The sequence below is a fragment of the Fictibacillus sp. 5RED26 genome (genome assembly GCF_015903895.1).
GTDB classification, from domain to species: domain Bacteria; phylum Bacillota; class Bacilli; order Bacillales; family Fictibacillaceae; genus Fictibacillus; species Fictibacillus phosphorivorans.
Genome location: NZ_JACZDU010000004.1, coordinates 173,015 through 230,685 on the forward strand (window position 1 = coordinate 173,015; position 57,671 = coordinate 230,685).

Genomic DNA, 57,671 nt, shown 5'->3' on the forward strand with positions numbered 1-57,671 from the left:
TTAGAAGTGACTACACCTGTTACACGATTGCCTTGATCGACTACCGGATAACGACTATGCATCGTTTGTTGATTCAATTCGTGCCAACGCTGCACTTTATCATGTTGATAAAGATAATGCGTCTCATCGATCGGAATTAAAATATCAGAAGCTAAAACAATATCCTTCTTGATCAAACGGTCATGAATCGCTTTATTTATCATTGTCGCAACAGTAAAGGTATCATAGCTCGTAGAGATAACAGGAAGTTCAAGCTCGTCAGCGAGTCTTTTCACTTCTTCTTCTGTATCAAAGCCACCAGTAACTAAGATTGCACTCCCTGCTTTCAGTCCAAGTTCATGCGCGTTCACACGGTTACCGACGATCAACAAACTCCCCGCATCAACATAGCGCATCATCGCTTCAAGTTTCATAGCTCCGATTACAAATTTGTGCAGCGTTTTATGAAGACCAGCGCGCCCGCCTAGTACTTGTCCTTCAACAATATTTACTACTTCAGCAAACGTTAACTTTTCAATATTACTTTTTGCTTGTCTTTCGATACGTATCGTACCAACACGTTCGATCGTGCTTACAATCCCCTGGTTTTCAGCTTCTTTTATCGCTCGATAAGCTGTTCCTTCACTAACGGTCAGATCTTTTGCAATTTGCCGAACGGAGATTTTTGATCCGACATCAAGGTCCAAAATATGCTGTAGTATTTGTTCATGCTTGGTTAGCATTACATTCACCGTTCCTTCTACCTGTATCTATCTGTTTTATCACTTTGACTAATACAGATTATACAGGCATTAGAACAGAAACTCAACTTTCCATGTGTATCCTTTTTTTCATTTTTGAATCTGAAGCTATACTTTGCTTTTTAACAGCCCTTTTTGGAGCCGTATCCTTTTTAAACAATAAGCTGACCAAAAGCATACCGGCAAATCCTATCCAAGCTACTGAAAAAAGTTGTTGCAGAAGTGGGCCGTCAAACGATATAACAGGTATCGCTACATAGAAAAGCACCAACAACATTAATACTTTTGCCATTTTTTCTTGTCTCATAAAAAACACAACCTCCCTTACTATCATTGGTATGCATAGAAAGGGAGGTTAGAATCATTATACGCTTATACTTTCGCCGCTTTGGAGCACTTTTCCTTTGTTTCCAAGTTTAGATGTGAATGAGGTTTCTGGATCTTGTTCAATCACAGGAAACGTATTGAAATGGATTGGAACGGTCACCTTTGCACCGATCCACTCTGCGGCAATCAATGCATCCTCTGGGCCCATTGTGAAATTGTCACCAATAGGCAAGAAAGCAATATCTGGTTTTGCAAACTCTCCGATTAATTTCATATCTGAGAATAGAGCTGTATCTCCTGCATGATATAGCGTTTTTCCATCATGTGAGAATAAAATTCCCGCTGGCATTCCGGTATATACGACCGTGCCATCTTCTTGTGAATAGCTTGATCCATGAAAGGCTTGAGTGAACTTCACTTTTCCAAAATCAAATGTTCGGCTTCCTCCGATATGCATAGGATGTGCCTCTAAGCCGAGTGTTTGCATGTACTCAGCAAGTTCAAATGGCGCAACGACCAAGCTGTTATTTGCTTTTGCGATCTCAACTGTGTCTCCTACATGATCGTTATGACCGTGTGTTAAAAGAATCACATCAGCTTTTACGTCCTTAACATCGATCTTAGCTTGTCCATTTCCATTAATAAAAGGGTCAATCCAAATGGAGTGTTGATCTGTTTGAACTTCCAGTACGGAGTGTCCGTGAAAAGTCACTTTCATATTTACATGCTCCCTTCTCAAATAAACGCTGAAATACCTTACTTCCATTACATACCCTATTATAGAACAGAAAAAAAGTCCGATTCCAGAGAAAAGGAATATTGGACTTTTTCGTTTGTTATCTTTTAGTTAGATTTTAGAATAGATACGGCATCTTTATAATCTAGTTGATGCGCTTCAGCAACCGCCTTATACGTTACAAATCCATCTAACGTATTAATACCTTTTAGTAGAGCTTCATTATCTAAACACGCATTAACATAACCTTTGTTTGCGATTTGAAGAGCATACGGTACTGTAACGTTAGTCAGACCAATCGTCGAGGTTCTAGGAACAGCGCCTGGCATGTTAGCTACAGCATAGTGAAGAACACCATGCTTTTCATATGTTGGATTATCATGTGTAGTGATTCGATCAACCGTTTCAAAAATTCCACCTTGATCAATGGCAACATCTACGATTACAGCCCCTGGCTGCATGCCTTTAATCATCTCTTCGGTAACAAGTTTAGGTGCCCTTGCTCCAGGAATTAAGACAGCCCCAATAACTAATGCTGACTCTTGAACGGCGAGAGCTATATTTAACGGATTGGATATGAGCGTATTGATCTCAACACCAAAGATATCATCGAGCTGACGAAGACGTTCTGGGTTTAAATCGATGATTGTTACATCTGCTCCTAGACCCATAGCAATTTTAGCCGCATTCGTCCCGACTACTCCGCCTCCGATAACTGTTACTTTGCCGCGTCTTACACCAGGAATTCCACTAAGGAGGATACCTAGACCGCCCTTTGGCTTTTCTAAAAATTGTGCTCCTATTTGAGCAGCCATTCTTCCTGCTACTTCACTCATCGGTGTAAGCAAAGGTAGCGTTCCGTTTGGCAACTGAACCGTTTCGTACGCAATACCCACTACTTTATTATCTGTTAATGCTTTCGTTAGTTCCGGCTCTGGTGCAAGATGTAAATAGGTGAACAAAATTAAACCTTCACGGAAGAAGCAGTACTCCTCAGGAAGCGGCTCTTTTACTTTCATGACCATGTCCATCGACCAGGCTTGAGTTGGTGTTTCAACGATAACACCACCAGCACTTTCATATTCTTCATCTGTAAAACCTGATCCGATCCCTGCGCCTTTTTGAATAAAGACCTCATGACCTGATGCCACAAGGTTCAATACTCCTGCTGGTGTCATCGCTACACGATTTTCATTATTCTTTATCTCAGTCGGTATACCTATTTTCATATTTCAACCTCCTTTATATCACATGGAAATTTTTTCATTATTCTATAGTTAACATACCACCAAAAATTCAAAATAAAAAGTTGAATTTTATTTGAATATGAACATAGTTAAGACAGCATTAAGATGCCCTAAATGGAAAAAGAACATTCTAATTTTTAGTATCGAGAAAAATTCAAAAGCTGCTAATAATCAGAGCAATCTTTTTTTAGTACACAAAAAAAGGATAGCTCGACTATACGAACTATCCTTTCTTCAGTTATGAGAGACTTTCTTCTTCATCTAACTTTGTTCTTTGCTGGCCTTGATCTACTTTATCAACGATTCCGCTTTGATAAGCTTCTGTTATCTGCTGATGAACAGTCATTTCACCTTCAGCATCATATTCAAGCTGTTGATTGGGACGTTTTTCATTCTCCATCATTCTTTCCTCCTTCACTTGCAAGACTTTAACCATAGTTTTAGTCTTCTGAGGAAAGTTCATTTGAGCTAATTATTGGAAACGGCCATTCTTGATTGTGCTGCATCAATCTGCTGGCGAACGGCTTCGAAGCCTGTTCCACCTTCAGAATTTCGTCTTTCTACAGCAGTTTTTGGAGATAGTGCATCAAACAAATCATTTTCAACGAGCGGACACCATTCCTGATATTCATCTAAAGATACATCAAGAAGGTAGCAGCCTTTTTGAATACATTGAAGGACCATCTGCCCCACTAATTCATGTGCTTCTCGAAAAGGAATTCCTTTTTTCGCTAGGTAATCAGCAAGTTCTGTAGCATTAGAAAAGTCTTGATGAACGGCTTTATTCATCTTATCAACATGAATCTTTACTTCATTCATCATGCCCGTCATGATACTTAAGCATCCTTTTACTGTTTTTACCGTATCAAAAACAGGTTCTTTGTCTTCTTGCATATCTTTATTGTATGCAAGTGGCAATCCCTTCATTAAGGTAAGTAGGGAGATCAACGAACCATATACTCTCCCACTCTTCCCACGAATCAATTCAGCCATATCAGGGTTCTTTTTTTGTGGCATCATGGAGCTACCTGTAGTGAAGCTATCACTGATCTCGATGAACCCGAATTCTTCTGAAGACCAAAGGATCAGTTCTTCACAAAAACGAGACAGATGCATCATGATCATTGATGCGTTGCTGCAGCATTCAATCGCAAAATCTCGATCACTCACAGCATCCAAGCTATTGAGATATTTATCTCTGAATCCTAGTTCATTCATTGTAATGTTGCGGTCGATATCAAATGTTGTTCCCGCTAAAGCCCCAGCTCCAAGAGGCAAAATATCACTACGCTTTAAACTATCTTGCAGTCTTCCTTTATCTCGATCAAGCATCCAGAAATATGCTAAAAGATGATGTGCAAATGAGACGGGCTGAGCACGCTGAAGATGTGTATACCCAGGGATGATCGTCTCTACATGTTCTTCTGCAAGATTCAACAGAGATTTTTGCAATTCTTCTATATGATCCATGATCAATATGGTTTCTTCTTTAACATACAGATGGAAATCTGTTGCTACTTGATCATTTCGACTTCTTGCCGTATGAAGTTTGCCGCCATCAGACCCAATTTTGTCTGTTAATAATTTTTCAAGGTTCAAATGAATGTCTTCATATTTAACTGAATAAGTAAGCTCCCCTTCTTCCACTTCAGACTGAAGGGAAAGCAAACCATTCTTAATATTTTCATAAGCACTCTTATCAATTATCTTACATTGGAAAAGCATCTTAGCATGAGCCAGACTTCCTTTAATATCTTGACCGGCCAATTGCTGATCAAAAGAGATGGATGCTCCAAACTCATCTACCCATTCTTCAGGCTGTTTTGAGAAACGTCCTCCCCACAACTTCTTCACACTTTCACCTCATTTTTTTGAACCATGCTGCTTACTTTTGTAGGAAGTCCCCATAAAGAGATAAATCCTTTCGCAGCTGTATGATCAAAAGCATCGTCTGATGTATATGTTGCTAGTTTTTCGTCATAAAGGGAATAAGGTGATTTTCTTCCTTCGACGATCGCATGACCTTTAAAGAATTTAACTCGTACCGTACCTGTTACATGTTTTTGTGTTTCATCTAAAAAGGCTTTTAATGATGCATTTAGCGGTGAGAACCATAAACCTTCATATATCAGTTCAGTCATCTTCTTTTCAATGATCGGTTTAAAGTGAGCGACTTCTTTAACTAGTGTTAGATCTTCAAGCTCTTTATGTGCTTTGATTAGTGTTGTTGCCGCTGGGCATTCGTAAACTTCACGGGATTTTATTCCTACTAATCTATTTTCGACATGGTCGATTCGTCCAACACCATGAGCGCCTCCCCATTCGTTCAACTGATTTATCAGAACATCTAATGTAACATTCTGACCGTTCAGTGAAACAGGTACACCTTGTTCAAATCCAATTTCGACGACCTGCGGCTCATTTGGCGTATGTTCAAGAGCAACAGTCATCTCATAAGCTTCTTCTGGCGGAGCAGCCCACGGATCTTCTAAGATTCCACATTCATTGCTTCTTCCCCATAGATTCTGATCTATTGAGAACGGATTTTCCTTTTTGATCGGTACAGGAATATCATGATCTTTCGCATATTGAATCTCTTCTTCTCGCGACCAGCTCCACTCACGAACTGGTGCTAGAACCTCAAGATCAGGTGCTAGTGCAGCGACAGAAACTTCAAAGCGGACTTGGTCGTTTCCTTTCCCGGTACATCCATGAGCAACTGCTGTAGCTCCATATTTCTTAGCTGTTTCTACTAGCTTTTTCGCGATCAACGGTCTGCTTAATGCAGAGATGAGTGGATATTTCCCTTCATATAATGCATGTGATTGTAGAGCGACTAATGCATATTCATCAGCGTATTCCTTTTGAACATCAAGTACGATCGATTCTGATGCTCCGATTGATAACGCCTTTGATTGTATAAAAGGAAGGTCTTTTCCTTCCCCTACATCCAAGCATAATGCAATGACTTCGTATCCTTTATCCGCTAGCCACGGAATCGCAACAGATGTATCTAACCCTCCAGAATAAGCTAAAACTACCTTTTTCCCCATATGAAATCTCTCCTTTTGTTATAGACAAAAATGAATATTTATTTATTTTTATACATTTTTGTTTATAAAAATACCATTTATGATAGTTCATACTATAACAAAAACATCACAGGGATTGCAAGGTTATTCTTTAAAATGAATAAAAATAACATTTGATTTTTAACTACCATCAACACCCACCCTTTTGTACAATAGGATTAGAGGTGATTTCAGTTGCAGAATGACTTTGTTTGGGATGAAAGACTTGGAATCTTTGTTCCACATTTAAATAAAGCGTGGGAAAAGTACGATACATCCACTCAAGAAGCAATCATGTTGCATTGGGAAAGGATCAGAGGAAGAATTCCGGACCGAATCGGAGAGATCGAACGGAAAATTAACGAGCTGCAAGATCAATTATCGACTGAAGAACATTTTGAGGTCTCTTGCGAATTGAACAACAAAATCGCGAGCCTCGCTTCTGTCATAAACGATCTTTGGTTATGGTATCGATTGAATCAGAGTATAACATCCAAAATACACGATTAATTAAGGGGAATGCATATATGGTTCCCCTGACTTATTAGAAGTCTTCACATAAAAAAAAAGAGGATGCAAATGCATCCTCTTTTTTTTGGGCTGTTTTCGTATACAATGTCACTCTTTGAATGTAGTTGATGTCTACTCTTTAGCAAACAGCTTTATTTTTTTAGCTGTTGAACAACATGTGACAGCTCGGGGATGATCAATTTTTCCATGCCCAGTTTTACAGCACCTGACGAACCAGGGAGTGCAAATATCGCTGTCCTATCCTTAACTCCCGCTACTGCTCTGCTTAGCATCGCACCAGATCCAATATCTTCTGTATAACTTAACATGCGAAAGAGCTCACCAAAACCATTGATCTCTTTATCAAACAAATAGGATAACGATTCGATCGTTACATCTCTAGAAGCTATCCCTGTGCCTCCATTAAAAAGCACAACATCAATGTCTTCGTTCTGTATGCCGTATTCTGCAGCATCTCGTATGGACTTCATATCATCTTTTACAATTCTATATTCAGAAATCTTATGATGATTTTTCTCTAAAAAAGAATGTATCAATTTGCCGCTCTTATCTGTTTCTTCATTACGAGTATCACTGACGGTTACGATCATGCATCTAACAACTTCTGGAGCTAGAGCTTTATGTTCTTGAACACTCATGAATGCAACACCTGTTTCTTAATATTTTTCGTAAAGATATCTTTTTTGATAAAACTTGTGTGCAATTTCTGTAATCTTTCTCGACTGTTGATAGTTCATAATAGCACCCAATGCCATACCGAAGATCGGCAGACCTTGAGTGAGCTTCTTTCTGAGAAGGAGAATCGCCATCATCTTCACAGCTTGCTGTATCGGATGAGACATCCAGGACACATCTGCAATCACATCTTTTCCTGCATAAAAAATCGGATCTTCTTCCTCTCTGATCTCAACCATCAGTTCGTCCCACTTTTCCTGCTGAAAACGCTTTGGCATCGTGGCTGCATGATAGACTTTTAAGGAGCGCATCATTTCTGCAGGTCTTTGTATATCATATCCATAGTGCATCGCGATAGATTGCACAGAGCGAATTCCTAGAGCAACCATTGCAGGCAGATCTGTACCTAAGAAGAGAAGTCCTCCTGTGCCTGCGAGTCCTCCTTGAGAGAATGACAACAGTCTGTTTCTTGCGATCTGCTGGTCTGCCATATAAGACAACTGATCGATCGAACACTTTTTCAGATCTTCAATTTCAAAGATATCGTCTCTAAAGACTCTAGCTTCAGACAACAGCCTTTGCTTCGTATCCAGTTGGAATTGTGAATTCTGAATAAGAGCATGAATATGAAACAGTGCAGAATCAACATACTCTCCTATCGTCTCTTGCATCTCGTCTGGAAGAAGGTCCATCTGCCTGGTTGCCCATTTTTCGTAAGTACGACCAAAATCCGTTGGTTCATATGTAAAAAAAGCTTCTTCCCACGCATTAATGTCCTGCCAGATCTGTTCTTCACGCTCTGTTAGTGCCATACATATCCTCCTTTAAAACCTTTTAAATAGTGTAGTATAAATTACTCTTAAAGTAAAAAATCTGGAGTGATCAAACTCACAGAAAAGGATTTTTCCATTCCATCAATAAAGCATGGTTAGACGATTCTTCATCCTCTAAATAATCTGGAATAAGCATCAACGGATTTCTTCCACAGCGCATTAGAAACGAGATGACCGGATCATATAGCTCTCCACTGATCACTTTATCAGCATACTGTTGAGGAGAAAGAACATGGGAGTGCTGAGAAAATCCCGGCATCCTTCCGCCACCTAGCAATCGCTCCAATTTAAGGTGAATGACCGTTTCGTACAAAGCCTGCATAAGAAGCTTGCCTAAATTTAATTTCCGATAGGATGGCCGTATACAAATATCTACAACATAAAGAGTATTCCCATTTTGATCATGATTCGTAATATAGCCATTACTGGTTATCTCTTCCCACGTATGCTGCGGATGTTTTAAATCATATTCAACGAGCAAACTCGTTATGGATCCAGCAATAACTCCATCGATCTCTACACATAGTGCGCCGTTTGAAAAAAGTGAGGTATGATTATGTAATTGTTCTTCATTCCATAATAATTCTTTTGGAAACGGAGGAGGAAAGCTTTCTTTTTGAATGGCAAGGAGTTCAGCAAAATCTTTTTGTTCATAATTTCGAACGACAGCCTTTACATTTCGATTGTTCAAGTAAAGATATTGTTCCTTTATGTACATTTTCAGCCACCCTCTTTTACAAACTGATCGTTATTTATTTACTCATTAGATGGTTTACGCTAAACGACTCCATATTCCTCCTTACACTTGCATATCTAAGCATAAAAAAACAGCCTTTTCCGGGGGGAAAAGACTGTCTCTATCACTACATCGCATAGCGCATTGTATCACGCGCGATCATTACTTCTTCATTTGTAGGAATGACGATAACTTTTACTGGTGAGTGAGGATAGCTGATGAATGCCTCTTTACCACGAACTTGGTTAAGAGCAGGATCCCAATATACTCCCATGAACTCTAAGCCACGAAGTACGCGCTCACGTACAGCTGTACTGTTCTCACCGATACCAGCAGTAAAGATGATCGCGTCGATTCCAGCCATTCTCGCTGCATAAGATCCGATATATTTATGGATACGGCTAGCAAAAACTTCTAATGCAAGTTCAGCACGTTCGTTTCCTTTTTCTGCTTCACTTTCAATGTCGCGAAGGTCAGAGGAGAACCCAGAAACTCCAAGCATTCCACTCTTATTGTTCAATACATTAATTACTTCTTCAGCGCTTTGACCTGTTTTTTGCATGATATAAGGAATCAATGACGGATCAATGTTACCAGAACGAGTTCCCATTGTAACACCTGCTAAAGGTGTGAAGCCCATAGATGTATCAATCGATTTTCCACCTTCGATCGCTGCGATACTTGCACCGTTACCTAAGTGGCATGATAATAGACGAAGTTGTTCAACCGGACGTCCAAGGAGCTCCGCAGCTCTCTCTGAAACATACTTATGACTTGTTCCATGGAATCCGTATTTACGAATACCATATTCTTCATAATACTCGTAAGGAAGGCTGTATAAGAATGATTTTTCAGGCATGGACTGATGGAAAGCCGTATCAAAAACAGCAACTGCTGGTACGTTAGGCAACACGTTCTTGAAAGCTTTGATTCCAACAACATTCGCTGGGTTGTGTAATGGCGCAAGATAAGAGATCTCTTCAATCTCATGTAAAATCTCATCTGTGATCAGAACAGAGTCGTTAAACTTCTCTCCACCATGCACAACACGATGACCAATTCCTTCAATCTCATCTAGAGAAGAAATGATGTTATGTTTTACTAATTTATCTAAAAGCATAGATACTGCTTCTGAGTGATCTTGGATATCTTTAATTTCTTTTACTTTTTCACCGTTAACTTCGATCGTGAAAACCGAGTCATTTAATCCGATACGTTCTACAAGTCCTTTAGTCAGTACTTCTTCTTCAGGCATTTGAAGCAACTGAAATTTTAAGGACGAGCTTCCGGCGTTAATTGCAATAATTTTAGCCAAAATAGCCATCTCCTTCATATTCAATGAAATAGTAGGGTGTGAACTCACACTTCCATCTCACTTGAAACTATAATCCTTCCTTATTTAAACATTGACCCTTATTAATATCAAGGTTGTAAAACGCTTACACCTTATATTCATGCAATTCAGACTTGAATCCGTTTGCAATTCCATGAAAAAAACAGCATAGGATAGACCCACGCTGTTATTTTTCACGTTCCCACTCTGTTTTAAACCACTCATTAATCTGTTCCATAACATTTCCTAATCCACTCTTATTTGAGAAGGATGGAAGCTGAGCAAGCATCGCTTGTTTAGGCTTGATCGCACCTTCTCCATTCTTTTGAAGAATCAGGATACTTTTTGCATGTACGGAGGACTTGAATAATGATTCAGGTAGCTGAAGAAGACCAAGTACGGTTACTGTTTCCTTCATCCAACTTTTGAATAAGTCCGCTTGTTCACTTTCAAACAGGTTGTTCGGCACGATAAAAATCCCAATGCCAGTTTCTTTCAAATGATGAACCGCTTGCTCGATGATTAAGTGATGTGCATAAGTATGTCCTTCTTTTTCATAAACTTTAAAGGCTTTAGCGGCTTCGTCGTCTGGATAATATCCTACAGGCAAGTCGGCTACTACAACATCAACAGGATCAGCATAAAGCGGTTTGATCACATCTTGATGAAAAAGCTCTAACTTATGCTTTTGGATATTCGCATTGACCCAAGCTAATCGCAAAAGAGTTTCATCCACTTCTACTCCAAACGAAACACACTCTTTGTCTTTTAACTGGTTCATTACAGCTGTTAGCAAGTTCCCTGAACCAACTACAGGATCTAACAACGTAAGATTCTCGGATTGTTTCATGAATTTTTGAACAAGATATCCAGCGAATAATGCAACCGCATCTGGTGTCATCGCATGGTGTGGTTGTACAGCTTCTTTCATGCCTTTAAGTACAGCCAACTGGAAAGCCTTGCGCGTTTCTTCTTTACCGAATTCTGTAACGTTCACTTTTTTGTATTCATCTGTTAACACAGTTGTTAATTCTTTCGGGTATTCTTTTGGTATCTCCTGAAAGAACAGGTTTTCTCCTGATTCCACAAGAGCATCTAAATAAGGCAGTTCAAGTTTATCCTTAATTGCCGTCGCTGTATTGTCGAGAACAACAAACAGCTTTTCTACATCTTTAAAAGAACTCATATTTAGCTTCCTCCTAAGTTTTCACAGGAAACATTTTAGCAAACTACGTACAGGATATACAATCATTAACTTCTATTGCTTGTAAAATGAATGGATTCTGCTGGATTCTATCCCTTTTAAACAAAAAAATCTCCGGTATATTAAACGCTATACCGGAGATGTCTGATTGCTTATTTCGCTGCTTTAGCTGCTTCGATCGCTGCTTCGTAATTCGGATGGCTCGTTACTTCGTCTACGTATTCTACATACGTAACTTTATCAGAGCTATCAATAACAAATACGGAGCGTGCAAGAAGACGAAGTCCCTCGATCGCAACGCCGTATGCTTTACCGAATGAAAGATCACGGTGATCGGATAGCGTTTGAACATTTTCAATACCTGCTGCAGCACACCATCTTTTTTGTGCAAAAGGCAAGTCCACTGATACCGTTAATACTTTAACGTTATCAAGCTTGGATGCTTCTTCATTAAAACGACGCACTTCAGCATCACATACGCCTGTATCAACTGAAGGAACAGCAGCGATCAAACGTACACTTCCTTTAGAATCTGCAAGGCTCACTTCAGACATGTCGTTTGCCAACACTGTAAAATCTGGAGCTTGGTCCCCTACTTTTACTTCATTTCCTAGTAATGTAACTGGTTTTTCTTTAAATGTTACAGCCATGATTATATTCCTCCTTTAAGGTATAAATTATGTACTTTCCCTTTCATCTTAAAGCAATGCAGAAAAAAAAGCTAACGAGATGTTAGCTTTTTTAAAACTCATGTGTTTGTGTATTTGATGGACCATTATTATGTTTGTTCTTGTTCATCATATGCTGTAGCTTATCAATCACACCAGGTGCTAGATCTAAGATTCTCTCATACAGATGCGTACTATTATCTAAGTGGATCGTCTTGATTCCTGTATTGCTTACTACTAAGAATGCAATCGGAGTAATGGAAACTCCTCCTCCACTCCCTCCACCAAAAGGCATCTCCTTGGATTGACTAGATGAACCTTGCTGTGTAGAAGAATTACGGGATTCTTCCTGTCCACCGAACTCACTTCCACCTGCTGCAAATCCAAACCCTACTTTTGATACAGTAAGAATGACACTGCCGTCTGGTGTCTCTACAGGATCACCAATAATCGTATTTACATCGATCATTTCTTTTAAGTTTTCCATCGCGGTTTTCATTAAACCCTGGATCGGATGTTCACTCATTTTTACATGCCTCCAGTCATATATTCAGAATTCACCTTAGCCGAACGACTTACTATTCGCCAGGACTTTAAGATTTTCAACATAACGACAATAGCATGCCCGATTTTGAATGAAATCATACAAGAAAAGCGCGTTTCACTATGCATCCCCTGAAAAACAGGAACAACAGATACATTCGGAGATTCTTCAAGTTTAAAAAACGTATTGAGCACTTGTATCGCTATTCCTTTAAAACCCCATACTGCTCCTGCTGCAATGGCAGACGAAGAAGCTTCTCCGAGTCCGATTGCACTGTGCCATTCTACTTTTTTCATCCTCATCTTCTTCAAAAATGCAGCGAGTATTTGATAAAAGTGGTTTATATGCTTTAGCATCTTTTTAAATGATTGATATTGATTTTTTAGTTGTAAGAACGTAATCTTCTTCTTTTCTTTTTTCTGTCCGAGCGTCGTTTCTTTTTCTTCTCTTATCTTTACAGAGTGATCTTGAGCATCTACCATGATTAGAGGTACATTCAATTTATATTTTAAAAAATGATACATTTTAAAATTGATCTGAATGTTACTATTATCATTTCGATGAACGAAATAAATGGAGATGTGGATCGTTGAAAGACTTATCACGATTAATAAAAATAGTAAGATACCTATTATGATTGTAAACCAAACCATACATGCTCTCCCCTTCTGTTATCTTTTCATTATAGGCAGAGCGCATTCAATCTAAACCTTAAGAAGTCTGTCTGTTACAATAGAATTAGGAATTTGATCTCATCACTCAGAACAAAATAGTGAAGCAGAGAAATTAAGGGAGGAAAGCAATTATGGCTGTTCGTAATAAAATCTTCTTTTTTTACAAAAAAGAAGAACGCACTTTAGAAAAGATCAACCAATTACTATCATTAGCCATAACAGAGGGGTTCGAAGTAGTTGAAGATGAGCAGGAAGCAAACATCATAGCTAGCATCGGTGGTGATGGCACCTTCTTACAAGCAGTCCGTAAGACTGGTTTCAGAGATGATTGTCTTTATGTAGGTGTGAGTACACTTGAGAATGAATTTTATTGCGATTTTCATATCGATGATCAAGCGGGTATGATTGAAGCGATGAAAAACGAACAAGTTGAAGTTAGAAAATACCCTGCTCTATCTGTAACCATTGATGGTCAAGGGTCGTTCTTCTGCTTAAACGAATGTTCTCTTCGTTCTTCCATTATTCGAACTCTTGAGATTGACGTCTTCATCGATGATCTATATTTTGAAACCTTCCGTGGGGATGGAATGATCATTTCGACACCTACTGGTAGTACAGCTTACAATAAGTCAGTTAACGGTGCGGTCGTTGACCCGATGCTAGCTTGCTATCAAATCAGTGAACTCGCTTCGTTAAATAACAATCACTACCGCACGTTAGGTTCATCGTTTATACTCAGTGATAACCGTAAGATGACATTAAAGATCAAGCATGATAACAGCCATTATCCGATCATCGGAATGGATAATGAAGCAATGAGTATTAAGCATTGTGAGACATTGAATTTTGAGCTCACAACTAAAAGAATCAAGACTGTAAAATTAAAAGACAATTCATTTTGGCATAAAGTAAAAAGAAGCTTTTTGTAGAAGATAAACAACCAAATAAAACAGCTTGCATCATCTGCAAGCTGTTTTTTTGGTTCATGATTCGCGTTCTACAAACCCTGGTTCTCATAGACAATATCACCATCTACAATTGTAAGTACAACCTTAGATTTTAAGATCTCATCTTCTGAAACTTCAAATAGATCTTGATCTAATACAGTAAAGTCAGCTAAATATCCTTTTTTAATGACCCCCTTAACATCTTCTTGCATAATGGCAGAAGCACTTCCGACAGTATATAATGATATCGCTTCAAACCTTGTTAATTTTTGCTCTGGAACATAACCTTCATGACTCTCCCCTGGTTTTCTTCGTGTTACTGCAGCAAATATTCCAAGAAGCGGATCCACTGGTTCAATAGGAGCATCAGAGCCACCTGCACAAATTAGTTTTTCATCGATCAATCTTCTGAAAGGAAAAGCATTTGGAATTCGATCCGTACCGAGTCGTTCGATCAACCATGGAAAGTCTGATGCTACAAATCCTGGTTGAATATCTAGTATGACTGGAAGTTGTTTCATTTCTGCAATTAAATTATCATCTACAAGTCCAACATGAATTAGGCGATCTCTGCCTTCCTTTGCAGGGTGATTTTTTATCGCTTCAATCGTTTGTTTCAATGCCATATCACCAATCGTATGTACAGCAACATTCATATGATACTCTCTCGCTTTTTGAACAAGTTTAGCTAGATCAATATCTGCATGGATCGATACACCTGAGGTTTCCGGTGCATCATTATATGGCTGAGATAGCCAAGCGGTCCGGCCTCCAAAAGCTCCATCTGCAAATATTTTCAATGCTCCATACTCTACGAAAGGCAACTCATATTCCTTTTTAACATTCTTGAAGTCTTCAAAGGCTTCATGATGCACCAATAGATGAGCTCGAAACTTAATCTTTTCTCCATCAATGACAGTTCGATAAGCACTCAATGGCCTTTCTACATACCCATAATAGCTTAAGTCTTCCGAATGACCTCCTGTTAATCCTAATGAAAGTAAATGTTTGATAGAGGTTTTTAAGGCCGTATTCAAATAGTTCTGTGAAGCTTCTGGCACAGCTTTCTTTACAAGTTCTGCAGCACTATCATGTAACAGCCCTGTTGCTTCTCCATCATTATCTCTTACGATAATTCCACCAGGAGGATCGATCGTCTCCTTAGTAATACCTGCCAATGCTAAAGCTTTTGTGTTCGCTAAAAATGCATGCCGACACACTCTGGATAGAAGAACAGGACGTCCTCTTGAAATATCATCAAGTTCTTGTCTATGAAAAATCTTACGGTCGATAAAATTGTTCTCGTTCCATCCTTCTCCAATCAACCATTCATCGGATGTAAGTGTAGTTGCTTTTTCTCTCAGAGCACGTTCCATCTCTTCAGCAGAAGTCATTTCTGAGAGATCGAGTTTTATCAACTTTTCACCATGACCGATCAAATGTAGATGACTGTCCACAAATCCCGGATACATGAAGTTCTCATTTAGATCAACCCTTTTCGTAATATGCTCTCTAAATGTATTAGTTAGATGTTTTTCCGTTCCTGTTTTAATGATATGACCGTTCTCCACGTAAACAGCTTCAATATGTTCACCTTCGTTTGCCATCGTGTAGATTTTTCCGTTATAAAAGAGAGTCCCCAATTTATTTGACCACCTTTATTCATCTTCTGTTAAAAGTAGTATAACTTAAAAACCAAGCAAAAAAGCAGATAAGTTATCTGCTTTTTCCTTAAAAATCATCTTGATTTTGATGCTTCTAGCTGACGAAGCTCGATACGTCTGATCTTTCCTGAAGTTGTCTTTGGAAGATCATCAACATATTCTATGGATCTTGGGTATTTATATGGAGCTGTAAGTTCTTTTACGTGTTCTTGAAGTTCTTTTGTTAAGGCATCGTTACTTGCAGTATGATCTCGTAAAACAACAAACGCTTTAACAATATGACCACGTATTTCATCTGGACTTGCCACCACCGCACATTCTTTAACAGCTGGGTGCTTTACAAGTGCATCCTCTACTTCAAAAGGTCCAATCGTATACCCTGAGGAGATGATTATATCGTCACCTCTGCCTTCGAACCATAAATAGCCTTCAGCATCTTTCTTCGCTTTATCACCCGTCACATAATAGTCACCACGAAAAGCCATCATCGTTCGATCACGATCTTTATAATATTCTTTAAACAGAGCAGGACAATTTTTATGAACGGCAATATCACCAACTTCTCCAGCAGCAACAGGTTTTCCGTTTTCATCAATGACATCAACATCATTTCCAGGCGTCGGCTTACCCATTGAACCTGGTTTGATCTCCATACCTTCCATCGTACCGACTAATAACGTATTCTCTGTTTGTCCATATCCGTCACGTACTTTAATTTGGAAATATTTTTCGAACGTATCGATCACTTCTCGGTTTAACGGTTCTCCAGCCGATACAGCGCTCCTTAATTGTGGTAGCTTATATTGATCCAAATTATCTACTTTTGCCATTAAACGATATTCTGTTGGTGTACAACATAAAACAGAGATCTTCTGGTCTTGTAAAAGTGTTAAATATTTTTTGGGATCGAACTTACCTTGATAGACAAAACCGGTAGAACCTGTTCCTAATGTTGATAGGAATGGACTCCAGATCCACTTTTGCCAGCCTGGTCCAGCCGTTGCCCAAACTTTGTCATCTTCTGAAATGTTTAGCCAGCTCTTAGCAGCAGTACGAATATGAGCATATGCCCATCCGTGTGTATGCACCACACCTTTAGGCTGGCCGGTTGTACCTGATGTGTAAGATAAAAAAGCCATATCATCTCTTGCCGTTTCAGGCGCTTTATAGGAAACGCTTACATCATTCGTAATCGCTTGTAAGCTTAACCAATTATCTGTTTCCCCGTTCGCACTAATTTTATATGTAAGTGTAGGCAAGTGGTCTTTGATCTCATTAACTTGCTCTGTAAATCGGTAATCCGCAATGATCGCTTTAGCTTCACTATGCTGAACACGGTAGCTCAGGTCCTTAGCTCTTAACATTTCTGAGCATGGAATAACAGAAATTCCAGCTTTCAAACAAGCGATATACACCGCATATGTTTCAATCAGTCGCGGCATGATGATCAGAACTCTATCACCTTTAGCCAGTCCAAGTTCTTCTAAAGAATTTGCAATTTGATTCGCTCTGTCTAGGAGCTTCTTATATGTAATCTCCTCTGTAATACCTTGTTCATCCATCCAGATTAAAGCTTTTTTTTCAGGGTTTAAAGCATACTTTTCCATTTCTTCTGTTAAATTATAAATGTTTGGAGCAATCAAGTTCATTTACTTCACCCTTTCAATTCATGTTGTTCTTTACCATTATAATATATTTTAGAAAATTTTTAAAATTTAGTCATATATGTACAAAAATAAAAGGAGCGGGGACAACCCGCTCCGTTAGCCATTTGCTATTTATTTAGAGTATCCACCTAGAGCTTGAGCTACTAGACGCTTAGTGATTTCTCCACCTACAGATCCGTTAGCACGTGAAGTTGAATCTGGTCCAAGGTTTACACCGAATTCAGAAGCGATTTCATACTTCATTTGGTCTACAGCTTGTTGTGCACCTGGTACTACTAATTGGTTTTGGTTTGCCATGTTGTTTCACCTCCTTTGTACTAATAAGATGTGTCTAAATGGCCGATTCAATTCTTGGAAATTGTTGTGTGTGTTGCCATTTCGTATATTAGTTAAGAAGCAGGCTATTGAACGCAGTTGATTTCAGCACACACTTGCTAACTTCAGTTATAAAAATGACCACTTCAAGCTTGCTGTTGCATACTTGCTACTGCATCTAACAAGTCAATGCTTCCTCAGTACGCTTTCTCGTTGCATGCCTTCAAAAGTAGCTTCTCATGTAGCAGGCAAGCATCCTTGCACTCTAAGTAAATTGCAATGGACAGACAATCTGAATGCAAAAACAACAGCTCTATAAGTAAAAAAAGCCTGCACAATATGCAGACTTTTTTTATGACTTACCTTGATTAACTTGTCATCAAACTTTTAAAGTTAATAATCTTGATGTTTTTAAAGAGGCTGATTTATTTTGTAATTTTCTTCATTGACTAGTTGATTGGAGTGGAAGGTGCGAGACTCCTGCGGGACAGGTGGGCAGGTGAGACACTTAAAAGTGAAACGTTCGAATGTGGCTCACCGCCTGCCCCGCGGAAAGCGAGCAACCTGAAACGGAAATCAACTACTTTCAAGAACTAAAAAAACACGCAAAAAATGCCTTAGAGCAAATCATCAAACGTTTCGTCCGTTGATTTCCCTTCTTCAAGAATCAGCGTCTCAACTTCATTAACCGCTTCTTCAATCAACTCTTCAAGGTTTTCAATATTTTTCTCAAACCGAATCGCTTTCTCACGCTTCGGCTTAGTCTTTGGTGCAGAAGGCAAGAAAATGGTACAGCAATCTTCATAAGGACGAATTGAAATCTCATATGTTCCAATTTTATGCGACAAATTCATGATCTCTAGTTTATCCATTGTAATAACAGGGCGAAGAATAGGCAGGTTTGTTACTTCATTGATCGCATACATGCTATGCATCGTCTGACTTGCAACTTGGCCGAGATTCTCTCCGTTCGCGATAGCCATCGCATGGTTGTTCTCCGCTAAACGCTCAGTGATTCTAAGCATTACTCTTCTCATGATTGTCATGCTATAACTAGACGGAATCTTATCTTTGATCGTTTGTTGAATTTTTGTAAAAGGTACAACATGAAGCTTGATCTTGCCTCCGCTATAGCGAGTGAGCTCTTGTGTCAGATCCACCACTTTTTGTTTTGCTCGTTCACTTGTAAATGGCGGACTATGAAAATGAACACCTTCAATACGAACACCACGCTTCATAGTCAAATATCCCGCTACTGGACTGTCAATACCACCTGAAAGCATTAGCATCGCTTTACCGCCAACACCTATCGGCAGACCGCCAGCTCCCTCAAATGATTTTGAGCTGATGTAAGTTCCTGTATCTTTTACTTCCACTTTTACATTTACATCTGGATTATGAACATCAACGGTTAAACCTTCCGTGTTTCTTAAAAGGTATCCTCCAACTTCTTGGTTAAGCTGCATGGAGTTAACTGGGAAGGACTTTAATGAGCGTTTACCAGTAACTTTAAACGTCTTCTTTCCTTCCATCGCTTCATTAAGAGCGATTAACGCTGCTTTCTGAATCGCTTCTAAGTCATTTTCAGATCTTACAGCTAAACTGATCGAGTGGATGCCAAAAATATCTTGTAAAGATTTAACGATAGGCTCATATGATTGGCCGTTTAACTCAATAACAATTCGGTCAAAGTGTTTTGACATATTCAGATCCTGAAACGGACGCATTTTTCTTTTTACTGTTTCAAAAAGCTGTGATTCGAAATGCCTTCTGTTCTTTCCTTTTAGTGATAATTCACCATAGCGTACGACTAAATGATCATAAATCATCTTCATTACCTCATTACCTTCTTAATATTTATTAGTTCTTCTTTTAATATTTTTAAAAACAGTTCTGCTTCTTTCAAAGTGTTTCCATAGGAGGTACTCAAACGAATAGCCGTCGAAGCACGATTTTCTCCTAACCCCATCTCTAGTAAGATACGGCTAGCTCCACCTTGTTTTGATGAACATGCAGATCGAGTTGATACATAAACATCTCTTTTATCAAGGGAATGGATCAGCACTTCTGGTTTGATACCCTTCACTGAAAAATTAATAATGTGAGGAGCTGAGTACTTTATAGATGTATTGATGTCTATTCCATCTATGGAACGCAACTCTTCAATTAAGAACTGTTTAATCTCAAGTAATTTTTCTTTCTTTTCCTTCATTTCTTGAAGAATTAACCTTAACGCTTTTGCCATAGCTACAATACCTGCAACATTTTCAGTCCCGGCTCTTTTCTTTAATTCTTGTTCTCCACCAGTGAATAAAGAAGAGACACTCACACCATTCTTCACAAATAGAATCCCATTTCCTTTTAAACCGTGAATTTTATGGGCAGATATCGTGCATAGATCAATCCCCCACTCCTTTAGTGGCAGGTCAACCTTACCGACACCTTGAACATTGTCGACATGGAAAAAAATCTTCGGATGCTCTTTCAAGATCTTACCTATCTCTTGAATAGGTTGTATCGTTCCCGTTTCGTTATTGACATGAATAAGTGAAACAAGAATCGTATCTGGCCGGATCGAACACTTAAGTTCTTCTAATGAAATCAAACCGTTGTGATCCACCGGAAGATACGTTACTTCGAAACCTTGTGATTCAAGATATTGAAAGGATTCATGACTCGATGCATGCTCAACAGAAGATGTTATAAGGTGTTCACCTCGATTTTGATGTTGAAAAGCAATCCCTTTGATCGCAATATTGTTGCCTTCTGTACCACCAGAGGTGAAAACGACTTCTGATGGAGCAACCTCCAGTAACTGAGCAATTGACTTTCTGGCCTGACCAAGCAATTTCTCAGCTTCGCCTCCTTTAGAATGAAGGGAAGATGGATTGGCAAAATACCTTTCTGACACCGTAACGAACGTATCAAGTACTTCCTTATATGGCTTTGTTGTTGCACTATTATCCAAATAAATCATTGTTGAATCCTCCAATTATCCATTCCAAACCGTTCTAAAACACACATTTCATTATCATACCATAATTTAGCTATCGTGCACATCTCCACTTATAACCCAGTTTTTGTAAACTCACTAAAATAAAATTCCTTTAAACTTCCTTTAAACAGCAAAAAAACTGCAGGAATTGAATCCTCGCAGTTTTTATACATGTGACTTTAAATTGATTTCCATCTCTTTAAGGATTCCAGGTCTAACACTTTCTATCGCAGAAGCTGCAATCTCAAGAGCATCTTCATACTGATAATTTCGAAAAGCGATCTCTGCTTCAATCAATCGAACGGATACAGATTGATAAGAACTTCTGAATCTATTGCCGTACTGTATGAGCTTCTCAGCTAAGAAAGCATTCTCGATCATCTTAGACGTTTCATCGTAACCTTCGTTTACTGCTTCGTGCGCTTTGTTTAGTACATAAGAAACATCTGACATTTCAAGAGGCTTCTCATCCAGCTTTTTAGAAACTTCGATGATATATTCTTCTGCCTTCCCGATCGTGATCAAGTAGTGTTCCGGTAATCCAGGAAGGTTGCTCTTTTGTACCATTCTTCTTGCTTCGAGCAGTTTCTTTCTTAGTTCTCTTAAGCTTTGTTTCGTTTCAAGCTCATCTTTTCTTAAGTTATGAAGCATTTCTTCATATACTTTCTGAGAACGCTGCAGTTCTTCCATCTGCTTTTGCATCTCTTCCATCATCTCTCGAATAACTGAATAAGATTCTCTTTTTTCGTCTATTGAATCTTCAATGATTAAGAAACGACTCTGTAGCTTGTGAAACAGTTTTTCAATCTTCTTTTGCATTTCTGCTTCATTTTGTTCGATTAAGTAAGTAGAAGAAACAATTTGGGTCTCTTGCTTTAAATTCTCAATTCTATCTTGAAGATCTTGAATGGAAGAGAAAAAGATTTCTCTTTCACTAATTACAAATTGCTTAGAATGCACTTCGTTCTCGAGCATTTCATAGAGCTGATCCATTTTCTGAACCGTTTCGTCCATATCTCTTTGAGCACTCTCAAGCTCCAAATCTAACACTCTGTTCAACGCTTGTTCGTTAAGATCTTTCAAAGAACTGATCTCTTTTTCAATACCGATATGATGTAGAACGTAGCCTTGCTGTTCCATCTCAGTAAAACCTGCACTTAATTCTTTCAGTGAATTTGGTATATCCGATTGAAGGATCACTAGAAGTTCAGGAACACCCTGCATCTTCGTTTTACAGTCTGAAATACGGTTTAAACTCTCTACAAGTCTTTGTCTAGCTTCTAGATGGCTTCCTTGTACAGTAAGTGATTCAAATGTTTCAAACAGTGCTTTAATCTCATCCAGCTCTTTATCAAAAATTGGTGCTGTCTGACCAAGTGCGCGGATATGTGTTAAATAGTACTTCTTTGTTTCTTGCAGCTTTTCTTTCGCTTCAACGATCTCTTCTCGATTTAGTTCCTCACTCGTAACTAACTCATTAATCTCTGAAGTAATCTCTTTAATTCGCAATTCAATTTTTTCTAATGATTGGCTAACCCCAGCTAAAATAGATCTAGCTTTTTTAAAGCGGTACTTATCTGTATATTCCTCAGCGTCGAATAAGTCTTCTTCTAAATTAGGAAGTTGAGCCGTTACCATCTCATCCCATTCTTGACGCCACATTTCAAATTTTTCTTCCGTTTCCCCAATCATCGCCATACCCTTAACTTTTGAAATCTCTTCTGTTAATGGGCGATTCATAATTTGCATTTTCCATGCTTCGAGTCGATCAATTTCTTTATACACTCTTCGGCGTGACATGGCACCGTACAGGATCAATGCTAGGAATGTAACGATGGCAATGACTATGTATATCATCAAAGGCACCCTTTCTATCTGTTCAAATTTCTATATGGCCTACATTATGTATTCGTATGTTTAAATCGCTTTACCGATCTAATTTAGTTTTTATTCTATAAAAATTGCAGTTTAATGCTTTTATGATAACATGTAAACAAACATTTGACGCAAAAAAATTGCATAATCTGATAATTTTTTTCCAATTTAATGAAGATTTTGTCGAAAGGAGGAGTAAGAAAGATGTACTATGATGGACATGTCCATACGCCTTTTTGTCCCCATGGGTCACTAGACACATTTGAAATGTATATCGAAAGAGCTATCTCTTTAGGTATGAAAGGTATTACCTTTACAGAGCATGCCCCGCTCCCTCATACATTTACCGATCCTGCTCCCACAAAAGACAGTAGCATGACACACGAACAATTAGGAAGTTACTTTAACACTTTGAGAGAAGTTAAGAAATTTTATAAAAGTAAAATAGAGATTTTTACTGGATTAGAGATTGATTTTATAGATGGATATGAAGACGAGACGAATACGTTTCTTAAAGAAGTTTGGCCAGAGCTCGATGATGCCATTCTCTCTGTTCATTTTCTAAACGTCAAAAATAAGCACTACTGCATGGATTATGATGAGAATGTATTTAAAGAATTGATTGAACAGTCGGGTAGCCTTTCTGCTGTCTACTCCCTATACTTTCAAACGGTTAGAAGATCAATCAGTCATTCATTTGGGAAGCATCAGCCAAAAAGGATTGGTCATATCACATTAGCTAAGAAGTTTCAGACACTTTTCCCTCCAGATTTTAGTTATGAAAAGGAAGTAGAAGACATTTTAACAACCTTGTCTGAACGTAAAATGTATTTGGATTATAACGGGGCAGGTGCTGTTAAGCCTTATTGTTTGGAGCCTTACCCTTCAGATTGGATCATAAATGAAGCACAAAAAAGAAAAATCCCTCTCGTCTATGGGTCTGATGCCCACAGTGCTAAGGGACTCGGTCAAGGATTTGATCAATTAGTAGCAACAGCAACATTAACTTCCCCACTTCTCTTGAATAGAGCCGAATAACGGCTTTTGAACAGCAGACAGTAGGGGATTTTTTCTTTCAGGAAGACAAACACATTTATCAAACCAGTTCATCATCCATTTTTTATAAGGTTGGATGAACGTTTCTGTTTCAGCACTGATCTGATACACTTCAGCTAAATATAGTGGATGCAAAAATGGTAGCATCATCATATCCTTGAACTGAATAGTTAAAAAGTCCACAGGCTGCCTTCTGAATTCTTTTTTCTTCATCCCTTTTTCAAACAAAGTTTGCAAAAAGTATTTTTCTTTTACTAAGTAGGTAGACATGAGTTCACGTACCAATGTTGAATCAAGCGTCATCTCACGATAGACAAAGCGTGCAAGAGGAAGGTTTCGCTGTTGATAGATCAACAATGCTTCTACTATTTCAATAAAACTCCCTTTTACTGTTGGAGAGCTCGATGTATGATAGATGATTTCAATCCTTCTGATATACCCTTCAAAAAATGAAGTGATCAACTCTTCTAGAAGACCTTTCTTTCCTCCAAAATGGTACGAAATTAAAGCGATGTTCACACCAGCTTTTTTTGCTATCTGCCTAACGGTCGTTCCTTTAAATCCTTGGCTTGTGAAAAGAGCAATCGCAGCCTCAGCTATTTTCAGTTTCGTTTCCATCGGATCTGTCTTCATTTTCTTCCACCGTCCTTCCCTCTTGTATAAAATTCTTGGGCGGAAGACATAAACCTTTAATAATCGCTCGACAAATAAGGGCTTTTGGGTGTATAGTTCAACATTATTTGATAGGATAGAATAAACAATTTATCAGGTTTGGAGGAATCTTGATGTTTTCCGTTCAGCAATATAGCACAGACAGAAATGAGGGGTATTCTCTTCTGTTAAAACAACTTTCTGCTTTACTTGAGGGTGAAACAAACGCTACTGCGAATCTTGCAAATGCTTCTGCTTTACTGAATCAATTCTTAGACAGAGTAAACTGGGTCGGATTTTATACACTTGAAGTAGAGACGAACCAATTAGTTCTTGGACCCTTTCAAGGGCTTCCAGCTTGCGTAAGAATACCTCTTGGAAGAGGAGTATGCGGAACGTCCGCTCAAAACCAAGAAACATTAGTAGTAAAAGATGTTCATGAGTTTCCTGGACATATCGCCTGTGATGCAGCTTCTCAATCCGAGATCGTTGTTCCGTTAGTTAAAGACGGCCAGCTCCTAGGAGTTCTAGATATTGATAGTCCAGACAAGGAACGATTTGATGAGATTGATCAAGAGAACTTAGAAAAATTCTGTGAGGTTTTACTTCGATATATCTAATTTCTCTTACCTATTAAAAAAGCCCTGCGCCGATATAAGCGCAGGGCTTCTTTTGTATATAACGCTCATCTAAAAGGTGTTGCTTTCATTACAGTTGATTGGAGTGGAAGGTGCGTGCCTCCTGCCACGCGAAAAGCGAGCAGCTTGGAACGGAAATCAACTACTTCCAGAAGCAACAAAGTTTAAGAAAACAGCCTTTTATAAAGAATCTAAACTTTGTTCTATGTCACCCCAAATATCTTCCCATGCTTCTAAACCAACCGATAAGCGCAGAAGCTGATCACTGATTCCCATCTGAAGACGATTCTCCTCAGGTACGACAGCGTGCGTCATCGTAGCAGGATGCTGGATGAGTGTTTCTGCATCTCCAAGACTAACTGCGATTTTAATGAGTCTTAATGCATTCATGAATTTTTGTGCGACCACTTTATCTCCTTTTATTTCGAAACTGATCAGACCGCCCGCGTTTAACATTTGTTTGTTCGCAAGCTCGTATTGAGGAAAATCAGAATCACCCGGATACAAAACTCGATTTACAGCAGGGTGTTTCTTTAACAAGTCTGCCAGCTTTTTTGCATTATCACAATGACGGTCCATTCGAACAGGAAGTGTTTTGATTCCTCTTAAAAGCAACCAGGCATCAAAAGGAGACATTACTCCACCAATATCCTTTTGAGTGGTCATAGCAAGATGGCTCATCAATTCTTGCTTTCCAACCGCTAGACCTCCTATTACATCCCCATGTCCACATAAATATTTCGTGGCACTGTGCAAAACGATATCACAGCCTAATTCAAGTGGACGCTGTAGATAAGGAGAGGAAAACGTATTATCTACAACTACTGGAATATTAAATTCTTTTGCAATTCTTGCCACCATACTTAAATCAACAAGTTTCATCGTCGGGTTTATCGGAGATTCAATATATATGACTGTTGTATGGTCGTTAATTGCTGACCGTATTGAGTCCTCATCGTTCATCGAATGAAAGTTGTGTGTAATATGATACTTTTCTTCCATAAGCTGAAGCAGGCCAAAGGTACAACCATAAACTCCTTCAGAACAGAGGATATGATCACCTGTTTTCGTTAAACCGAGAAGAATAGCTGACACGGCAGCCATACCGGAACCAAACGCTAGACCTTTCTCCCCTTTTTCCATCGCTGCTATTCGCTCTTCTAACATCGCGACGGTAGGATTGCTAAGTCTAGAATAGATATATCCTTCCTGTTCACCTGCAAACCGTGCTGCACCCGTTTCAGCACTGTCAAATACAAAAGTTGAAGTTTGAAAAATCGGAGGAGCCAAACTCCCATTATGTTGTTCTGCATTATACCCTTTGTGAATCACATCTGTTTCAAAGCGTTTTGTGTCCATTTTTACTTCTCCTTTGAAGGCAATATAAAATGTAAGCGCTTTCTTAAACATATCATATATGAATTTTCATGTTTTTACAATTTGTCCCTGAAAATGTTTTATGTATTTATAGATAGAGTTGACACGGTATAACAAAAAAGCTTATACTATTCTTTGTGTAAAATAAGCGGCACTGTGTCCATCATTTGTTTTTATTTTGTACCCTGGTTTTAATTAATCCGGGAACATCTCGTAGCTTCATGGCTGCTGAAGTGAAGATGTTTTTCATACAAAATATGCTCATGAAAAGGCCATAGTCACTGTTGTTGTTTTAACACAAACAAACATGTGAAGGAGGAGTCTATAATGGCTCGATATACAGGTTCAACATGGAAAGTTTCTCGTCGTCTTGGAATTTCTCTAAGCGGAACTGGGAAAGAACTTTCTAAGCGTCCATACGCACCAGGACAACATGGTCCAACTCAACGTAAAAAAATCTCTGAATACGGTTTACAATTACAAGAGAAGCAAAAGCTTCGTTACATGTACGGTGTAAACGAGCGTCAATTCCGCCGCATTTTTGATGATGCTGGTAAAATGACTGGTATCCACGGTGAAAACTTCATGATTCTTTTAGAATCTCGTTTAGATAACGTAGTTTACCGTCTTGGTCTTGCTCGCACGCGTCGTGCTTCTCGTCAACTAGTAAACCACGGTCACATCACAGTAAACGGAAAGCGTGTTGATATCGCTTCTTACCGTCTATCTGCTGGAGATGTAATCGGTGTTCGTGAAAAATCTCGTAACTCATCTGCTATTAAAGAAGCGATCGAAGTAAACAACTTCGTACCTGATTTCTTAACATTTGATGAAAACAAATTGGAAGGTACTTTCACTCGCTTACCAGAGCGCTCTGAACTTCCTGCTGAGATCACAGAACAACTTATCGTTGAATACTACTCTCGTTAATAAGAGTGAAGAAACCCCTAACACCTTTTCTAAAGGCATTAGGGGTTTTTCTTATTTTGTAGACCTATAGAAGTTCCTTAAACTTACTTGCCTGTGACTCCAACTGTCTCGCAGAAGTTTCGATACCTAAGAACTCTTGCATCGCTTGTTCGATCAATTGTTTGTTATTGGTTATCCCTTCTTGCGATCGGTGAGTCACATCATTGATCTTGTTTATCTCGCCAGTGATCCCTGAAATATGTGCATTCACTTCTTGGATAGAGTCTTGCACGCGATTAGCCAGTTTTCTAACCTCAACCGCCACAACGTTAAATCCTCTTCCATGATCACCAGCTCGAGCTGCTTCTATAGCTGCGTTCAACGCTAACAAATTGGTTTGTGCCGCAATTTCACGAATCGTTTTTACAATATCTTCTATAGAAGTAGCTTGCTTTTTCAGAGATTCTAATATAGATAAATTCTGTTGGGATTCAGACACTAATTTTTCGGTAGATAATGAAATCTCATTACTTTTCTTTAATCCTTCTTCCGCTCGTGTAAGCAATTCTAGGGACATCTGTTGTAGGTCGGAAGCAACCCTGATCGTATTATTTTCTCTATTCGTAATATCTGTTGCAATCTTTACCACAGCTGTCACTTTATGATTTTCATCCAGAACGGGTGTATACGTAGCTTCTAACCAAATCAAACGCTTTGATTTCGTTACACGTTGAATCTTTTCTTGAAATGTTTTACCTTCTCTTAGACTTCGCCAAAACCGATCATACTCACCGCTTCGCAAAAACTCTTCTGTGCAAAATTGCTTATGGACCAAAAACGGCATCTCATCAACATGGTATTCCACCGTTGTTGCAAAATTTTCATTTGCCCATAGTACTTTTCCATGAGGGTCAAATTCAATCATGGCTACTGATCGATCAATCGCTGCCAGTACAGCACTTTCATTCAAGACTTGTGAGCTCTTCGTAGAACTGTTGTTGCTTAATGTAATCATTGATGCATCCCCATCTTTTAGTATTTATTTCTAATATTATACTACTAAGGAACTAATTACTAACGAAATGTTCTATAGATATAATAAAAAAATCCACACATCATACTGTGTGGATTTCGACTTATTATTGAATGAGTAAAGTATGAATCAATCTACTTCTTTCCCCATACTTTCTTGTAAAATGTAGAACCATTGCTCGCGTGTTAGCGGTAAGTTTGCTGCATTTATCGCTGCCTCAATACGATTCATTTTTCCGCTACCAACAATCGGCATGACCTGTGCCGGGTGATTCAACAGCCATGCATAAGCTACTTCATCAATAGATGAGGCTTCTGTTTCACTAGCGACTATTTCTATAGCCTTTTTCACTCGTACCGCTTTTTCATCTTTTCCATTAAACAATCTTCCTCCAGCAAGCGGAGACCAAGCCATCGGTCTAACTTTTTCTTTTTGAAGGTGATTGATCGTGCCATCAAAGAAAGACTGTTCATGAAGAACGGACAACTCGATCTGATTCGTTACAAGTGGTCCATCATACTCATTTTGCAGCATTTCCATTTGTTTAGGTGTGAAGTTAGAAACACCGAAATGTCTCACTTTCCCCTCTTTTCTTAAGATGTGAAACGCTTCTGCTGTTTCAGCTGGGTCCATAAACGGATCTGGGCGATGAATCAATAGTACATCTACAAAGTCTGTGTTCATTTTTTTCAATGAATTTTCTGCAGAAGCGATGATGTGTTCTTTACTCGTATCATAAGATTTAATCGTATGATGTGGACGGTTTTCAGAAATGAGTTTAATACCACACTTAGTCACGATCTGCATTTCATGTCGTAAGGATGGTTTAAGAGCTAGGGCTTGTCCAAACAGCTCTTCACACATGTAATTACCATAAATATCAGCATGATCAAACGTTGTAATTCCTGCCTCTATACATCTTTCTATAAGTGAAAGAAGCTCTTCGGGAGAGAGATTCCATTCTGCTAAACGCCAATGTCCGTGAACGATCTGTGAAAACTGAAGGTCTTCTGCTAATTGAATTCTTTTCACAACAAACACATCCTTTAATAAAATTAGATAGGAACCCTGCTACGATTGGGTTCCTATCCTTCATTTTAATATCTGATCAAAGTGTATTTTTTCTTTCCGCGACGGATGATCACAAACTTATTTTCAATGCGGTCTTTTTCACCAATCATATATGCTGTATCTTGAATCTTTTCACCGTTGATTGATACAGCTCCGTTTGTTACATCTTCTCTTGCTTGCCGTTTAGATGGAGAAATCTTCGCATCAACAAGCAGATCTACAATGTTTAAGTCCTCCGTATTCGTTGCGTTAAATGACGGAACATCCTTGAAACCTTGTTCGATCTCAGCAGCCGTTAAGTCAGACAGATTTCCACTGAAGAGTGCTTCAGTGATTTTTACTGCTTGTTTGTATGCTGCTTCACCGTGAACTAAAGTTGTTACTTCTCGTCCTAACGCTTTTTGCGCCTCACGTTTTTCTGGCGCTTCAGCTAAGGATTTTTCAAGAGCTACAATTTCTTCTTTAGATAAGAATGTAAAGTATTTTAGCCAGTTGATTACATCAGCATCTGCTGCGTTTACCCAGAACTGGTAGAACTCGTATGGAGTCGTTTTTTCTGCATCTAACCAGATCGTTCCAGATGCTGTTTTACCAAACTTCGTTCCATCCGCTTTTGTGATTAACGGAATCGTTAGTCCGAAAGCCTTTTCTTCCTCGCCAGAACGACGAATCAATTCCATACCAGCTGTAATATTCCCCCACTGGTCACTTCCACCTATTTGAAGTTTTACGTTTTCTTTTTGGAAGAGGTTAAGAAAATCATACGATTGTAAAATCATGTAGGAGAACTCGGTAAAAGAGATACCCGCTTCTAATCGAGAGTCAACAGAATCCTTGGCAAGCATGTAGTTAACTGAGAAATTCTTTCCAACGTCACGAAGAAACTCGATCATCGTAAGTTGACTTAACCACTCATAGTTATTCACTGTCTTAGCAGGATTGTTTTCTCTTTCAAAATCAAGAAGTCTAGAAAGCTGATTTTTGATTTTATTTGTCCATTGAACAACAATCTCAGCTTCGTTCAATGTTCTTTCTGTTTGTCTACCACTTGGATCACCAATCAAACCTGTTCCCCCGCCAACTAGCGCAAAAGGTTGATGTCCAGCTTCTTGAAATCGTTTAAGTGTAAGAATCGGTAACAGGTTTCCAATGTGCAGGCTGTCAGCAGTTGGATCAAATCCGCAATAAAGCTTTACGATTCCGTTTTCAAGTTCTTTTTGCAATCCCTCTTGATCTGTTACTTGATTAAGAAGACCTCTAAATTCTAGATCTTGTAGAATATTCATTCCTATCTTTCCTTTCGTTGTTTAATGACAATAAAAAAAGTCCCTCTCCAGTTGGAAAGGGACGTGATGACAATCTCGCGGTACCACCCTAATTAAAAGCCCAAAAAAGGCTTTTCACTTCATTTCGTAACGGTTTTATCCGTTCTCTGCTACTTAACGTTCACAGAGACAGCTCCAGGAGGTAATTCACAGCATGCCTTTGCACTGGTTCGCATCAACCACCAGCTTTCTGAAACAGGGAGACACCTGCTACTCATTCCTATCTTCGCTTTCAACATATAATAATCTTCTTTTATTTTTACCACATAGTTGAATTTCATGTCAATCTTCATCTTCAAAAACGGTGTTCTATCATAAATCGACCTTATGTTATAATACACGAGGGGGAGGGATTACCAAATGATGTCTCGTTTTGATGAATTGAAGCAAAAATGGGAGAAATTTGTCCACTTTTTGAAAGAAAAAGGAATTATTCGAACAGCACGAATTACATATAACGTCACATGGAACATGTTCTTGATTGTAACTGTATTACTTATCCTCGGTGGTGTTTTCGCAGCAGGTGTAGGAGCTGGTTTCTTCGCTTCTCTTGTAAAAGACGAACCCGTGCGAGCTCACACTTCTATGAAAGAAGATATCTACAACTATGAAGAAACGAGTACCGCTTATTTCGCTAACAAAACATATCTAGGAAAGCTTCAATCTGATTTGGATAGGCAAGAGATCAGTTTAAAAGAAGTATCTCCTTATGTTTTAAAAGCTGTTATATCAACAGAGGATCAATATTTTTATGAACATGAGGGTGTTGTGCCAAAAGCAATATTCCGCGCCATGTTCCAAGAGTTTTCAGGTGCTTCTGTTGTAACAGGTGGAAGTACGCTAACTCAACAACTAATTAAAAATCAAATTCTAACGAATGAAGTATCTTTTGATCGAAAAGCAAAAGAAATTTTATTAGCAATGAGACTTGAAAAAGTACTCAAGAAAGATGAAATCTTAGAAGCTTACTTAAACATCGTACCTTATGGAAGAAACTCGTCAGGTAGAAACGTTGCTGGTATACAGGCTGCTGCAGAAGGTGTCTTTGGAGTACCTGCATCCAAGCTGAATTTAGCTCAATCCGCATACCTATCTGGACTACCAAAGAACCCTTTCGTTTATACCCCTTTTAATAAAGGTGGGGAGCAAAAGAAAGACATGTCTGCCGGCATAAAACGTATGCAAACTGTTCTAAGCCGCATGTTATCTGCCGGGTCTATTACACAAGCAGAATATGATGAGGCAATGAAATATGATATAAAAAAGAATCTAACAACTAAAAAGCAATCTTCATATGAGAGATATCCATACTTGACTGTTGAAATCCAAAGACGAACAGTGGATTTACTGACAAAGTTGAACGCTGAAAAAGATGGAAAAAAACTAAGCGATTTAAATGCTGAGGAATTAAAAGAGTATGAGGATAATGCCCGAACTCAAGTTAGGCAAAAGGGAATTAAAATTTTCACAACCATCGATCAAAAAATATACGATGATATGCAGCAAGTAGTGAAAAATGATAATTTATTCGGTCCTGCTAATCAATACGTGTATAACAGCAAAGGCCAAAGAATTAAACTTGATAAACCCGAACCTGAAGAAGTCGGTGCAACCTTGATAGAAAATAAGACAGGAAAGATCATCAGTTTTGTTGGAGGACGTGATTTTAACCGCGAACAAACCAACCATGCGATGAGAGCTCCTCGTCAAAATGGATCAACGATGAAACCATTGCTTGCTTATTCTTACGCATTGGAAACAGGTAAAGTTCAACCAGGTTCAATCGTTCCTGATACACCAATTGCATTAGGAACATGGAAGCCAAATAACTATGATATGGATTTCGATGGTCTTGTATCAGTTCGACATTCTTTAAAAAAATCAAGAAATATACCAGCTATTAAATCTTATCAACGTGTAGATCATATGAAAGCTACTGAGAAACTAATGCAGATGGGTGTAACGAGCCTTACGAAAGGCGATCGTACACAAAATGCAATGGCTCTGGGTGCCTTAGATGTAGGTATTACAGTTGAAGAAAACGTTAACGCTTTCTCTACCTTCGCAAACGGAGGAAATTTTGTTGATGCATATATGATTGAACGCATTGAATCTAATGATGGTGAAGTCATCTACCAACATAAGAGTGAAGCGAAACCAGTATATAGTCCACAAACATCCTATCTATTAATTGACATGATGAGAGATGTTCTGTCTTCTGGAACGGCATCAGGTGTTCCTCGCAAACTAGCTTTCCAATCAGATTGGGCTGGTAAAACAGGAACAACAAATGCCGATAAAGACTCATGGTTTGTTGCATCAAATCCTAACGTAACGTTCGGTGTTTGGATTGGTTATGATACTCCAGCTGACCTAGCGGGTAACACCGGGCAAAGAAACCAAACAATATGGGCACAACTTATAAATGCTGCTTATAAACATTCACCACAGCTCGTAGACGCTGAAAAGCAATTCGCAATGCCTTCAGGAATCGTACGTCGTGAGATCTGTGGGATATCGGGTAAACTGCCTTCTGATCTTTGTCGAAGTGCTGGACTCGTAACGACTGATCTGTTTAATGCGAAGTTCACACCTAATGAAGTGGACGACACACTCTCAAAAGGTCGTTATGTGCTTGTAGGCGATGCGAAATATAAAGCACTTCCTTCAACACCACAAGAGTTTACAAAAGATGGTGTTCTGATTAAGGAAGAGTTCCTCCGCGAACTTGGATTAGAAGCGCTAAACAAATTAACGAATACAACGAATCTATTGAACAACATTGTTCCTGAAAAAGAGTTAAAAGAGAACGGCAAAGTTCCTTCCGCTGTTGCGGGCGCAAAAATGTCGGATGGCGTGCTTTCTTGGGCGTCACATGGAGAGAATGATGTAATTGGTTACCGCATCTATCACTCTTCAGATGGTACATCATTTAAGAAGATCGGTTCTGTAACCGCTGATAAAACTTCTGCAAAAGTTCCTGCCGGAGTCGTTTATGTTACAGCAGTGGATATTGCAGGTAAGGAATCTCCCGCACAGACAAAAGTTCAGGTCGGTGAAAAGAAACCACCAGCTGAGCCACCATCACCTCCAACAGAAGGAGATGGAGATAAGCCTGATAAGCCTGATGAGCCACAAGATCCACCGCCGCCACCAACTGAACCTACAGATCCTGGCACTGGTGATCCGCCACCAGCCACAACACAAAACAATAATAAGAAAAAACCCTCGAATTGATTCGAGGGTTTTTCATTGTTATTAATCTTCCATCGTAGAAAGATCACCTGTCGGTAGATCAAGTTCCCACGCTTTAAGAACACGACGCATAATCTTACCACTTCTTGTCTTCGGAAGCTTATCACGGAATTCTATTTCACGTGGTGCCGCATGTGCAGCAAGACCAGCTTTTACAAAACTACGGATTTCCTCGATCAGCTCATCACTTGCTTCATAGCCAGAACGAAGGGCGATGAACGCCTTAATAATCTCTCCTCGAACAGGATCGGGTTTTCCGATAACACCGGCTTCCGCAACAGCAGGGTGTTCTACGAGTTTACTTTCCACTTCAAACGGCCCGACTCGTTCTCCAGAAGTCATGATAACATCATCAATTCTACCTTGGAACCAGAAGTAGCCATCTTCATCCATATAAGCAGAATCTCCGGAAACATACCAACCACCTGGCGTGAAATATGAATCGTATTTTTCAGGATTGTTCCAGATTGCTCGCATCATGGACGGCCATCCTTTTTTGATAGCAAGATTGCCCATACGATATGGTGGTAAAATGTTATCTTGGTCGTCAATGATCGCTGCTTCTATCCCTGGGAACGGTTTACCCATCGAACCAGGTTTAATTTCCATCGCTGGGTAGTTGCTGATTAACTGACCACCTGTTTCCGTCATCCACCAGTTATCATGTATCCGTAAGTTAAACACCTTCATTCCCCATCTAACGACCTCGGGGTTAAGAGGTTCACCTACACTTAAAATATGTCGAAGTGAAGACATATCAAATTTCTTTACCACTTCGTCTCCAGCGCCCATCAACATACGAAAAGCAGTTGGAGCACTGTACCAGATTGTTACACCATAATTTTCAATCGTTCCATACCAATCTTCAGGAGAGAAACGCCCCCCGCGAATGACACTTGATGTACCGTTCAACCATGGCCCGAATATGCCATAGGAAGTTCCTGTCACCCAGCCCGGATCTGCCGTACACCAGTAAACATCATCTTCTTTTAGATCAAGTACCCATTTTGAAGTTTGAAAATGCTGAAGCATCGCATTATGAACATGAAGCACACCTTTTGGTTTCCCCGTCGATCCAGACGTATAGTGAAGGATTAATCCATCTTCACGATCCACCCATTCAATATCTAGATCCTTCGATGCTTTTTTCATACGATCAAAATAATTTACATATGGTCCCTCTTCTTTAATATCTTCTCCTACCAAAATTACATTCTTCAATTTCGGCAGTTCATCAACCGGGACACGCTCTAATAGCGATGGCGTGGTAACAAGCACTTTTGCCTCACTATCTTCAAGTCTATCTCTTACTGCTCCCTCCATAAATGCTTCAAACAATGGGCCAACGATTGCTCCGAGCTTGATCGCACCAAGGAACGTAAAGTAAAGTTCAGGTGAACGCGGCATGAAGATGAAGACGCGATCTCCTTTTTCAACACCTATTTGGCGTAACATATTCCCCGCTTTGTTAGACATCTCTTTCATGTCTTTAAACGTATACTTCTCATCTCTTTTTTGATCTGAAAAGTAGAGTGCTACTTTGTTTTTACGATGGGATGCTGCATGACGGTCTATAGCTTCATATGCCATATTAACTCGTCCTGTCTTGTGCCAGGAGAATTCTTTTTCAATGTCTTTCCAATCAAATGCTCCGTATGTAGCCTCATAATCTTGTAGATTAAAATCACCTTTTATAATCGGAAGCGCTTCCAGTTTCATTGCCAAATCTCCCTTCCCTTTTGGATATCCCTTTAATTATATCATATTATCTAAATTTTTTAACTTATTAGAACTATCTATAAAAACCGTTATGTAAACCCTTACAACATGGTTTTATGTTGTATAATAGAAGTTGGAAACCAACCTAGGTGGTGTAAAAATGAAACATACGAAAACATACAACTGTATAGCACTAAAAACGAGTCATGGAACAATTACCGTCGAAGGACCTGTATCAGCAGAAACGTTAGAAGGTCTTTCTTTCCATGAAGATTTAAAAGCATTCAGGCCAGCTCAAGAGCAAAAAAAAGCAGTTACCGAAATCGCGAGGCTAGCCGAAGGAAGAATCATTATCGCAAGAAATAAAGATACCATAGTCGGTTATGTTACATATGTCTATCCTGATCCATTAGAACGCTGGTCAGAAGGAAACATGGAAAATCTATTAGAACTAGGTGCGATCGAGGTCATTCCTGATTATCGAAACTTTAAAGTTGGAAAAACACTATTAAAAGTTTCCATGATGGATGATGCCATGGAAGACTATATTATTATCACAACAGAATACTATTGGCACTGGGACTTAAAAGGAACGAAACTATCCGTTTGGGATTACCGAAAAGTCATGGAAAAGATGATGAATGCAGGTGACCTTGAGTATATGGCAACAGATGATCCTGAAATTAGTTCGCACCCAGCCAATTGTTTGATGGTCCGTATCGGAAAAAGAATCGACTTAGACACGATTCAACAGTTTGACCGGCTGCGTTTTAAGAATCGTTTTATGTACTAATAAACTTTTAGGATGTTTTTCTTTTACTTCATATGCAATTTGATAGAAGCGCAAGGTTGCCGACTCCTATGGGACGAGCGGTCAGGTGGAGACTCCTAAAGGCGTATAACGGCAGGAGGCTCACCGCACGCCCCATGGAAAGCGAGTAACCTGGAGCGGAAATCAACTACTTTCATGAGCAACAGTGTATACGAAAACAGCATAATAAAAATATCACTTTATAGAGAGAAATCAAATGGGAGTGTTACATATGATCGTTCAAAATATGATGCAAAAGAATGTTGTAACGATTCATGAAAGCGAGACGATCGGTACAGCCATTCAACTAATGCTAGAAAAAGATGTTCGAAACTTGCCTGTCATTGATAACAACGGAGATCTACTAGGACTTGTTACAGATCGTGAAGTGAAGGATGCCAGTCCATCTATTTTTCACCAGAACGAACACCCAGAAGATTTTGAGAAGCCTGTTTCAAGCATTATGAAACAAGCTACCTTTTCAGCTCATCCTTTCGATATCGCAGAAGAACTTTCCACGATTTTTTATGAACATAATGTAAGCTGTATTCCTGTACTTGAAGAGACGAAGTTAGTTGGTCTAGTAACTGAACGAGAGATGCTTCATGCTTTTATCTTATTAACAGGTACTCATCAACCGGGGTCTCATCTAGAGGTAGCCGTCCCGAACGAGTCTGGTGAACTGGCTAAGGTTGCGAGTGTGTTGAAAGATTTTCACTTGAACATCAGCTCTGTCCTTGTCTATCCGTCTCATAATGAGCGAGAAAAGATTATCGTATTTCGTGTTGGTACGATGAACCCACTTCCGGTCATCGAACACTTGATTGAAAACGGCTATGAAGTGAAGTGGCCACCTGTTCCGGGTGAACTCGATGAAAAATGATTCCGTTTTTGTTTATTCACCAGATCTTTTAGGATATAAGTTCAGTGACACCCACCCTTTCAATCAGCTTAGAGTACAACTTGCTTATGAGTTGTTAAGAGATTCAGGGTGTTTGGATGACAATCAGATTGTCTTACCTAGACAAGCGACAGATGAAGAGATCATGATGATTCATGATTCAGGGTATGTGGAAGCCGTAAAGCAGGCTGGAAAAGGACTGCTTAACCGTGAGATCGCTCTAAACTATGGACTTGGTACAGAAGATACTCCCATTTTTCCAAATATGCATGAAGCCAGCAGCTGGATCGTCGGTGCTACTCTTACAGCTGTAGATCATGTCATGGAAGGAAAGTCCAAGCATGCTCTTAGCCTCAGCGGTGGACTTCATCACGGTTTTAGAGGCAAAGCTTCTGGATTTTGTATCTACAATGACAGTTCAATCGCAATCGAATATATGAAACGAAAATATAATGCACGTGTTTTATATGTCGATACGGATGCCCATCATGGTGATGGTGTGCAGTGGGCTTTTTATGATGATCCAGATGTTTGCACACTTTCCATCCACGAAACAGGACGCTACTTATTTCCTGGAACAGGATCAATCCATGAAAAAGGAGCTGGCAAAGGGTATGGCTTCTCCTTTAATGTTCCTGTTGATGCCTTTACAGAAGATGAATCCTTCTTAGAGTGCTATGAAAGAAGTTTGTGGGAAGTGGCAGATTTTTTTAAACCGGACGTCATCATTACCCAAAATGGTGTTGATGCTCATTATTATGATCCTTTGACTCATTTGTCCGTAACGATGAAAACGTATACTGAAATTCCAAGGATCGCAAAGAAAGTCGCCGAAAAATATTGCGGCGGCCGCTGGATTGCAACAGGCGGTGGCGGTTATGATATTTGGCGTGTCGTTCCGAGGGCTTGGTCTTACCTTTGGTGTGTCATGAACGATCAAGCACCTTCCGGACAGATAGCAGAGAACTGGCTAAAGCGTTGGACGAGTGAGGCGAAGTATCCGCTTCCTCCTACATGGGAAGATGAATCCGGAATCTATAAACCAATTCCAAGAAAAGAAGAGATCACATCAAAAAACAGAGCAACATTGGAAAAAAGCTTATATTCCATTAAAAAGAGTTCATAAAAAAAGAGGACTATACCGTTTAGTCCTCTTTCTTTATACTTTTTGAGCCGGAAAACAGCTGTTCAAGCCATATTCTCTAATGAACATATTCATAATTTCACGGTAATCGAAAATATATCCACGGTAAATAGAATTAATTTCACGGTAATGTAAATTAATTTCACGGATAAAAATTTTTAACCACTTTTCGACAAATCCATAAGACCTCATGACCCTCAACCAAAAAAACTGACCCGTCCATTGACGGGTCAGTTCTCCAAAGTCACATTCTATAATGATTCTATAATGCTTTCGACCATGTCTGACGAACGACGTGCAGCTAATGCGGTGAATTCAGCAAAGCTAGCTGGCGCTTCACCGTTTGCTTTATCAGAGATCGAACGGATGATCACGAACGGTACTTCATTTAAGAATGAAGCCTGAGCTACTGCTGACCCTTCCATTTCAATGCAAGTTCCATTGAAAAGAGCAGAATATACTTCAACCAGTTCTCGATCAGCGATAAACTGATCACCGCTCAGTACTTTTCCGATCTTCACTTTCGGTCCTTGTAATCTTTCTGCTGCTGTTTCTGCAAGTTTTACTAACTGAGCATCTGCTTTAAACTCAGAATCAAACGCGAACATCGGAATCGTTCCTTTTGGAAAGTCAGGGCTCAATGCAGATGCATCCATATCGTGCTGCATCGCACTTGATGAGATTACAATGTCTCCTACTTCAAGTTCAGGATCAAGTGCACCTGCAACTCCTGTAAAAAGAACATGAGTAACTTGAAAGCGATCGATAAGAATCTGTGTGGTAATCGCTGCGTTAACTTTCCCTACGCCAGACTTACATAAAACGATTTCTTTGTTATGATGTGTACCTTCATAAAATTTATTTTGAGCAAAAACGCTCTCCCCATAAATATCCAGTGCTTCTTTCATATAAACGATTTCCTCGTCCATCGCACCGATGATGCCAATCCTCACTTCGCCCACCTCAACACTTCGTTATTGTTTTGTAGAATCTCTGAATTGAATACGATGAGGCAATACTACCGTATGTTCTTCAACTGTTTCTTTGTTCATTAGTTTTGTTAACAAGCGCATCGCTACAGCTCCGATATCATACATTGGCTGAACGACCGTTGATAATGTCGGACGCACCATAGTAGCAAGTCTTGTGTTGTCAAACCCGATCACTTCAATATCTTCTGGCACGCTCAAACCTCGGTCTTGTGCACCATGGATCACACCTAGTGCCATTTCATCCGTACCTACAAAGACAGCTGAAGGTTTGTTTCCACTGTCTAAGAAGCTTTCAATCGCTTCAATTCCAGAATCATATGTGTATTCACCAACGAATACTTGACTTTCATCAACCTTCTTACCGTGCTCTTCTAACGCTTTACGGTAACCGTTAAATTTGTAATAACCGTTGATCGGATCTTCTAATGGGCCAGTTACCATCGCAACAGAAGAATGACCTTTTTCAAGCAAGTGAGAAACTGCTTCATAAACAGCATTTTGATAATCGATGTTTACAGATGGAACTTCTTCGTTCATATCCACAGTAGCAGCCATTACGATCGGAACTGCCGCACGCTTGAATTCCTCTACATGCTCTTCTGTGATCTTCCCGCCCATAAATACAATGCCGTCCACTTGCTTACCTAGTAAAGTGTTTAACAGATGGATCTCTTTGTCCTTGTTCTGATCTGAGTTACAAAGGATAATGTTGTATTTATACATGGTGGCAATATCTTCAATACCACGAGCTAATTCCGCAAAAAAGATGCTAGAGATATCCGGAATGATAACGCCGACCGTTGTTGTTTTCTTGCTTGCTAATCCCCTTGCTACTGCATTCGGGCGATAACCTAATCTTTCAATCGCTTCAAGTACTTTCTTTCTAGTAGATGGCTTGACGTTTGGGTTTCCGTTAACAACACGAGAAACCGTTGCCATTGAGACACCTGCCTCACGAGCTACATCATAAATTGTTGTATTCAAAAAAAATCCTCCTTATATACTGCATATCCGACAGCTATGTAATGCTATTATCATACGATAAAGTAGTAAAGTAGGCAACGAATAGAGACATGTTTCACCATTTATTCATACATTAAAAAAAGAATAAAATAAAATGAACCTATTTTACTTATTTTTGGCGAAAAAAGGCAGAATCATACGCTTTTTTAGAGTAGTTGTTTGCATATAAAAAAACCGGCAGCTAAATCCTTAAGCTCACCGGTCCTATGTTGATCACTTATTAAACCATTTGATTGATTTTAAGAAAACGTGAGGAAACAAGTTCTTCAACAAATACTTCAAATTCTTCGATGTTCATCTGCTGTGCAGCATCTGATAAAGCCACTGCTGGATCAGGATGTACTTCTGCCATCACGCCATCCGCTCCGATCGCAAAAGCTGCCTTCGCTGCTGGCAGGAGCAAATCTTTTCTTCCCGTTGAATGGGTGACATCTACAAACACAGGCAGATGGGTTTCTTGTTTTAAAATCGGTACGGCTGTAATATCTAATGTGTTTCGTGTCGCTCGTTCATACGTTCGAATCCCTCTTTCACAAAGGATGATCTGCCCGTTTCCTTGCGACATGATATACTCCGCTGAATTAATGAACTCCTCTAACGTTGCTGCCAGTCCTCTTTTTAATAGAACAGGCTTATTGAGCTTCCCTGCTGCTTTCAACAGCTCATAGTTCTGCATGTTTCGAGCACCAATTTGGATGATGTCTAAATACTCACACGCCATATCAAGGTCTTGTGGATGGACGATCTCACTGATCACCGCACAATTGTATTCATCTGCCACTTTTTTTAGAATCTGAAGTCCTTCCACACCTAATCCTTGGAAATCGTAAGGTGACGTTCGTGGTTTGAATGCTCCTCCTCGTAATAGTCTTACCCCATTCTTTGTAACAGCATCTGCTACAGAAGCTGTTTGTTCATAACTCTCTACAGCGCACGGCCCAGCAATCAAAATAGGATTTCCGTTTCCGATCTCCATCCCCTTAACAGAGATAACCGTATCTTCAGGTCTTTGCTTTCTAGAGACAAGAAGCTCCTTTTTATGATCTACTTCCTGTAATTCTAGACCTGCTTTAAATATTTCTTTAAAAAGATGCTGAAGAGTACTCGTTTCAAATGGCCCCTCATTATCTGTTGAAATGAGATCTAACATATGTCTTTCTCTAACAGGATCGTACTTCTTCATACCTTGATCTGATTTGATCTTACCGATCCGCTGAACAAGCTCACCACGTTTATTGATTATCGCTAATAACTCTTTATTCACATCATCAAGTTCTGCTCGTAACGTGTTTAATTCTAGATGATTCATATCTTAGCACCTCAGTATTTATATAATGTAAGAAATATGATACATTTCTAATAATTAGGACGTTTTCTATCACTTATAAGACTACCTATACATCTATCGTAACAAAAAGAGGTGCCTTCGTGGACAAAAATCTTTTATTCGCATTAGATATCGGTACACGCTCCGTGGTCGGTATGATTTTAAAGCAGCATGAAAACGGAAAGTATGAAATTTTACATAAAAAAATGATCGAACATGAAGAGCGCTCTATGCTTGATGGCCAGATCCACCATATCCCTGCTGTTGCTAAAGTGATCAGGACTATAAAAAATCAGCTCGAACATGAAGTAGGTTCGCTTTCTAAAGTTTGTGTTGCTGCAGCAGGAAGAGCTCTTAAGACCGTGAAAGGCCGTTCTGAAAAAGATCTCTCACTTGGTGATATCACTTCAAATGAAGAAGTGATCCATATGGAACTTGCAGCGGTTCAGCAAGCTCAATATCAATTAGCGAGCTTATTAGATGAAAACTCCAATTTAATCTACGATTGCGTTGGATATTCTGTCCTTCATTATTATCTCGACGAGCAGGAGATCGGGAGCTTTATCGGTCAGCAAGGAAACAGAGCTAGTGTAGAAGTTATCGCTACATTTTTACCGAGAGTAGTTGTAGATTCCTTAATGAAAGCTCTAGACGAAGCTGGCCTTGAAATGGAAGCTCTAACGTTAGAACCGATCGCAGCCATCAATGTGCTGATTCCGCCTTCTATGCGTAAGTTAAATGTAGCTCTTGTTGACATTGGAGCAGGTACTTCAGATATCGCGATAACTGCTCAAGGAACAGTTATTGCATATGGTATGGTACCGGTCGCAGGGGATGAAATTACGGAAGCAGTCAGTTCTGAGTTTTTGTTGGATTTTCCTGTAGCTGAGCAGATTAAACGTTCGTTAACGCAAGAATCTGAAATAACATACACAGATATCTTAGGATTTCCATCCAAGAAAGTCACATCTGAAGTGATTTCAACGATAGCCTATTCGATCGACAATTTGGCAGAAGGAGTTACAAATGAAGTCCTTCGCTTGAACGGCAAAGCACCACAGGCGATCATGCTTGTGGGAGGAGGCAGTTTAACACCTCTATTACGCGAGAAAGTCGCTGAAAAGCTTACCCTGCCAATCGAGCGAGTTGCGATTCGTGGTCTTAACGCCATCCAATCATTGATCCCATCATTAAAAGAAGATGGCCCTGAACTCGTAACACCTGTAGGTATCGGTATTGCGGCTAAAGAAAATCCGGTTAAATATGTAACCGTCTCTGTGAATGGAAAGACAATACGTTTATTTCAAGTAAAAAAACTTACGATCGGTGATGCCTTGATCGCTGGAGGAGCTGATCTTTCGAAACTTTACGGTAAACCTGGAATGGGATTGATGGTTTCTGTGAATGGGAAAGTGAAGATGTTTAAAGGAAAGATCGGTTCAGCTCCTACCATTGAGATGAATGGTGTTCCTTGCACGCTATCAGATGAAATCTTAGAGGGTGCAATCATCCATTATGAACCTGGAAATAACGGGGAGGATGCGGAAATCTCGATAAAAGACGCAATTGATGATCACTCTGTCAAAACGTTATGGGTGAACGGGGAAGCTGAGACATTTGAAACACATTATTATATAAATGAACAACGTGTATGCGCCAATACTTTATTATCTGATAGAGATGATTGTTATTATCGCTTCCCTTCAACCCTTTCAGATATTTTTGATCTAAAAAAGTGGAGTATCGAAACAAAGAATTTGGATTTTACTCTTTTTGTAGATGGTAAACCGCTCTCTCTTCCTACTACAATCACGAGTACGGTGCATCTAAACGATCTAAGTGTTACCCTTCATACAGAATGGAACGACGGAGATCGTTTAGATTATCAACGTTCTGAAGAAGAGCAAGTAACTTTGAAACATGTAACGAACGCACTAGACCTAAACCTTCATCAGTCATGTACGGTTATTTTTAATGAAGAAGAACTGACTCTTGTAAGACCACTTTATACGTTCTACCGTGAAGAGGAAAAACTGTGTAGCGATTCAGTTCTTCATAGTCAGGAAAGACTTTTGATGAAAAAGGCCAATCAACAACCGTTTATTTTTCAAGACGTTTTTACAGAAGTGGAACTTACACTTCAACCAAAACCAGGTGAGAGCCTGATTTTGTTAAAGAACGGAGAAAAAGCCGGCTTTCAAACCGAAATACAAACAGGTGATCAACTACTATTAAAATTTGAAGTACTAGTTTAAAAAGAAAAAAGCGTAGCAATTTCTGCTACGCTTTTGTTTTTTCGTTCGCTTGTGCAAGCTTCTTATTCGTTATATTCCAGTGTGAATCATGCCAAACCACGTTATTTCCATCGAAAATTAAAACTTGAGGAGATTCGTGCTTCACTCCTGTTTGCTCAGCAATCGCATTACTTAGTGGTCTTGAATCTTGCACGTTCAGATAATACAACGTTTCATTCTCGTTATCAGCTGCAAACTTTTGGAATTCTTTAAAAGCTTCATGACTTACGGGACATGTTGTACTGTTTTTCATCAAGATAATGCGGTTTCTTTGTTCTTTTACTAAATTCCAATCTTGTTCGTTTTGTAATTGAATGAGTGACATATCGATTTCTACCTCCATAATAAAAAGAAAAGAAAAAGAAACAAGTTCTTTTTCTTATCTTTTCATATTCACACCATACTTATCAATATTTTTGCTCTACTAATTCTTGCTCATTAGCAGGATCATAATCCAGCTTACCTTCATCTTGGATATCGTCTGTAATCTCACCATACAGTTCAGACGCGTTTTCTTCTTCTTTCGCACGCCACTTATCAATATCCTTGCGAAGATTTGAAGTTAGATCTTTAACCTTTGTTGCGACTTGGTTAGATTGTTCAGATACGGTCTTAACAATGTTTGAGGATTTTTCACGAGCCAAATGAGAGATCTCATTACTTTTATCCTTTAAATAGACAGCTTGTTCATTCAGATCGCTTCGCAATTCCTTCCCTGCTTTAGGCGCTAATAATAGCGCTGCTGCAGCCCCTAACATGCCACCAACAAGAGCACCGATGATAAAATCTTTGCTATCAATGTTTTGATTGTTGTTGTTGCTCATTTACACTCCTCCTCTGGAATATTGATTTGTCGCTGTGTCAACATTGGATTTTTTGAGTTTGTATTTTCCCCATAAATTCAATGCTGCATTTCCCCATTGAACCGCTTGCGATATTTGTTTAGACTGTCGCTCTGTTTCAACCGTAATCTGGTCTGTTACTTTGCGGACAGATTGGTTCACCTTTTGAACGGATTGACCGAAATCCTGAACTGCAGAAAACACGTTGTTAAGAGAATCTGATTTCTTTTGAACATCCTCGGCTAACTGGTTTGTTTTATGTAACAAATCGGTTGTCTCGCGCGTTACGCCATCTAATTGCTTCTCTAGACTTTCTAGCGTTACCGCGACATGATTGAGGGTAATTTGTAATGATTTCAAAGCCCCTGATAAAAAATAAACGAGTACGACAAATGCAACTGCGACTAATGCTACACTGATTGAGATAATGATATCCATTATTCGAGACACCTCCTGAAAGTATATTATTGCTTTTTCCCGAGTTTTTATCAAAGGAAACGTGTTTTTTTATAGTATTCTTTACCACTTCATTAAAATCCTTTTCTAGAACATTACAAATTGTTTAAATTAAGTTAAAATAAAGAAGATATCAAATATATAGGGGGCTTCTTCAACATGAGAGATCCAAGAATTCAACAACTAGCAAAAAACTTGATTACATATTCAGTAAATTTGCAAAAAGGTGAAAAAGTATTGATTGAAAACTTCGGCCTGCAAAAAGAACTCGTGAACGCACTTGTTCAAGAAGCATATGCTGCTGGCGGTTTTCCATTCGTTCTACTAAAAGACCATTCTGTAATGCGCGCTCAATACACACAAGCAACTGAAGAACAAATGGAGATGATCGCTAAACACGAAGGTGATCTTATGAACCAGATGGATGCTTATATTGGTCTACGTTCAGGTGACAACATCAACGAAATGTCTGATGTACCTTCCGAAAAAATGGCGCTTTACGAAAAAACAATCTTTGCAATGCACCGTAAGATTCGTATCAAAAAGACGAAATGGTGTGTGCTTCGTTACCCGAACGCATCTATGGCACAATCTGCAAGCATGAGCACAGAAGCTTTCGAAGATTTCTATTTTGAAGTATGTAACCTTGATTATGGAAAAATGGATGACGCCATGACTGCACTAAAAGACCTCATGGATAAGACAGATAAAGTTCGCATCACAGGACCTGGAACAGATCTATCGTTCTCGATCAAAGATATTCCATCCATTAAATGTTCTGGACAAAACAACATTCCAGATGGTGAAGTGTTTACAGCTCCAGTTAAAGATTCTGTTAGCGGAACGATTTCTTATAACACGCCGTCACCCTATAACGGCTTTACGTTTGAAAATGTGCAGTTAACGTTTGAGAACGGGAAGATTGTAAAAGCGACAGCTAACGATTCTGAGCGTATCAACAAGATTTTTGATACGGATGAAGGTTCTCGTTATGTAGGTGAATTTGCGATCGGTGTAAATCCGTTCATCAAGCATCCGATGAAAGATATTCTTTTCGATGAGAAGATCGACGGCAGCTTCCACTTTACGCCTGGTCAAGCGTATGAAGAGGCGTATAACGGAAATGAATCAAACATCCATTGGGATATGGTCATGATCCAACGTCCTGATTACGGCGGAGGAGAAATCTTCTTTGACGATGTGTTGATTCGTAAAGATGGCGTTTTCGTTCTTCCTGAATTAGAGCAATTAAACCCTGAGAATTTAAAATAATACTAGTAGAAATGCTCATGTAAGTAGTTGATTTTCGTTCCAGGATGCTCGCTTTCCGGGGCGGCGTGCCGTGAACCTCCTAGCGCTCTGCGCTGTTAGGAGGCTCACCTTGCACTACAATCAACTTATCAATGAAGCACTAGCCTTCACAGGTATAAATTTTCACGAATTAATCAAAAGAAAATACAAAAAAGACTTGCCGTCAGGCAAGTCTTTTTTTCTTAAGGTTTTGCAGTCAGTGTTTCCTCGTATGCTCTTTGGAATTTTTGAATATCTCCAGCACCCATGAACAATAAAACACCGTCATTGTATTTTTTTAGTACATCCACTTTATCTTCTGTAATGAATTGTGCGTTAGGGATTTTTTCTATCAAATTCTCGATCGAAAGATTCCCCGCATTCTCTCTTGCAGAACCAAAAATATCACATAGATAAACGTGATCTGCTTCACTTAAGGCTGCTGCAAATTCATCTAGAAACGTCTTTGTTCGTGTAAATGTATGTGGTTGGAAGATCGCTACCACTTCACGATTTTTATACTTGTACTTTGTTGCTTCAATCGTTACTTTAATCTCAGTCGGATGATGAGCATAGTCATCGATCAGAATTTGGTCACCTACTGATTTTTCAGAGAAACGTCTTTTAACCCCTGTGAAGCTCTTTAATTGCTCTTTAATGATATCCATCGGTAATGTTTCATAATGACAGATCGCAATGACTGCAAGGGCGTTCAAAACGTTATGTGTGCCGTATCCTGGAATCTGGAACGTCCCATAAAACGTGTTGCGAACAAATACATCAAATGTTGTTCCTTCATCACCACGATTAACATTCTTTGCTTGGAAATCATTATGATCACCAAAACCATAGAACACAACAGGTACTTGTGCATGAATTTCTTGAAGATTTGCATCATCACCACATGCGATGATCGCCTTTTTAACCTGCATCGCCATAGCCTGGAATGCACTGATTACATCTTTTAAATCAGAAAAATAATCAGGATGATCAAAATCAATGTTTGTGATTATCGCATAATCAGGATTATATGATAAGAAATGTCTGCGATATTCACATGCTTCAAACACAAAGTATTCGCTGCCTTTGCTGCCTTTACCTGTTCCATCACCGATCAAATAGGAAGTAGGTTTTGCTGCACCTACAACATGTGCTAGTAATCCTGTAGTTGACGTTTTTCCGTGCGATCCCGTAACGGCGATCGATGTAAAGTTAGATAGATACTCTCCAAGAAAATGGTGATATCTATGAATAGGTATATTTTTTTCATTTGCAGCTTGAATCTCTTCATGCTGTTCGCCAAAAGCATTACCCGCGATAATCGTTTGACCTTCTTCAACGTTGTTCTTGTCAAACGGTAACACCGGTATGTTTTTCTCTTCAAGTGCTGTTTGAGTAAAGATATATTGCTCAATATCAGATCCTTGAACATCATGACCAGTGTCATGAAGGATTTGTGCCAACGGGCTCATTCCTGTCCCTTTAATTCCAATAAAATGGTATTTTGTCATGTATAGCCCTCCACAAAAAGAACACCTTCTAAAAGGCCTATTTGTATTATTATATGCCTGCTGTTTGAATCGGTTATTTATGCACAGTCAGGCTTGATTCGGAATACTTGAACCATTATATCAAAGTTGTTGTCCTATCACCATGATAGACAAATGATAAAAGTCTAATAGACCTTTTTATCTATTTTTACCCAACTTCTCCAAAATAATGATATCTGTTATTCCACTAACTCTAGTCTTGGATTATGGCGATAGATTCTTCCAGCTTTTGCTTGATGCTGTTCGTTCATCATAACGTTATCACCGGTAAATCCAATATTAATCTTTAATAGATTGCTGCCTACCCCGTAAATATCTACAGGTACTTTTTGTTCTTCAAACTGCTCGATTCTTTCTTTCTTGAACCCACCGCTAACAACGATTTTGACATGTTGGTAGCCTTCTTCATCCAGCGCTTTTCGGAGTGCAAAGATCAATTCTGGATTGACGCCTCTAGGGTCAAACGAACCTAACACATCAGGATTTCTAAAGAAATATTGATCGACCATCGTTCGCGAAGTATCAACCCTTACCCCTTTTAAAGTCTCTCCAAACTCTCTTGCTACTTTTAAGGCATCTGTTATCACATCATTGTTATAGTCAACGAGTGAGATAAGGTCGTCTTCAGGGTATTTTGCATGATAAGCTTTCGTAGCTTCCACTATGTCACCATTGAAAATTTGAATGAGGGCATGTGGCATCGTGCCCATTCCTTTTTTGCCCCACCATTCATTCATCGCATGTGTAGCCTGTGCAGTTGAGCCGCCAATATAAGATGCATAACCATCTCCTGCTTGCTGTGCAAAATGATCATCTCGGTCTCCCATAAAGATGACCGGTTTCTGTACGCCCGATTTGCTAGCAGCTTTCACAACATTATAAACATTCGTTGCAACCGACGTTCTTCTGGCTAGTATTCCATCTATCATACCTTCTAAGAACCCAAAGTTTTGGTAAGGTCCCTTAATCGTTAACACCGTTTCAAACGGAGAGATTTTGTCTCCATCTTTTAGAGAATGGATCTCTAAAGAATCAACATCTTTAGCAAACGTTTTAATAAGAGCGATCGCTTCATCCGAACCGCACAGAACGGCATCACTCTTTTGAAAGAACTGCATGGTTACGATATTATCTGGTTTAAATGATTCTACAATCTCACACGTTTTTAGAAAATAAACAGCAGAGAACCAGCCTTCTCTGATCCGTTCATCAAATTTAAATGTTTTATTTGTGAGCCGCTTGATCTTACCTTGCAGCTTTAATTCTATCTCTTTCATTAAATTACTCCTCATGACTTATTCCAAGGTATAAAAGAAAGGGAACTATTCCCCACACTATAATAGCGAACAAGGCACAATAACTCAAGAAAATCATTTAATAGAGAATTTTAGAGAGCAACCAGAAAGTGAAATAAATGAATAATCGGTCAAATTTGCCGATATAAAAGCAATTTTGCTGATAAAAGATATTTCCCGCCGATATAATCGGTTTCTTGCCGATATATCTTTATTCTTGCCGATATCCTTACTTTCTACCAAAGTGTGAACTTCACCACTCTGCTTACAAAAGAAGAGCTGATGTAAGGCGTCCCTTACAATCAGCTCTTTCTGATTACTTCATTACTCTACACCACTATATAGACGATTCTCTAGTTCTTCTTGTGTAAGAAGAACATGTCTTGGCTTACTTCCCATCGTTTCAGAGACGAGGCCGAAGCTTTCCATCATATCTACTAATCTTGCTGCACGGTTGTAACCAATTCTAAATCTACGCTGCAAGCTAGAAGAGGATGCTGCACCTACTTCGATTACATAGTAACAAGCTTCTTCAAAGAGTTCGTCTTCTACTTCTGTTGTTTGCTGATGCTGAATCAGTTCTTCACGAGTAAAAAGATATTCCGTCTGATATTCTTCTTTTACGTAACGTGTCACTTCTTCAATTTCTTCATCAGATACGAACGTTCCTTGAATACGAACCGCTTTGTTCGAGCCGTTCTCCATAAAGAGCATATCGCCTCGCCCTAATAACCGTTCTGCACCACTCATATCTAGAATGGTTCGTGAATCTATCGCGGACGATACAGCGAATGCTGTACGAGTTGGTACATTGGCTTTGATCAGTCCTGTGATAACATCTACTGATGGACGCTGTGTTGCAAGAAGAAGATGGATACCACATGCTCTTGCTTTCTGAGCAATTCGGCAGATCGCTTCTTCAACTTCTTGCGGTGATACCATCATAAGATCTGCCAATTCATCAATGACTACAACAATATATGGCATCTTGTTCTTATAATGCTGCTCTTCTTCCATCTTTTGATTGTAACGTTTGATCTCACGTACACCTGTTTTTGCAAACTCTTCATACCGGCGTTCCATTTCTTCAACCGCCCATTTCAAAGCAGCTGTAGCCTCTTTTGCATCTGTGATAACAGGAGTCACTAGATGCGGGATATGATTGTATGGTGCGAGTTCGACCATTTTAGGATCGACAAGTAACAGTCTGACATCTTCCGGCTTTGCTTTATACAGCAAGCTCACAAGTATAGAATTGATACAAACGCTCTTTCCTGAACCTGTAGCACCTGCTATAAGTCCGTGCGGCATCTTTTGGAGATCTGTTACTACAGGTGCTCCTGAAATGTCTAAACCAAGAGCCACTGTTAAGGAAGAAACTGAATCCTTAAACACATCATCTTCAATGATCTCACGTAAATAAACAGCTCTGCTATGCTGGTTGGGAACTTCTATACCGATTGCATTCTTTCCTGGGATCGGCGCTTCAATTCTTATATCACGAGCAGCGAGGCTAAGTTTTATATCATCTGTAAGGTTTGTAATCTTGTTTACCTTAACGCCTGGAGCGGGTTGAACTTCGAACCTTGTTACGGCAGGGCCTTTTGTCATATGAACTACTTTTGCGTTCACATTAAAGTTATCCAATGTTGATTGAAGTGTAAGCTTTTGTTCGTTTAACCAAAGATCATCATCTTCAAGTGATATCTTCGCTTTATTCAATAATGACATTGGAACAAATAGCTGATTTTTTACAGATTCAGCACTTTGATGAATGTTTAATTCTTTTCTTGCTGTTTGTCTACTTTCTGACTGACGCATTTCTGGATTTGAAACACTGCTTAGTGACTTTCTGTCTTTTTTTAGCATCAGCACATTGAAAGGAACGAATTGACCTCCACTTTTTGGAGCTTCTTTCTTAGGCGGAGTCTGTTCAATTACTACATCTTCTTGTACTTGCTTCTCTGACTTACTTGGGGCTACCTCTTGAACATATTGTGTATCAGGTTTCTCCGCACGTTCATCAGCAGGTTCTGATTCATCAACAGGCTCAATCATTTCATCCTGTTTCTCCACATTTAGCGTGTCAGGTGCAACCTCGTGGTCCTCCTCTGACACATACTCTTGGTGTTCCATAACCATTTCAAGCGACTCATTATGCTCTTCTTCTTCAGATGCTACATCCTGACCCAAGATTATTACTTCATCTTCAACCGGTAATTGTTCTGGTTCAACCATACTTTGATTCGAATCTTGAAATTGAGAAATCTCACGCCGAATCTCTTGTGAATCCATTGTGTCTTCTGTTGTTGCAGCTGGAAGAACTTCTTCAACAGTCTTTAAAAGTTCTTCTGTCACAGAATCCTTCTCAGGTATATCTCTACCGATGAACAAGATACCTTCTGGCTTTCTCTTTCCATACCCGTATACAGGAGAGGGTACATCTGTAGGCGTAAACCTAGATTTCACTTCAGGAGTGGTTTCCTTTTGTTCAGGCTTTACCTGTGCATCATTCTTATTTCTTCTCTCATATCCGTAAACAGGCGACGGAACGTTAGATGCTTTGAATGCTTGACGTTTTGGTTCCTGGCTAAAAGTAGTTGATTTGGCTTGAGTTCTTCTGTTGTCTTTTTGAAGAGATCGTTGCTCACGTACAGTGCGCTCATCTCGGTATGGTTTTTCTTCCCTAACAGGGGCTTTATACTGTTGTGTCTCTTTCTGCTGATATGTATGTCGTTGTACAGGTGGTTTTGCCGTTTTTTCATCCGGGATCACAGGAAAACGAAATGGCGCATTCTCTGGATACTTATGCAGCATTTTCGCAGGATGCTGTATATTTGATTGAGACGGTTTTCTCCCATTGTTTACAAAAGAAACTGACCTCGTCTTTTCTGTACTTTCCTTTTTTTCGGTTGCTTGTTGCTTTTTTACTGGCTCTTGGTTTTGCTTTCTCTCATCCTCATAATAGGAATCATCTTCATTTTCATCGTCAAAAAACGTATTCATTAATTTTTTTATCCAACTCATCTTCTCACCTATTTCTGTTGGTTGTTTCTTTATTGTAGCGAAAATAGAAGAGAAACAATAGTCTAAATATTCATCAATAGCACATGCGTCTAAAAAGATAAGAAATAAAAACCACTAGATGATCTAGCGGCTTTTATTATTAATCAATCTGTTGTTTCTTCTTCTACTGGTCTATTCTTGGCTAAAATAAAGACAGGTTCTAGCTCTTTGTTTTCATACATAAACGGTAAAGCCGTGATCGGTACTCGTCCGTTCATAAAAAATTGCATCGCCATCTGAGCCAAGACATCGTATCCTTGCTTATTTTTGATATCTGCAACAATCAATACATCTTGATGTGGTATGGCAACTGCCATTTCTCCGGTAATGTTTTTCTTCATTTCTTCTAAGAACTGAACATTCAGGATTCTGCTCGCATCGTATCCATCGTTATGGTTTAAAAAGAAGAACGTATTTCCCGCAACTTGGTCTTCTTTATAATCTGTTGATAATCGTTTTACATTGAACTTTGCTGCATCAAGTATTTGAGACTTTTCTACCTCCAACGCCTTCATCTTATTATTCGTTAGAAGTTTGTAGGTTTTGCCTAGGTCTAAAGCATAATAAATCCTCGTCTCTGCTGTATGCTCTTGATAGAACAGTTCTTCTCCTTCTGGTGTTTCTGTAGGAAAGGAAGCAGAACGAATGACTGGGAAGATGCGTGATAGGCTATTCGAACTCTCATCTTCATGGGACGCGGCGTTCAATCCTTCTTCTACGTAGTAAACAAGTTTATTGATAAGCTCATCTTTTTCTTTCGACCAGCGTGCACTGAGCCCACCGAGAGATAAAGAGACCCCTTTACCCGTTATCTTATTCGTAATTCGCAGCGTTTCCTCTTCTCTATCATATGAAAATTCCCGGGTTGGACTCATTAATTTCTCTTGTAAGGTTTTCTTTAGTTTAATGGAACTGCTCATATATGAATCCTCCTTTCCTAAACAACGATTACACGTAACGTGAAAAACCTCCTAATGGAGGTTTTGTTCGTTTACTTGCTGTTCTCTTCTTTATATTCTACTACTACTTCTGTTCCTAGTCCGCCACGTGCGTTCCAGTTTCCAACTACTTTAATATACTTAGGTTTAAGCAGCTTCACGAGATCTTCCAAAATACGATTTGTAGCATGCTCTTGATAGATTCCAACATTACGATATGAAGTTAGATAATACTTCAATGACTTCATTTCTACTAGATCTTCATTTGGAATGTAGCTGATGATGATATCAGCAAAGTCCGGAAGACCTGACCAAGGACATACAGATGTAAATTCAGTCGTAGGAATGGTTACCATTGTATCTTTTCCTACATACTCATATGGAATTGTTTCTAATATATCAACGAGGATTACGTTCTCATCTTGGATGTCAAAACGAATTCCTTCATATTTACTGTGATTTACTTCAACTTTAGCCATTAAAAAAACTTCCCTTCACCTAAAAAAATATCATTTTTCGTTATTATAACATACTCTTTTGACCTATTTTGAAGGAATGTTAAGCTCTTCTAAAAAGGCAACAATCTGCTCTTTTGTTTTTCTCTCTTTATTCACATAACGTCCGATCTCTTCGCCGTCCTTAAATGCTAAAAAGCTCGGTATACCAAAAATATCAAGCGCTTGACAAAGTTCGATCAGTTCATCACGATCCACATAGACAAATTGATAGTTTGAATATTCTTCTTCAATTTCTGGTAGGATCGGCTTAATTACCACACAATCCGGACACCAATCAGCAGAAAAGACAGCTATTGTAACGTCCTTTTTGATTGTTTCTTTAAATTGTTCGATCGATTTGATATTTTCCATTTAGATCGTCTCCTTATTGATTCAGCTTCATATCGCCAAATTTAATATATCCTTTTTTTCTTAACCATTCTGAAAGTATCAGACTAATGATAATGGGTCCTATAAAATGCAAAATAAATATAGCAAGAAACGTTTCAAAGGTAAAGCCCATCGTCCTGAGCGTCATAATTTGCCCTACGAGGCCACTTGTACCCATCCCTGCTCCGGCTGGAATATTCTCCATTTGAAAATAAAGTGTTCCGATGGGTGCTAATAAGATACCGGCAACTGTTGGCGGAATTAAGATATACGGATTTCTTACCACATTTGGAAACTGTAGTTTTGATGTTCCGATTCCTTGGGTAAGCCAGCCTCCAAATCCATTTTCCCGGTATGAACTTGTGGCAAACCCTATCATTTGAGCTGCACATCCAATTGTTGCTGCACCAGCGGCTAGACCCTCTAGGCCAAGCATCATCGCAATTGCGGCAGAAGAAATCGGACCTGTTAGTGCAAAGCCAAGCAATAGAGCTACTAATATCCCCATGATCAACGGTCTCTGATCGGTTGACCACATAACAAGCTGACCAAATGCCTTCATGAATTGATCAATTCCTGGTCCGATAAATGTTGCAATCGTAAAACCTGTAAAGATCGTAACTGCAGGTGTGATTAAAATATCAAACTTCGTTTCTTCAGATACTAGCTTTCCGGTTTCTACAGCAATCAACGCTGCTACATAACAACCCGCAACACTCCCTAGATCCGCTCCTGCTGCACCCGCTATACCTGCTGAAAAGATAACGAGTGGAGGTGCTTTTAATCCGTACGCCACTGCCGTACCGATCACTGGACCCATCAAAGTCATCGCTAACTGTCCCATCTCTGTGAAAAATGGAAGTGAGAGTTGCTCACCAATCGTCTTTAGAATCAGTCCTACGATAAGCGATGCCATCAAACCTAGTGCAAAATATTGAAACCCCGTAATAAAATACGTTTTTGGGGATAGACTTACCCCTTTTTTATTTAAAAAATCCCTCATATGAAATGACTCCTTTTGCTGTTCTGTTAAACATGTCCCCCAAACATTATAACTTGTTTTAAACCCATGTAAAGACAGGTGTAAAGCTAATTAGTTTTACATACAATTCTTTTTACTTTGAAACTTAAAATAATTCAAAAAAGACCGATAAAATGGCAGGGGGGAATTCATATGAACATGTCGATACGAAGAAGAGTGCGACTGATGCTTTTCATCAGTTTAGCCGGAATGGTACTATTACTTGCATTTATTGGATTATTTTTATGGCAGAACACCCAAATGGAAGAGGAAAGAGATCAAGTACAACTAACATTACGTTCTAGTAATGATATTCAAAGTACATTTAATGAAGTGCGTAAACTTGAACAAGAGTATTTAAGAGATCCTAGCACAGATGCTAAAGAAAAAGTTTTAACTTCATTGAATGACTTGCAAAAAGCAACAACTAAAATAGCTAAAGAAACGAACAGTTCTTCAATTAAAGGAATAGAAAAAGACCTGTCTGCTTATCAAACATCGTTTAATTCTGCCACAAGCCTTACTACACAACTTAACTCATTAAAGCAGATGATGACAGAAACATCTAACAACTTTTATGAATCAGTAAAAGCCATGAACGACCAAGCTTTATTGATCACACTGCTGCAGATGCAAACGTATGAAAAAGATGTTCATATTAAGTATGACAGCACGACGGTTGAAAGCTTTAAAGAAAGTGCTCAAACGTTTGATCGTATGTTAGATGAGAAAAACCTGCCTGCTGATCAGTTGTCTACTTTTAAATCAAATTTATTAAAATATACAACCTCTGCAGATACGATCCAATCGATCACAAAAAAGATCGGGGATGATATTTCGACTTTTGAAAAGATCGCTAATGTTGTAGATCAATCAACGAAAGATGCAGAAAGTAACTTGCAGAAGGAAAATGTTGAATTAACGAAAAACCAAAAATCAGTTAAGTTTTGGCTGACGATCAGTTTAATTGGTTTGAGTGTCGTAATCTTATCGATATTAAGTGTGATCGGTGTTTGGCTTCTACGATCGATCCAATCCTCAATTTCGGTACTTAAAGAAGGAGCTGCCATTATTGGTGATGGTGATCTTTCTTACCGTGTAGAGACGAAATCTAAGGATGAAATGGGAGAACTAGCTCAAACCTTTAATCGTATGGCTGAAAAAATGCAAAAATCAATGAACGAAGTAAAAGATGCCGCAGAGAAACTAACGAGTTCATCTCAAAACTTAGCAGCCGTATCAGAAGAAACCACCGCACAAAGTGATGAAGTGACAGAAGCGATCTCTCAAGTAGCTACAGGAGCTCAAAATCAGGCTGATCATCTGCAAGAATGTACACTTTTGCTTTCTGATGTGACTGGATATATTAAAGAAACGGCTTCGATCAGTGACGAGATTGCTTCTGATGCCATTCAAGCTGAAAACGAAGGAAAAGCAGGATCCAATATCGTCCATCAACTAAATACACATTCTGAGAACTTTTTAGAACTTGCTCAAAGTCTTATTTCAGAAATTCAAGACGCGAGCAAACAATCCAAACAGATTCATTCAATCGTTGAAACGATCCAAGAGATAGCAGGAAGCACTGACCTTCTTGCACTTAATGCAGCCATTGAATCCGCAAGAGCTGGTGAAGCTGGTAGGGGCTTTTCCGTTGTTGCCAGTGAAGTTCGAAAACTTGCTGAGCGTTCTAAGAATGAAGCACTAAGAATTCAGCAGCTAGTAAAATCCATGACATATCAAATGGAACTGTTATCAAAAGAAACAGTGCGCTTTGAGCAATATCGTGTTGATCAAGTTGAATCTGTTCAACAGACAGAAAAAGCGTTTTCAAGCATCATTCAAAATGTTTCTCAAATAAATGGAAGAATCTCTCAAGTAAAAAGTGCGATCGGTCGTGTTGAATCCGCTAATGAAAACTTATCTGAAAAGCTCTTTGAAGTGAGTGCGATATCTGAGGAATCCGTTGCTACAAGTGAACAAGTTAGTGCCTCAAGTATTCACCAAAAAGAAGCCAT

At 39.1% G+C, this 57,671-nt stretch carries 52 protein-coding genes and 1 other annotated feature (2 of these 53 running past the window's edge); of the genes, 12 read left to right on the forward strand and 40 right to left on the reverse strand.

The annotated features are described in order from the left end of the window. The 7 genes from IHV10_RS15720 to IHV10_RS15750 all read right to left on the reverse strand — a co-directional run. A protein-coding gene (locus tag IHV10_RS15720) for a DRTGG domain-containing protein (RefSeq protein WP_197132136.1) crosses the window boundary here: on the reverse strand, positions 1–722 show its 5' portion. Its footprint begins 595 nt before the window's first position; the window shows 722 of its 1,317 coding nt (coding positions 1–722); its start codon is at positions 720–722; its stop codon lies off the left edge, out of view. A gap of 82 nt (positions 723–804) precedes the next feature. Continuing rightward, positions 805–1,047, reverse strand: a complete 243-nt coding sequence (locus IHV10_RS15725) for a hypothetical protein (RefSeq protein WP_197131591.1) — start codon at positions 1,045–1,047, stop codon at positions 805–807. Positions 1,048–1,104: 57 nt separating this feature from the next. Beyond that, the gene (locus tag IHV10_RS15730; protein ID WP_197131594.1) at positions 1,105–1,785 is read right to left on the reverse strand and encodes a metal-dependent hydrolase; all 681 of its coding nucleotides are present in this window, start codon (positions 1,783–1,785) and stop codon (positions 1,105–1,107) included. Positions 1,786–1,910: 125 nt separating this feature from the next. Further along, entirely contained in the window at positions 1,911–3,032 is a 1,122-nt protein-coding gene (ald, locus tag IHV10_RS15735; RefSeq protein WP_197131597.1) for an alanine dehydrogenase, read from the reverse strand. Positions 3,033–3,288: 256 nt separating this feature from the next. After that, the gene (locus IHV10_RS15740; RefSeq protein ID WP_197131600.1) at positions 3,289–3,453 is read right to left on the reverse strand and encodes a hypothetical protein; all 165 of its coding nucleotides are present in this window, start codon (positions 3,451–3,453) and stop codon (positions 3,289–3,291) included. 65 nt (positions 3,454–3,518) lie between these two features. Continuing rightward, on the reverse strand, positions 3,519–4,904 hold the full coding sequence (gene argH / locus IHV10_RS15745; protein ID WP_197131603.1) for an argininosuccinate lyase: 1,386 nt from the start codon (positions 4,902–4,904) through the stop codon (positions 3,519–3,521). Further along, positions 4,901–6,103 carry an argininosuccinate synthase gene (locus IHV10_RS15750; protein WP_197131605.1) on the reverse strand — a complete coding sequence of 401 codons (1,203 nt, stop codon included), beginning with the start codon at positions 6,101–6,103 and terminating at the stop codon, positions 4,901–4,903. Before IHV10_RS15750 ends, argH begins: the two co-directional genes overlap by 4 nt. A gap of 213 nt (positions 6,104–6,316) precedes the next feature. Between IHV10_RS15750 and IHV10_RS15755 the strand changes: the two genes are divergently transcribed. Then, positions 6,317–6,631, forward strand: coding sequence for a hypothetical protein (locus IHV10_RS15755; protein ID WP_197131608.1), 315 nt, complete (start codon positions 6,317–6,319; stop codon positions 6,629–6,631). A 152-nt stretch (positions 6,632–6,783) separates the two neighbouring features. Here IHV10_RS15755 and IHV10_RS15760 read toward each other — a convergent pair whose 3' ends face one another. The 8 genes from IHV10_RS15760 to IHV10_RS15795 form a co-directional block, all read right to left on the reverse strand. Continuing rightward, complete coding sequence (locus tag IHV10_RS15760; RefSeq protein ID WP_197131611.1) at positions 6,784–7,290, reverse strand: MogA/MoaB family molybdenum cofactor biosynthesis protein; 507 nt, start codon at positions 7,288–7,290, stop codon at positions 6,784–6,786. 18 nt (positions 7,291–7,308) lie between these two features. Further along, positions 7,309–8,139, reverse strand: coding sequence for an EcsC family protein (locus IHV10_RS15765; RefSeq protein WP_197131613.1), 831 nt, complete (start codon positions 8,137–8,139; stop codon positions 7,309–7,311). A gap of 76 nt (positions 8,140–8,215) precedes the next feature. Continuing rightward, positions 8,216–8,878, reverse strand: a complete 663-nt coding sequence (locus IHV10_RS15770) for a GNAT family N-acetyltransferase (protein WP_197131615.1) — start codon at positions 8,876–8,878, stop codon at positions 8,216–8,218. A gap of 145 nt (positions 8,879–9,023) precedes the next feature. After that, on the reverse strand, positions 9,024–10,211 hold the full coding sequence (locus tag IHV10_RS15775; RefSeq protein ID WP_137788653.1) for an acetate kinase: 1,188 nt from the start codon (positions 10,209–10,211) through the stop codon (positions 9,024–9,026). A gap of 205 nt (positions 10,212–10,416) precedes the next feature. After that, positions 10,417–11,415, reverse strand: a complete 999-nt coding sequence (locus IHV10_RS15780; protein ID WP_197131617.1) for a class I SAM-dependent methyltransferase — start codon at positions 11,413–11,415, stop codon at positions 10,417–10,419. Positions 11,416–11,585: 170 nt separating this feature from the next. Beyond that, complete coding sequence (gene tpx, locus IHV10_RS15785) at positions 11,586–12,086, reverse strand: thiol peroxidase (protein ID WP_197132139.1); 501 nt, start codon at positions 12,084–12,086, stop codon at positions 11,586–11,588. A gap of 88 nt (positions 12,087–12,174) precedes the next feature. Further along, positions 12,175–12,627, reverse strand: coding sequence for a GerW family sporulation protein (gene ytfJ / locus IHV10_RS15790; protein ID WP_197131625.1), 453 nt, complete (start codon positions 12,625–12,627; stop codon positions 12,175–12,177). 2 nt (positions 12,628–12,629) lie between these two features. Next, positions 12,630–13,298: a DUF2953 domain-containing protein gene (locus IHV10_RS15795; RefSeq protein ID WP_197131627.1), complete on the reverse strand. Its 669-nt coding sequence runs from the start codon at positions 13,296–13,298 to the stop codon at positions 12,630–12,632. 152 nt (positions 13,299–13,450) lie between these two features. Between IHV10_RS15795 and IHV10_RS15800 the strand changes: the two genes are divergently transcribed. After that, on the forward strand, positions 13,451–14,248 hold the full coding sequence (locus tag IHV10_RS15800; protein ID WP_197131629.1) for an NAD kinase: 798 nt from the start codon (positions 13,451–13,453) through the stop codon (positions 14,246–14,248). Between the two features lie 68 nt (positions 14,249–14,316). Here IHV10_RS15800 and IHV10_RS15805 read toward each other — a convergent pair whose 3' ends face one another. From IHV10_RS15805 to ezrA, 6 genes are all read right to left on the reverse strand, one after another. Beyond that, positions 14,317–15,909: an amidohydrolase gene (locus tag IHV10_RS15805; protein WP_197131631.1), complete on the reverse strand. Its 1,593-nt coding sequence runs from the start codon at positions 15,907–15,909 to the stop codon at positions 14,317–14,319. 95 nt (positions 15,910–16,004) lie between these two features. Next, positions 16,005–17,579 (reverse strand): acyl-CoA synthetase MbcS, encoded by a 1,575-nt coding sequence (gene mbcS, locus IHV10_RS15810; RefSeq protein ID WP_197131633.1) that lies wholly within the window; start codon positions 17,577–17,579, stop codon positions 16,005–16,007. A 129-nt stretch (positions 17,580–17,708) separates the two neighbouring features. After that, the gene (locus tag IHV10_RS15815) at positions 17,709–17,894 is read right to left on the reverse strand and encodes an alpha/beta-type small acid-soluble spore protein (RefSeq protein ID WP_066243771.1); all 186 of its coding nucleotides are present in this window, start codon (positions 17,892–17,894) and stop codon (positions 17,709–17,711) included. Between the two features lie 635 nt (positions 17,895–18,529). Next, positions 18,530–19,741 (reverse strand): tRNA uracil 4-sulfurtransferase ThiI, encoded by a 1,212-nt coding sequence (gene thiI, locus IHV10_RS15820; RefSeq protein ID WP_197131637.1) that lies wholly within the window; start codon positions 19,739–19,741, stop codon positions 18,530–18,532. A 5-nt stretch (positions 19,742–19,746) separates the two neighbouring features. Further along, positions 19,747–20,889 (reverse strand): cysteine desulfurase family protein, encoded by a 1,143-nt coding sequence (locus IHV10_RS15825; protein ID WP_197131640.1) that lies wholly within the window; start codon positions 20,887–20,889, stop codon positions 19,747–19,749. Positions 20,890–21,072: 183 nt separating this feature from the next. Beyond that, complete coding sequence (gene ezrA, locus IHV10_RS15830) at positions 21,073–22,764, reverse strand: septation ring formation regulator EzrA (RefSeq protein ID WP_197131642.1); 1,692 nt, start codon at positions 22,762–22,764, stop codon at positions 21,073–21,075. Positions 22,765–22,986: 222 nt separating this feature from the next. Here ezrA and hisJ point away from each other — a divergent pair, with 222 nt between their 5' ends. Continuing rightward, complete coding sequence (hisJ, locus tag IHV10_RS15835; RefSeq protein WP_197131644.1) at positions 22,987–23,820, forward strand: histidinol-phosphatase HisJ; 834 nt, start codon at positions 22,987–22,989, stop codon at positions 23,818–23,820. On the opposite strand, the gene refZ is transcribed toward hisJ, so the two are convergent. Then, positions 23,785–24,471: a forespore capture DNA-binding protein RefZ gene (gene refZ / locus IHV10_RS15840; protein ID WP_231618368.1), complete on the reverse strand. Its 687-nt coding sequence runs from the start codon at positions 24,469–24,471 to the stop codon at positions 23,785–23,787. The two genes, hisJ and refZ, sit on opposite strands and share 36 nt — an antisense overlap. A gap of 152 nt (positions 24,472–24,623) precedes the next feature. On the opposite strand from refZ, the gene IHV10_RS15845 reads away from it, so the two are divergent. Beyond that, entirely contained in the window at positions 24,624–25,109 is a 486-nt protein-coding gene (locus IHV10_RS15845) for a GAF domain-containing protein (RefSeq protein WP_197131647.1), read from the forward strand. Positions 25,110–25,307: 198 nt separating this feature from the next. Here the strand turns inward: IHV10_RS15845 and megL are convergent, their stop codons facing one another. Further along, on the reverse strand, positions 25,308–26,486 hold the full coding sequence (gene megL, locus IHV10_RS15850; protein WP_197131649.1) for a methionine gamma-lyase: 1,179 nt from the start codon (positions 26,484–26,486) through the stop codon (positions 25,308–25,310). A gap of 345 nt (positions 26,487–26,831) precedes the next feature. On the opposite strand from megL, the gene rpsD reads away from it, so the two are divergent. After that, entirely contained in the window at positions 26,832–27,434 is a 603-nt protein-coding gene (gene rpsD / locus IHV10_RS15855; RefSeq protein WP_191751958.1) for a 30S ribosomal protein S4, read from the forward strand. Between the two features lie 64 nt (positions 27,435–27,498). Here the strand turns inward: rpsD and IHV10_RS23025 are convergent, their stop codons facing one another. The 3 genes from IHV10_RS23025 to tyrS all read right to left on the reverse strand — a co-directional run bounded on the left by IHV10_RS23025 (position 27,499) and on the right by tyrS (position 30,803). Next, positions 27,499–28,428: a methyl-accepting chemotaxis protein gene (locus IHV10_RS23025; RefSeq protein ID WP_197131651.1), complete on the reverse strand. Its 930-nt coding sequence runs from the start codon at positions 28,426–28,428 to the stop codon at positions 27,499–27,501. A 147-nt stretch (positions 28,429–28,575) separates the two neighbouring features. After that, a complete protein-coding gene (locus IHV10_RS15865; protein WP_197131653.1) occupies positions 28,576–29,478 on the reverse strand; it encodes an aldo/keto reductase in 903 nt (300 codons plus the stop codon). A 65-nt stretch (positions 29,479–29,543) separates the two neighbouring features. Further along, on the reverse strand, positions 29,544–30,803 hold the full coding sequence (tyrS, locus tag IHV10_RS15870) for a tyrosine--tRNA ligase (RefSeq protein ID WP_197131655.1): 1,260 nt from the start codon (positions 30,801–30,803) through the stop codon (positions 29,544–29,546). 54 nt (positions 30,804–30,857) lie between these two features. After that, positions 30,858–31,078: a binding site (T-box leader), on the reverse strand. Between the two features lie 124 nt (positions 31,079–31,202). On the opposite strand from tyrS, the gene IHV10_RS23030 reads away from it, so the two are divergent. Beyond that, on the forward strand, positions 31,203–34,079 hold the full coding sequence (locus tag IHV10_RS23030) for a transglycosylase domain-containing protein (protein WP_305069422.1): 2,877 nt from the start codon (positions 31,203–31,205) through the stop codon (positions 34,077–34,079). 21 nt (positions 34,080–34,100) lie between these two features. Here IHV10_RS23030 and acsA read toward each other — a convergent pair whose 3' ends face one another. After that, complete coding sequence (gene acsA / locus IHV10_RS15880) at positions 34,101–35,816, reverse strand: acetate--CoA ligase (protein WP_197131658.1); 1,716 nt, start codon at positions 35,814–35,816, stop codon at positions 34,101–34,103. 160 nt (positions 35,817–35,976) lie between these two features. On the opposite strand from acsA, the gene IHV10_RS15885 reads away from it, so the two are divergent. The 3 genes from IHV10_RS15885 to IHV10_RS15895 all read left to right on the forward strand — a co-directional run bounded on the left by IHV10_RS15885 (position 35,977) and on the right by IHV10_RS15895 (position 38,654). Next, positions 35,977–36,609: a GNAT family N-acetyltransferase gene (locus IHV10_RS15885; protein WP_197131661.1), complete on the forward strand. Its 633-nt coding sequence runs from the start codon at positions 35,977–35,979 to the stop codon at positions 36,607–36,609. 250 nt (positions 36,610–36,859) lie between these two features. After that, positions 36,860–37,510, forward strand: a complete 651-nt coding sequence (locus tag IHV10_RS15890; RefSeq protein WP_197131663.1) for an acetoin utilization AcuB family protein — start codon at positions 36,860–36,862, stop codon at positions 37,508–37,510. Then, entirely contained in the window at positions 37,500–38,654 is a 1,155-nt protein-coding gene (locus IHV10_RS15895) for an acetoin utilization protein AcuC (protein ID WP_197131665.1), read from the forward strand. Before IHV10_RS15890 ends, IHV10_RS15895 begins: the two co-directional genes overlap by 11 nt. Before the next feature lie 269 nt (positions 38,655–38,923). Here the strand turns inward: IHV10_RS15895 and IHV10_RS15900 are convergent, their stop codons facing one another. From IHV10_RS15900 to IHV10_RS15910, 3 genes are all read right to left on the reverse strand, one after another. Beyond that, the gene (locus tag IHV10_RS15900; RefSeq protein ID WP_197131667.1) at positions 38,924–39,625 is read right to left on the reverse strand and encodes a 5'-methylthioadenosine/adenosylhomocysteine nucleosidase; all 702 of its coding nucleotides are present in this window, start codon (positions 39,623–39,625) and stop codon (positions 38,924–38,926) included. 21 nt (positions 39,626–39,646) lie between these two features. Then, complete coding sequence (ccpA, locus tag IHV10_RS15905; RefSeq protein WP_197131669.1) at positions 39,647–40,648, reverse strand: catabolite control protein A; 1,002 nt, start codon at positions 40,646–40,648, stop codon at positions 39,647–39,649. 259 nt (positions 40,649–40,907) lie between these two features. Continuing rightward, positions 40,908–41,996, reverse strand: coding sequence for a bifunctional 3-deoxy-7-phosphoheptulonate synthase/chorismate mutase (locus tag IHV10_RS15910; protein WP_197131679.1), 1,089 nt, complete (start codon positions 41,994–41,996; stop codon positions 40,908–40,910). A gap of 119 nt (positions 41,997–42,115) precedes the next feature. Here IHV10_RS15910 and IHV10_RS15915 point away from each other — a divergent pair, with 119 nt between their 5' ends. Then, positions 42,116–44,269 (forward strand): cell division protein FtsA, encoded by a 2,154-nt coding sequence (locus IHV10_RS15915; protein WP_197131681.1) that lies wholly within the window; start codon positions 42,116–42,118, stop codon positions 44,267–44,269. Positions 44,270–44,294: 25 nt separating this feature from the next. On the opposite strand, the gene ytxJ is transcribed toward IHV10_RS15915, so the two are convergent. The 3 genes from ytxJ to IHV10_RS15930 form a co-directional block, all read right to left on the reverse strand. Next, positions 44,295–44,633, reverse strand: a complete 339-nt coding sequence (ytxJ, locus tag IHV10_RS15920; protein WP_197131683.1) for a bacillithiol system redox-active protein YtxJ — start codon at positions 44,631–44,633, stop codon at positions 44,295–44,297. 82 nt (positions 44,634–44,715) lie between these two features. After that, positions 44,716–45,132 carry a YtxH domain-containing protein gene (locus IHV10_RS15925; RefSeq protein ID WP_191751970.1) on the reverse strand — a complete coding sequence of 139 codons (417 nt, stop codon included), beginning with the start codon at positions 45,130–45,132 and terminating at the stop codon, positions 44,716–44,718. After that, positions 45,133–45,588 carry a DUF948 domain-containing protein gene (locus tag IHV10_RS15930; protein WP_197131686.1) on the reverse strand — a complete coding sequence of 152 codons (456 nt, stop codon included), beginning with the start codon at positions 45,586–45,588 and terminating at the stop codon, positions 45,133–45,135. It lies immediately after the preceding gene. A gap of 177 nt (positions 45,589–45,765) precedes the next feature. Between IHV10_RS15930 and IHV10_RS15935 the strand changes: the two genes are divergently transcribed. Next, entirely contained in the window at positions 45,766–46,878 is a 1,113-nt protein-coding gene (locus IHV10_RS15935; protein ID WP_197131689.1) for an aminopeptidase, read from the forward strand. Positions 46,879–47,099: 221 nt separating this feature from the next. On the opposite strand, the gene murC is transcribed toward IHV10_RS15935, so the two are convergent. The 7 genes from murC to IHV10_RS15970 all read right to left on the reverse strand — a co-directional run bounded on the left by murC (position 47,100) and on the right by IHV10_RS15970 (position 55,635). Further along, positions 47,100–48,407, reverse strand: a complete 1,308-nt coding sequence (murC, locus tag IHV10_RS15940; RefSeq protein WP_197131692.1) for a UDP-N-acetylmuramate--L-alanine ligase — start codon at positions 48,405–48,407, stop codon at positions 47,100–47,102. 218 nt (positions 48,408–48,625) lie between these two features. Further along, the gene (locus IHV10_RS15945; protein ID WP_191751972.1) at positions 48,626–49,723 is read right to left on the reverse strand and encodes a nicotinate phosphoribosyltransferase; all 1,098 of its coding nucleotides are present in this window, start codon (positions 49,721–49,723) and stop codon (positions 48,626–48,628) included. A gap of 342 nt (positions 49,724–50,065) precedes the next feature. Continuing rightward, positions 50,066–52,768, reverse strand: a complete 2,703-nt coding sequence (locus IHV10_RS15950; RefSeq protein ID WP_197131695.1) for a DNA translocase FtsK — start codon at positions 52,766–52,768, stop codon at positions 50,066–50,068. A 143-nt stretch (positions 52,769–52,911) separates the two neighbouring features. Beyond that, the gene (locus tag IHV10_RS15955) at positions 52,912–53,727 is read right to left on the reverse strand and encodes a DUF1444 family protein (RefSeq protein ID WP_197131699.1); all 816 of its coding nucleotides are present in this window, start codon (positions 53,725–53,727) and stop codon (positions 52,912–52,914) included. 71 nt (positions 53,728–53,798) lie between these two features. Continuing rightward, positions 53,799–54,224, reverse strand: coding sequence for a preQ(1) synthase (gene queF, locus IHV10_RS15960; protein ID WP_066396893.1), 426 nt, complete (start codon positions 54,222–54,224; stop codon positions 53,799–53,801). A gap of 63 nt (positions 54,225–54,287) precedes the next feature. Further along, on the reverse strand, positions 54,288–54,614 hold the full coding sequence (locus IHV10_RS15965; RefSeq protein ID WP_197131701.1) for a thioredoxin family protein: 327 nt from the start codon (positions 54,612–54,614) through the stop codon (positions 54,288–54,290). A 13-nt stretch (positions 54,615–54,627) separates the two neighbouring features. After that, entirely contained in the window at positions 54,628–55,635 is a 1,008-nt protein-coding gene (locus IHV10_RS15970; protein ID WP_197131703.1) for a PTS transporter subunit IIC, read from the reverse strand. A gap of 171 nt (positions 55,636–55,806) precedes the next feature. Here IHV10_RS15970 and IHV10_RS15975 point away from each other — a divergent pair, with 171 nt between their 5' ends. After that, positions 55,807–57,671, forward strand: partial view of a methyl-accepting chemotaxis protein gene (locus IHV10_RS15975; RefSeq protein WP_197131705.1) — the 5' portion only. The gene runs 319 nt beyond the window's last position; the window shows 1,865 of its 2,184 coding nt (coding positions 1–1,865); its start codon is at positions 55,807–55,809; its stop codon lies off the right edge, out of view.

What these genes read in the sequence shown, in the direction of transcription:
- IHV10_RS15725 (WP_197131591.1), bottom strand. Translation starts at nt 1,047, where the DNA reads ATGAGACAAGAAAAAATGGCAAAAGTATTAATGTTGTTGGTGCTTTTC.
- IHV10_RS15730 (WP_197131594.1), bottom strand. Translation starts at nt 1,785, where the DNA reads ATGAAAGTGACTTTTCACGGACACTCCGTACTGGAAGTTCAAACAGAT.
- ald (WP_197131597.1), bottom strand. Translation starts at nt 3,032, where the DNA reads ATGAAAATAGGTATACCGACTGAGATAAAGAATAATGAAAATCGTGTA.
- IHV10_RS15740 (WP_197131600.1), bottom strand. Translation starts at nt 3,453, where the DNA reads ATGATGGAGAATGAAAAACGTCCCAATCAACAGCTTGAATATGATGCT.
- IHV10_RS15750 (WP_197131605.1), bottom strand. Translation starts at nt 6,103, where the DNA reads ATGGGGAAAAAGGTAGTTTTAGCTTATTCTGGAGGGTTAGATACATCT.
- IHV10_RS15760 (WP_197131611.1), bottom strand. Translation starts at nt 7,290, where the DNA reads ATGAGTGTTCAAGAACATAAAGCTCTAGCTCCAGAAGTTGTTAGATGC.
- IHV10_RS15765 (WP_197131613.1), bottom strand. Translation starts at nt 8,139, where the DNA reads ATGGCACTAACAGAGCGTGAAGAACAGATCTGGCAGGACATTAATGCG.
- IHV10_RS15770 (WP_197131615.1), bottom strand. Translation starts at nt 8,878, where the DNA reads ATGTACATAAAGGAACAATATCTTTACTTGAACAATCGAAATGTAAAG.
- IHV10_RS15780 (WP_197131617.1), bottom strand. Translation starts at nt 11,415, where the DNA reads ATGAGTTCTTTTAAAGATGTAGAAAAGCTGTTTGTTGTTCTCGACAAT.
- ytfJ (WP_197131625.1), bottom strand. Translation starts at nt 12,627, where the DNA reads ATGAGTGAACATCCGATCCAGGGTTTAATGAAAACCGCGATGGAAAAC.
- IHV10_RS15795 (WP_197131627.1), bottom strand. Translation starts at nt 13,298, where the DNA reads ATGGTTTGGTTTACAATCATAATAGGTATCTTACTATTTTTATTAATC.
- IHV10_RS15800 (WP_197131629.1), top strand. Translation starts at nt 13,451, where the DNA reads ATGGCTGTTCGTAATAAAATCTTCTTTTTTTACAAAAAAGAAGAACGC.
- mbcS (WP_197131633.1), bottom strand. Translation starts at nt 17,579, where the DNA reads ATGAACTTGATTGCTCCAAACATTTATAATTTAACAGAAGAAATGGAA.
- IHV10_RS15815 (WP_066243771.1), bottom strand. Translation starts at nt 17,894, where the DNA reads ATGGCAAACCAAAACCAATTAGTAGTACCAGGTGCACAACAAGCTGTA.
- thiI (WP_197131637.1), bottom strand. Translation starts at nt 19,741, where the DNA reads ATGATTTATGATCATTTAGTCGTACGCTATGGTGAATTATCACTAAAA.
- IHV10_RS15825 (WP_197131640.1), bottom strand. Translation starts at nt 20,889, where the DNA reads ATGATTTATTTGGATAATAGTGCAACAACAAAGCCATATAAGGAAGTA.
- ezrA (WP_197131642.1), bottom strand. Translation starts at nt 22,764, where the DNA reads ATGATATACATAGTCATTGCCATCGTTACATTCCTAGCATTGATCCTG.
- hisJ (WP_197131644.1), top strand. Translation starts at nt 22,987, where the DNA reads ATGTACTATGATGGACATGTCCATACGCCTTTTTGTCCCCATGGGTCA.
- refZ (WP_231618368.1), bottom strand. Translation starts at nt 24,471, where the DNA reads ATGAAGACAGATCCGATGGAAACGAAACTGAAAATAGCTGAGGCTGCG.
- IHV10_RS15845 (WP_197131647.1), top strand. Translation starts at nt 24,624, where the DNA reads ATGTTTTCCGTTCAGCAATATAGCACAGACAGAAATGAGGGGTATTCT.
- megL (WP_197131649.1), bottom strand. Translation starts at nt 26,486, where the DNA reads ATGGACACAAAACGCTTTGAAACAGATGTGATTCACAAAGGGTATAAT.
- rpsD (WP_191751958.1), top strand. Translation starts at nt 26,832, where the DNA reads ATGGCTCGATATACAGGTTCAACATGGAAAGTTTCTCGTCGTCTTGGA.
- IHV10_RS23025 (WP_197131651.1), bottom strand. Translation starts at nt 28,428, where the DNA reads ATGATTACATTAAGCAACAACAGTTCTACGAAGAGCTCACAAGTCTTG.
- tyrS (WP_197131655.1), bottom strand. Translation starts at nt 30,803, where the DNA reads ATGAATATTCTACAAGATCTAGAATTTAGAGGTCTTCTTAATCAAGTA.
- IHV10_RS23030 (WP_305069422.1), top strand. Translation starts at nt 31,203, where the DNA reads ATGATGTCTCGTTTTGATGAATTGAAGCAAAAATGGGAGAAATTTGTC.
- acsA (WP_197131658.1), bottom strand. Translation starts at nt 35,816, where the DNA reads ATGAAACTGGAAGCGCTTCCGATTATAAAAGGTGATTTTAATCTACAA.
- IHV10_RS15885 (WP_197131661.1), top strand. Translation starts at nt 35,977, where the DNA reads ATGAAACATACGAAAACATACAACTGTATAGCACTAAAAACGAGTCAT.
- IHV10_RS15890 (WP_197131663.1), top strand. Translation starts at nt 36,860, where the DNA reads ATGATCGTTCAAAATATGATGCAAAAGAATGTTGTAACGATTCATGAA.
- IHV10_RS15895 (WP_197131665.1), top strand. Translation starts at nt 37,500, where the DNA reads ATGAAAAATGATTCCGTTTTTGTTTATTCACCAGATCTTTTAGGATAT.
- IHV10_RS15910 (WP_197131679.1), bottom strand. Translation starts at nt 41,996, where the DNA reads ATGAATCATCTAGAATTAAACACGTTACGAGCAGAACTTGATGATGTG.
- ytxJ (WP_197131683.1), bottom strand. Translation starts at nt 44,633, where the DNA reads ATGTCACTCATTCAATTACAAAACGAACAAGATTGGAATTTAGTAAAA.
- IHV10_RS15925 (WP_191751970.1), bottom strand. Translation starts at nt 45,132, where the DNA reads ATGAGCAACAACAACAATCAAAACATTGATAGCAAAGATTTTATCATC.
- IHV10_RS15930 (WP_197131686.1), bottom strand. Translation starts at nt 45,588, where the DNA reads ATGGATATCATTATCTCAATCAGTGTAGCATTAGTCGCAGTTGCATTT.
- IHV10_RS15935 (WP_197131689.1), top strand. Translation starts at nt 45,766, where the DNA reads ATGAGAGATCCAAGAATTCAACAACTAGCAAAAAACTTGATTACATAT.
- murC (WP_197131692.1), bottom strand. Translation starts at nt 48,407, where the DNA reads ATGACAAAATACCATTTTATTGGAATTAAAGGGACAGGAATGAGCCCG.
- IHV10_RS15945 (WP_191751972.1), bottom strand. Translation starts at nt 49,723, where the DNA reads ATGAAAGAGATAGAATTAAAGCTGCAAGGTAAGATCAAGCGGCTCACA.
- IHV10_RS15950 (WP_197131695.1), bottom strand. Translation starts at nt 52,768, where the DNA reads ATGAGTTGGATAAAAAAATTAATGAATACGTTTTTTGACGATGAAAAT.
- IHV10_RS15955 (WP_197131699.1), bottom strand. Translation starts at nt 53,727, where the DNA reads ATGAGCAGTTCCATTAAACTAAAGAAAACCTTACAAGAGAAATTAATG.
- queF (WP_066396893.1), bottom strand. Translation starts at nt 54,224, where the DNA reads ATGGCTAAAGTTGAAGTAAATCACAGTAAATATGAAGGAATTCGTTTT.
- IHV10_RS15965 (WP_197131701.1), bottom strand. Translation starts at nt 54,614, where the DNA reads ATGGAAAATATCAAATCGATCGAACAATTTAAAGAAACAATCAAAAAG.
- IHV10_RS15970 (WP_197131703.1), bottom strand. Translation starts at nt 55,635, where the DNA reads ATGAGGGATTTTTTAAATAAAAAAGGGGTAAGTCTATCCCCAAAAACG.